The 56665-nt window shown below is 45.7% G+C and carries 67 protein-coding genes and 2 pseudogenes (1 of these 69 cut by a window edge); 9 read left to right on the forward strand and 60 right to left on the reverse strand.

The features are described 5' to 3' along the window. The 48 genes and pseudogenes from C0033_RS08785 to C0033_RS27000 form a co-directional block, all read right to left on the reverse strand. Positions 1–1557: pseudogene (locus tag C0033_RS08785) on the reverse strand (hypothetical protein); the annotation flags it as partial. 15 nt (positions 1558–1572) lie between these two features. Then, entirely contained in the window at positions 1573–2199 is a 627-nt protein-coding gene (locus C0033_RS08790) for a hypothetical protein (RefSeq protein ID WP_103227488.1), read from the reverse strand. After that, on the reverse strand, positions 2196–3350 hold the full coding sequence (locus C0033_RS08795) for a baseplate J/gp47 family protein (protein ID WP_180994639.1): 1155 nt from the start codon (positions 3348–3350) through the stop codon (positions 2196–2198). The genes C0033_RS08790 and C0033_RS08795 overlap by 4 nt, the downstream gene beginning before the upstream one ends. Before the next feature lie 2 nt (positions 3351–3352). Beyond that, complete coding sequence (locus tag C0033_RS08800) at positions 3353–3697, reverse strand: hypothetical protein (RefSeq protein WP_103227490.1); 345 nt, start codon at positions 3695–3697, stop codon at positions 3353–3355. A gap of 11 nt (positions 3698–3708) precedes the next feature. Beyond that, positions 3709–4068, reverse strand: a complete 360-nt coding sequence (locus C0033_RS08805) for a hypothetical protein (RefSeq protein WP_103227491.1) — start codon at positions 4066–4068, stop codon at positions 3709–3711. Positions 4069–4135: 67 nt separating this feature from the next. After that, entirely contained in the window at positions 4136–4864 is a 729-nt protein-coding gene (locus tag C0033_RS08810; protein ID WP_103227492.1) for an ORF6N domain-containing protein, read from the reverse strand. A gap of 125 nt (positions 4865–4989) precedes the next feature. Next, positions 4990–5244 (reverse strand): hypothetical protein, encoded by a 255-nt coding sequence (locus C0033_RS08815; RefSeq protein WP_103227493.1) that lies wholly within the window; start codon positions 5242–5244, stop codon positions 4990–4992. A 42-nt stretch (positions 5245–5286) separates the two neighbouring features. Next, positions 5287–6432, reverse strand: a complete 1146-nt coding sequence (locus tag C0033_RS08820) for a hypothetical protein (protein WP_103227494.1) — start codon at positions 6430–6432, stop codon at positions 5287–5289. A 4-nt stretch (positions 6433–6436) separates the two neighbouring features. Then, on the reverse strand, positions 6437–6754 hold the full coding sequence (locus tag C0033_RS08825; protein ID WP_103227495.1) for a hypothetical protein: 318 nt from the start codon (positions 6752–6754) through the stop codon (positions 6437–6439). A gap of 14 nt (positions 6755–6768) precedes the next feature. Further along, positions 6769–7347 (reverse strand): phage baseplate protein, encoded by a 579-nt coding sequence (locus tag C0033_RS08830; RefSeq protein WP_207656863.1) that lies wholly within the window; start codon positions 7345–7347, stop codon positions 6769–6771. A 1-nt stretch (position 7348) separates the two neighbouring features. Next, a complete protein-coding gene (locus C0033_RS08835) occupies positions 7349–10540 on the reverse strand; it encodes a phage tail tape measure protein (protein WP_207656864.1) in 3192 nt (1063 codons plus the stop codon). Positions 10541–10698: 158 nt separating this feature from the next. Next, positions 10699–11007, reverse strand: a complete 309-nt coding sequence (locus C0033_RS08840) for a hypothetical protein (protein ID WP_103227496.1) — start codon at positions 11005–11007, stop codon at positions 10699–10701. 54 nt (positions 11008–11061) lie between these two features. Then, a complete protein-coding gene (locus tag C0033_RS08845) occupies positions 11062–11457 on the reverse strand; it encodes a phage protein (protein WP_103227497.1) in 396 nt (131 codons plus the stop codon). A 13-nt stretch (positions 11458–11470) separates the two neighbouring features. Continuing rightward, a complete protein-coding gene (locus tag C0033_RS08850; RefSeq protein WP_103227498.1) occupies positions 11471–12463 on the reverse strand; it encodes a DUF3383 family protein in 993 nt (330 codons plus the stop codon). Between the two features lie 7 nt (positions 12464–12470). Then, positions 12471–12938, reverse strand: a complete 468-nt coding sequence (locus C0033_RS08855; RefSeq protein ID WP_103227499.1) for a hypothetical protein — start codon at positions 12936–12938, stop codon at positions 12471–12473. Further along, positions 12916–13287, reverse strand: coding sequence for a hypothetical protein (locus C0033_RS08860; protein WP_103227500.1), 372 nt, complete (start codon positions 13285–13287; stop codon positions 12916–12918). The genes C0033_RS08855 and C0033_RS08860 overlap by 23 nt, the downstream gene beginning before the upstream one ends. Continuing rightward, the gene (locus C0033_RS08865) at positions 13287–13784 is read right to left on the reverse strand and encodes a hypothetical protein (RefSeq protein WP_103227501.1); all 498 of its coding nucleotides are present in this window, start codon (positions 13782–13784) and stop codon (positions 13287–13289) included. Before C0033_RS08865 ends, C0033_RS08860 begins: the two co-directional genes overlap by 1 nt. Next, the gene (locus tag C0033_RS08870) at positions 13784–14131 is read right to left on the reverse strand and encodes a hypothetical protein (protein WP_103227502.1); all 348 of its coding nucleotides are present in this window, start codon (positions 14129–14131) and stop codon (positions 13784–13786) included. Before C0033_RS08870 ends, C0033_RS08865 begins: the two co-directional genes overlap by 1 nt. A gap of 16 nt (positions 14132–14147) precedes the next feature. Continuing rightward, positions 14148–15164, reverse strand: a complete 1017-nt coding sequence (locus tag C0033_RS08875; protein WP_103227503.1) for a major capsid protein — start codon at positions 15162–15164, stop codon at positions 14148–14150. Between the two features lie 22 nt (positions 15165–15186). After that, the gene (locus C0033_RS08880; protein WP_103227504.1) at positions 15187–15870 is read right to left on the reverse strand and encodes a DUF4355 domain-containing protein; all 684 of its coding nucleotides are present in this window, start codon (positions 15868–15870) and stop codon (positions 15187–15189) included. Between the two features lie 154 nt (positions 15871–16024). Further along, positions 16025–16180 (reverse strand): hypothetical protein, encoded by a 156-nt coding sequence (locus C0033_RS26965; RefSeq protein ID WP_180994640.1) that lies wholly within the window; start codon positions 16178–16180, stop codon positions 16025–16027. 62 nt (positions 16181–16242) lie between these two features. After that, positions 16243–16443 (reverse strand): hypothetical protein, encoded by a 201-nt coding sequence (locus tag C0033_RS08885; RefSeq protein WP_146043753.1) that lies wholly within the window; start codon positions 16441–16443, stop codon positions 16243–16245. Then, positions 16440–17927 carry a phage minor head protein gene (locus tag C0033_RS08890; protein ID WP_103227506.1) on the reverse strand — a complete coding sequence of 496 codons (1488 nt, stop codon included), beginning with the start codon at positions 17925–17927 and terminating at the stop codon, positions 16440–16442. Before C0033_RS08890 ends, C0033_RS08885 begins: the two co-directional genes overlap by 4 nt. Beyond that, positions 17920–19419, reverse strand: a complete 1500-nt coding sequence (locus C0033_RS08895; protein WP_103227507.1) for a phage portal protein — start codon at positions 19417–19419, stop codon at positions 17920–17922. Before C0033_RS08895 ends, C0033_RS08890 begins: the two co-directional genes overlap by 8 nt. Before the next feature lie 139 nt (positions 19420–19558). Continuing rightward, a complete protein-coding gene (locus C0033_RS08900) occupies positions 19559–20857 on the reverse strand; it encodes a PBSX family phage terminase large subunit (protein ID WP_103227508.1) in 1299 nt (432 codons plus the stop codon). Continuing rightward, a complete protein-coding gene (gene terS, locus C0033_RS08905; RefSeq protein ID WP_103227509.1) occupies positions 20850–21563 on the reverse strand; it encodes a phage terminase small subunit in 714 nt (237 codons plus the stop codon). Before terS ends, C0033_RS08900 begins: the two co-directional genes overlap by 8 nt. Before the next feature lie 80 nt (positions 21564–21643). Further along, on the reverse strand, positions 21644–21955 hold the full coding sequence (locus tag C0033_RS08910; protein WP_103227510.1) for a hypothetical protein: 312 nt from the start codon (positions 21953–21955) through the stop codon (positions 21644–21646). Between the two features lie 181 nt (positions 21956–22136). After that, positions 22137–22532, reverse strand: coding sequence for a hypothetical protein (locus C0033_RS08915; RefSeq protein WP_103227511.1), 396 nt, complete (start codon positions 22530–22532; stop codon positions 22137–22139). A 213-nt stretch (positions 22533–22745) separates the two neighbouring features. Next, a complete protein-coding gene (locus C0033_RS08925; RefSeq protein ID WP_103227513.1) occupies positions 22746–23003 on the reverse strand; it encodes a hypothetical protein in 258 nt (85 codons plus the stop codon). Further along, on the reverse strand, positions 22978–23373 hold the full coding sequence (locus C0033_RS08930) for an HNH endonuclease signature motif containing protein (protein ID WP_103227514.1): 396 nt from the start codon (positions 23371–23373) through the stop codon (positions 22978–22980). The genes C0033_RS08925 and C0033_RS08930 overlap by 26 nt, the downstream gene beginning before the upstream one ends. Before the next feature lie 17 nt (positions 23374–23390). After that, on the reverse strand, positions 23391–23702 hold the full coding sequence (locus C0033_RS08935) for a DUF551 domain-containing protein (RefSeq protein ID WP_180994641.1): 312 nt from the start codon (positions 23700–23702) through the stop codon (positions 23391–23393). Between the two features lie 67 nt (positions 23703–23769). Continuing rightward, positions 23770–23931: a hypothetical protein gene (locus C0033_RS26970; RefSeq protein ID WP_180994642.1), complete on the reverse strand. Its 162-nt coding sequence runs from the start codon at positions 23929–23931 to the stop codon at positions 23770–23772. 29 nt (positions 23932–23960) lie between these two features. Next, complete coding sequence (locus tag C0033_RS26975) at positions 23961–24134, reverse strand: hypothetical protein (protein WP_180994643.1); 174 nt, start codon at positions 24132–24134, stop codon at positions 23961–23963. An 18-nt stretch (positions 24135–24152) separates the two neighbouring features. After that, the gene (locus tag C0033_RS08940) at positions 24153–24374 is read right to left on the reverse strand and encodes a hypothetical protein (protein ID WP_103227516.1); all 222 of its coding nucleotides are present in this window, start codon (positions 24372–24374) and stop codon (positions 24153–24155) included. A 14-nt stretch (positions 24375–24388) separates the two neighbouring features. After that, a complete protein-coding gene (locus C0033_RS08945) occupies positions 24389–24820 on the reverse strand; it encodes a hypothetical protein (protein ID WP_103227517.1) in 432 nt (143 codons plus the stop codon). Between the two features lie 212 nt (positions 24821–25032). Beyond that, positions 25033–25248 carry a hypothetical protein gene (locus C0033_RS26985; RefSeq protein ID WP_180994645.1) on the reverse strand — a complete coding sequence of 72 codons (216 nt, stop codon included), beginning with the start codon at positions 25246–25248 and terminating at the stop codon, positions 25033–25035. A gap of 92 nt (positions 25249–25340) precedes the next feature. Next, positions 25341–25580, reverse strand: coding sequence for a hypothetical protein (locus C0033_RS08955; protein WP_103227519.1), 240 nt, complete (start codon positions 25578–25580; stop codon positions 25341–25343). A 282-nt stretch (positions 25581–25862) separates the two neighbouring features. Continuing rightward, on the reverse strand, positions 25863–27746 hold the full coding sequence (locus C0033_RS08960) for a DUF927 domain-containing protein (protein WP_103227520.1): 1884 nt from the start codon (positions 27744–27746) through the stop codon (positions 25863–25865). A gap of 1 nt (position 27747) precedes the next feature. Beyond that, a complete protein-coding gene (locus C0033_RS08965) occupies positions 27748–28206 on the reverse strand; it encodes a CHC2 zinc finger domain-containing protein (protein WP_242984458.1) in 459 nt (152 codons plus the stop codon). A gap of 13 nt (positions 28207–28219) precedes the next feature. Then, a complete protein-coding gene (locus C0033_RS08970) occupies positions 28220–28738 on the reverse strand; it encodes an ERCC4 domain-containing protein (protein WP_103227522.1) in 519 nt (172 codons plus the stop codon). A gap of 10 nt (positions 28739–28748) precedes the next feature. Further along, positions 28749–29198, reverse strand: coding sequence for a single-stranded DNA-binding protein (locus C0033_RS08975; RefSeq protein WP_103227523.1), 450 nt, complete (start codon positions 29196–29198; stop codon positions 28749–28751). Next, entirely contained in the window at positions 29195–29905 is a 711-nt protein-coding gene (locus C0033_RS27305) for an ERF family protein (protein WP_207656865.1), read from the reverse strand. The genes C0033_RS08975 and C0033_RS27305 overlap by 4 nt, the downstream gene beginning before the upstream one ends. Then, positions 29905–30126 (reverse strand): hypothetical protein, encoded by a 222-nt coding sequence (locus C0033_RS08985; protein WP_103227524.1) that lies wholly within the window; start codon positions 30124–30126, stop codon positions 29905–29907. The genes C0033_RS27305 and C0033_RS08985 overlap by 1 nt, the downstream gene beginning before the upstream one ends. Beyond that, positions 30126–31040, reverse strand: coding sequence for a DUF1351 domain-containing protein (locus tag C0033_RS08990; protein ID WP_180994646.1), 915 nt, complete (start codon positions 31038–31040; stop codon positions 30126–30128). The genes C0033_RS08985 and C0033_RS08990 overlap by 1 nt, the downstream gene beginning before the upstream one ends. Then, the gene (locus C0033_RS26990) at positions 31021–31161 is read right to left on the reverse strand and encodes a hypothetical protein (protein ID WP_180994647.1); all 141 of its coding nucleotides are present in this window, start codon (positions 31159–31161) and stop codon (positions 31021–31023) included. The genes C0033_RS08990 and C0033_RS26990 overlap by 20 nt, the downstream gene beginning before the upstream one ends. Then, entirely contained in the window at positions 31158–31313 is a 156-nt protein-coding gene (locus C0033_RS26995; RefSeq protein WP_180994648.1) for a hypothetical protein, read from the reverse strand. The genes C0033_RS26990 and C0033_RS26995 overlap by 4 nt, the downstream gene beginning before the upstream one ends. Beyond that, positions 31306–31509, reverse strand: a complete 204-nt coding sequence (locus C0033_RS08995; protein ID WP_103227526.1) for a hypothetical protein — start codon at positions 31507–31509, stop codon at positions 31306–31308. The genes C0033_RS26995 and C0033_RS08995 overlap by 8 nt, the downstream gene beginning before the upstream one ends. A gap of 124 nt (positions 31510–31633) precedes the next feature. Next, positions 31634–31792: a hypothetical protein gene (locus C0033_RS27000; protein WP_180994649.1), complete on the reverse strand. Its 159-nt coding sequence runs from the start codon at positions 31790–31792 to the stop codon at positions 31634–31636. A gap of 342 nt (positions 31793–32134) precedes the next feature. On the opposite strand from C0033_RS27000, the gene C0033_RS09005 reads away from it, so the two are divergent. Then, positions 32135–32644 (forward strand): hypothetical protein, encoded by a 510-nt coding sequence (locus C0033_RS09005; protein ID WP_146043754.1) that lies wholly within the window; start codon positions 32135–32137, stop codon positions 32642–32644. An 18-nt stretch (positions 32645–32662) separates the two neighbouring features. After that, positions 32663–33049, forward strand: coding sequence for a hypothetical protein (locus tag C0033_RS09010; RefSeq protein WP_103227529.1), 387 nt, complete (start codon positions 32663–32665; stop codon positions 33047–33049). On the opposite strand, the gene C0033_RS27005 is transcribed toward C0033_RS09010, so the two are convergent. After that, the gene (locus C0033_RS27005; RefSeq protein WP_180994650.1) at positions 33046–33198 is read right to left on the reverse strand and encodes a hypothetical protein; all 153 of its coding nucleotides are present in this window, start codon (positions 33196–33198) and stop codon (positions 33046–33048) included. The genes C0033_RS09010 and C0033_RS27005 overlap by 4 nt on opposite strands. 16 nt (positions 33199–33214) lie before the next feature. Further along, positions 33215–33430: a helix-turn-helix transcriptional regulator gene (locus C0033_RS09015; RefSeq protein ID WP_207656866.1), complete on the reverse strand. Its 216-nt coding sequence runs from the start codon at positions 33428–33430 to the stop codon at positions 33215–33217. Between the two features lie 145 nt (positions 33431–33575). Here C0033_RS09015 and C0033_RS09020 point away from each other — a divergent pair, with 145 nt between their 5' ends. The 6 genes and pseudogenes from C0033_RS09020 (at position 33576) to C0033_RS09040 (ending at position 38629) form a co-directional block, all read left to right on the forward strand. Then, positions 33576–34214 (forward strand): helix-turn-helix transcriptional regulator, encoded by a 639-nt coding sequence (locus tag C0033_RS09020; RefSeq protein ID WP_103227530.1) that lies wholly within the window; start codon positions 33576–33578, stop codon positions 34212–34214. Positions 34215–34228: 14 nt separating this feature from the next. Further along, positions 34229–34711, forward strand: a complete 483-nt coding sequence (locus C0033_RS09025) for an ImmA/IrrE family metallo-endopeptidase (protein WP_103227531.1) — start codon at positions 34229–34231, stop codon at positions 34709–34711. A 172-nt stretch (positions 34712–34883) separates the two neighbouring features. Then, entirely contained in the window at positions 34884–36272 is a 1389-nt protein-coding gene (locus C0033_RS09030) for a recombinase family protein (protein WP_180994651.1), read from the forward strand. Between the two features lie 35 nt (positions 36273–36307). Then, positions 36308–36694, forward strand: a pseudogene (locus C0033_RS27425) (FeoB small GTPase domain-containing protein); the annotation flags it as partial. Positions 36695–37060: 366 nt separating this feature from the next. After that, complete coding sequence (locus C0033_RS27430; RefSeq protein WP_347501083.1) at positions 37061–38041, forward strand: nucleoside recognition domain-containing protein; 981 nt, start codon at positions 37061–37063, stop codon at positions 38039–38041. Positions 38042–38092: 51 nt separating this feature from the next. Then, a complete protein-coding gene (locus tag C0033_RS09040; protein WP_103227533.1) occupies positions 38093–38629 on the forward strand; it encodes a hypothetical protein in 537 nt (178 codons plus the stop codon). 164 nt (positions 38630–38793) lie between these two features. Here C0033_RS09040 and C0033_RS09045 read toward each other — a convergent pair whose 3' ends face one another. From C0033_RS09045 to C0033_RS09100, 10 genes are all read right to left on the reverse strand, one after another. Then, positions 38794–39285: a PTS glucose transporter subunit IIA gene (locus C0033_RS09045; RefSeq protein ID WP_103227534.1), complete on the reverse strand. Its 492-nt coding sequence runs from the start codon at positions 39283–39285 to the stop codon at positions 38794–38796. 37 nt (positions 39286–39322) lie between these two features. Beyond that, the gene (locus tag C0033_RS09050; protein ID WP_242984459.1) at positions 39323–39844 is read right to left on the reverse strand and encodes a DNA-deoxyinosine glycosylase; all 522 of its coding nucleotides are present in this window, start codon (positions 39842–39844) and stop codon (positions 39323–39325) included. Between the two features lie 166 nt (positions 39845–40010). After that, positions 40011–40445 carry a hypothetical protein gene (locus tag C0033_RS09055; RefSeq protein ID WP_180994652.1) on the reverse strand — a complete coding sequence of 145 codons (435 nt, stop codon included), beginning with the start codon at positions 40443–40445 and terminating at the stop codon, positions 40011–40013. Positions 40446–40578: 133 nt separating this feature from the next. Beyond that, on the reverse strand, positions 40579–41511 hold the full coding sequence (locus tag C0033_RS09060; RefSeq protein WP_103227537.1) for a hypothetical protein: 933 nt from the start codon (positions 41509–41511) through the stop codon (positions 40579–40581). After that, positions 41508–50486 (reverse strand): SpaA isopeptide-forming pilin-related protein, encoded by an 8979-nt coding sequence (locus tag C0033_RS09065; RefSeq protein WP_103227538.1) that lies wholly within the window; start codon positions 50484–50486, stop codon positions 41508–41510. Before C0033_RS09065 ends, C0033_RS09060 begins: the two co-directional genes overlap by 4 nt. 110 nt (positions 50487–50596) lie before the next feature. Continuing rightward, the gene (locus C0033_RS09070; protein WP_103227539.1) at positions 50597–51592 is read right to left on the reverse strand and encodes a transglutaminase domain-containing protein; all 996 of its coding nucleotides are present in this window, start codon (positions 51590–51592) and stop codon (positions 50597–50599) included. 815 nt (positions 51593–52407) lie between these two features. Further along, positions 52408–53202: a hypothetical protein gene (locus C0033_RS09085; RefSeq protein WP_103227542.1), complete on the reverse strand. Its 795-nt coding sequence runs from the start codon at positions 53200–53202 to the stop codon at positions 52408–52410. 240 nt (positions 53203–53442) lie between these two features. Beyond that, on the reverse strand, positions 53443–53877 hold the full coding sequence (locus C0033_RS09090) for a hypothetical protein (protein WP_103227543.1): 435 nt from the start codon (positions 53875–53877) through the stop codon (positions 53443–53445). Between the two features lie 618 nt (positions 53878–54495). After that, entirely contained in the window at positions 54496–55671 is a 1176-nt protein-coding gene (locus C0033_RS09095; protein ID WP_103227544.1) for a polysaccharide deacetylase family protein, read from the reverse strand. A gap of 2 nt (positions 55672–55673) precedes the next feature. Further along, positions 55674–56234, reverse strand: a complete 561-nt coding sequence (locus C0033_RS09100; RefSeq protein ID WP_103227545.1) for an HD domain-containing protein — start codon at positions 56232–56234, stop codon at positions 55674–55676. A 146-nt stretch (positions 56235–56380) separates the two neighbouring features. Between C0033_RS09100 and C0033_RS09105 the strand changes: the two genes are divergently transcribed. Then, on the forward strand, positions 56381–56665 hold the 5' end (the start) of the coding sequence (locus tag C0033_RS09105) for a hypothetical protein (RefSeq protein WP_103227546.1). It continues 447 nt past the right edge of the window; only the first 285 of its 732 coding nucleotides appear in the window; the start codon lies at positions 56381–56383; the stop codon falls past the right edge of the window.

A 56665-nucleotide genomic window follows, 5' to 3' on the forward strand; every position in this document is an offset into this window, starting at 1 on the left:
ATTACTATTTAATTGAGTATAAAGGTCCATGAGCACCTTGCCTTGGGCCGCCGATAGCGGTAGGCTAGCATTATTAGTAACACAGTTATTGACAATCTGCCCAATAAAGCAGGCTCCGGTCGTAGCATTCCGGATATCTTCGAAGAACTTCTTAATCTTGCCAAAACCAACCCGCACTGTATCGTTTGCTGCCGGTACCGGATAACTGGCCGTGGATGCCGTGAACGCGGATATCTTCGTGTCCGCAATGTCGCCACCAGAGGCAGTCACCTTCATATCCAACGCCGTCTGTTGTGCTGTAGAAACAGGTTTGTTAGCATCGCTCGTATTGTCCACACTTCCCAGTCCTACCTGCGATTTTGTAATCCCGTGGGGGTTGGACTTATTAGCAATGTGGGAAATCAGATCCGCAATTGCCTTCATTACCTTTCCCAAAGACACACTTAATTTTTCGCCACTGGTAAGGTTGCTCAGCGTTGATTCCTGACTGAATTTGGTTATCACATTGGATCCATCTCCACCAGAGGATGTCACTTTTGTTCCAAGTTTCGTGTCCATCTCGGTTTCCGTGTAATATCGGTCATCATGGGCATGTCCGGAAGGTGGGTACGTGGACGGCTTATTTTTTATGTAGGCATCTGAGCCGGTATCTGTTACATTCCAGTCCGACTGTACATTTACTTCCGCACCGGCCGTGATCCCGGCTAATTTATTTTTATCAGCTGTGGTATAATCATTGGTAGATAACTGCTTCCCTGATACCTTATCCACCTTACTATCTACTGCATTCCACTTTGTCCGCTCTGACGCAGTGACATGGATCACGGCATCCGCCTTATGGGAAATAAAGTCTGCGATTGCCTTCCTGATCTTTCCGAGTGACAGGCTTAGCTTTTCTCCACTGGTTATATTTTCCAGGCTCTCGGCTGTCGTATAGGTCGGCGTCTGGTCATTTGTTGACACGTTTGGCACGCTCCCAAGCCCTACCTGGGATTTTGTGATACCATGTGGATTACTTTTATTACTCACATGGCTAAATGCTGCATTCCAATTATCCAGAAGTACTTGAGTGATTCCATCCAGAATCCCTTTGTTGCCGTGGGTATGTTTCTTACTGTTTGCATCATTCCAGTTCGTTCTCTCCGTCGCTGTGATATGCTTAACTGTATCGCTTACATGCGTATAGGCCGCACTCCAATTATCCAGTAATGCTTGTGTTACCTTGTCCAAAATGGCCTTATTACTGTGTGTATGCTTCTTTCCATTAGCATCGTTCCAATTTGTACGTTCTGTATCTGTTATCATCCGATGAGTGCTATCCTGTGTAACTTTACTTGCTGCAACATCCGTTATGTCATCATTTCCCGCCTTATCCTTGAAGGCAAGTGCTTTCAAACGCACCTGAATTTCCTTTACAGATTCACCGATCCGGTTGAAGAACCAGTTAAAATAAGACGCAGGGGGTTTATAACCAGCCTTGAATCCTTCCTTTTTCAGATCTTCCGGCGGCTCAACGCCGATGTTTTCCCAATCCGGGACCTTTTTTTCAAAATCCATGTATCATTCTCCTCTCTATATTGGCAAGACTGGGATGCTATCATCTTCTCCAAGCAGTAGCCCCAAATATCCGCCGATGGTCTGAGCCACATCTGCGAATCCCGCGTCTGCATCATATTCCCCATCCAGTTCCGCAAATTCAAATGTTCCTTCAAAGTTATCGGCCGCCAACGTTACACATATTGGCAGGAGGGACTCAATCATTGTCACTGCCTGCCGACTCGAGAACCCTGCATTCACCAGCACAAAAATTGGGAACTTGGTAAGTTTCACTACACATGGACGTTCCTCTTCCGCAATATCCAGGTCATCAAGAGAAATGTCGCCTTTCTGGCTGTTAAACATGAGGACAAGCGTATTCAGGATGGAATTATAATCTCCTTGCACCACATTACGTCCAATCCTCGCAAACAGCATGTACCGGTACTGCTCATCATTCAGGAGCCCGCGGCGCTGTCCCAACATATCCCCATACAGATCCAAAGTTTTTCCGGTTGCCTGATTTAAGTCCAACGCACTCAGTACTGCTTGAATATCTGACCTCAGTTCATCCGCCTCTACCTTTCCCAGTTCCAATATCTTGTAGTTATTACTGTCCGTATCCTTCCGGTAACAATCCGGTAAACGTTCTACCGGTTTCATTCAACCACCTCTATTTCGATATTTTCCGCTGCGCTTCTTGCCACTTCGTAATCTTCTATCAGGATATTGCTGGAAGAAAAATTCGTTCCATTGTTTGAGACTAAAAGTTCCTGGACGTTCACTACACCATGAATCTCATGGATGTATCCGTATAGACTGGACAGATACACCGAGCCCCCGTTTGCAAGATTATTTATATATTCCAGCAGACTGTCTTTAATCTGACCGATCCCATTGCTTTCAAAAAATTGGTTCGTCAAAATCTTTGCTCGGATGTAAACCATCCGTTTCACCGTTCTGGAAAAACGTACTACATGAGGTTTATTTCCTTCATCTAACACCTGTACTTCAACCTCTCCAACGCTCTTGATTCCCAATGGTTTCTTGGAAAAGATTGCATCTCCGATCAGTTGGTCCTGGCTTTCCGGCGCCAGTACGTAGCACTCAAAACTGTGGGGCGGCCTTCCATCAACCATCTGCTCCGTATCATTTTCCGTAATAGCAACGCCATCCACCAGTGCCACACGAGATATTGCTCCACGGATAGCGTCAATGGTTGCGCTTCCTGATCCAGCGATGGATTCGCCAAACCGGATTCGTAGAGAGGTGTCATTCTCCCGCTCCTGCCCATAGGCCGTTATGCCAAGCAACTCCACCCGTTCAAGATCCGCATCTGGATTCACGATAGATAATTCCGTCCCTAGTTTCAGATTTCCGGCAGTTCCGGATTCTGAACAGCGTGCATTGCACTCCACGGTTCCGTCCACCCCCACCGTATAATCCTGATCCACATAAAAGGTCTGCCCGCCTCCTGACACACAGAATGCAGCCGGAATCACAGCTCCAGCATTTCCAATAAAACGCACGTTAAGCATTGCTTCCGTTGCAGGATCACGTACCACTCCCGCAAACGCGCAAAGCCGGTCCAGGTTCTGCCCCCTGGCACTGCTTGGGAACCTGGCATAGTAGATATCTTCCAGCAGTTCATAGCAATCCGCCAGATCCGTCACATTGATCCGGATGAATTTTCCTAGGGCAGACTGTCCGCTGGTGTCAATATCCTCACCGAACAGTTCCTTGGCCCGTGCGGTCTGCGCAGCCAGCAGATCCTCATAAGTTGGCCGCTTAAAACCTTTTTCTGTTAATACCATCGTCATACCTCCATCTTCACTTCCACCATACCGTCAGCCCCAGCTACGGAAAATGTAATCTCCATCGTTCTTCCCTCTGTTGCGATATCGCAATGCGTCATCTGTAGGGTCTTATCCACCTGGGCAATAGCATTACGCACGTAGTCCCGAACCATGGCCGGATTCGGATTCTTCTTTAAAATCTTTTGTACAGGAATCCCTTCCTTGGGATCCATCCACCACTCCCCACGATTAGTGCCAAGAACCTGACGGATCTTCTGGATCAGCAGTTCTGTATCGTATGTCAGTTTCACGTCATTATTTTCAATGATAACGTCTCCTTTTTCGTCCAACGCAAATCCTTTCATGCGATCACCTCCTACAAAATTCCTACAATCACGGCTCCGGCCAGCGTGTGATGCCCTGATACCGGTGTCGCAAATGCTCCTGTTCGCGTCTCAGTGATATCACGCTCCGCACAGACGCAGTACACGGTATCGCCAGCCTGCACCCGGCGGACTGCAGCCGGAGAAAGACTGGTGAACTTTACGGCACTGTCCAACACCGGGCAATTCGGGATCACTGCCTGCTTCTGTGGCTGCCCTCCTATGGCCCGAACCATGTTAAGGGGCTGGACCGTTGCAAGATTCCCACTGATGCTGATTACCTTCCCGCAAAATCCAGTATGGAGCTGAAGAAGTGCTTGTTCTATCATTTCATTAAATACGGTTCCTTTCATCTAATCACCTCTTTCCCTGCGATTTTGTATAAAAATAACGCCCCTCATTTGAAGGGCGTTCCTATTATTAATGATATGCGGTTTGTACATTCAGTAAGCTAATTATCAGAGTCGCCGCTTTTTCTGCCTGTGAATTATAATACTTTGCCAAAGGGGTATTCAACATATCACCTTTATCACAATTCACTGTTGCGTGAAATAGTTCAAAAGCGATTTCATAATTCACTTCCTCTAATGATAACCCATTTCTTATTGCAATTCTTTTTCCGTGCAAATAACTTTTGTATACTGATAATTCCTTTGTATTTATTTGTAAACCGTTCATTTCTGCAACCTGCATTAAAATTTTGAAAATACTAATAACATCATGGCTCTCTTTTGTTGCCACCTTCATTTCAGGCAATTCATCTGGTATCGGCTTCGTGCTCATCATCACAGGAACAACCTCTTCCTTCTTCTGATCATCTTTCGCCCGGAAATAGAAGTCCACTAGGTAATCGTACACTTCCCACGCCTGATCCGTGTTCAGAGATTTTGCATGGAACAGGGCACCTTTTTCAGTCCAGAGATAGATTACATGGGCAAATTTAAGGTTGTCATCAATTTGATGACTAGCTTTAAACTCTTTTAAAGGTTGTCCTTCAAGAGGAATAAAGTGTTTTCCTACTATATACCGTTCCCTGTTTCTCGTATAATTGTTGGAAATAACCTGTCTTGTTGTGCCATAGCTTTGTGCGAGCTGCGATGTTGTCAACACCCTCTTACCTTCAATTTCTACTAATTGAAAATTCCGCATAATATAAAACTCCTTTCAAAATTTTAGTTCTTGAAAGAAGTTTCCCAAGATGATATACTGTCCCTATCAGATGGGAAACCTCTGGTGTCAAAGTAGTAGTTGCTGGTCGCCAAACTTGTCAACTGCTACTTTTCTTCTAGTTCCTCGTCAATTTTTTGATCAAGCCATTGCTTTTTGGTTTTTTGCTGTTTAGCTAATACTTTCTCAAAAGCCTCCATTTTTTCCTTCTCAACTTCAACATGAAACGCTTTTTTATTTTTCCTCCTTTCTCTAAAATAATCTGACCTGTCTTTAACTATTTGAGGAACTTCCACAAGCCGTATTTTATCTGCTATTTTATTCACCTCCTTGTTGCATGTAACAACTATATCATGTTGCATGCAACAAGTCAAGTGATAATTACATCAACCTTTTTCCGTTCCTTATCCCACCTTTGCTCCAAGTTTTCTCAGCATTTCCAGATTCTGTGCAGCCGTTCCACTGTATCCAGCGATCCCTAACTTTTCAGCCAGTGTCTTCCGGTATGCGTAAGAGCTGTCTGCCCAAACCGATTTCAGCCCGTCCACAATGGAGACGCCACTGTATCCGGACAGATCCGGCAGGCCTTCTGTCTTCTGCTCTGTTTCGGAAGCCGGTGGCGCCGGCGGGCATTCAACGGCTTTTACTTTTGTCAGAAAGTTCGTTCCATCATAGGTGTGGCTTCCTTCCCTGACACGGTAAGATCCTGATACATTTTTAGAGTTAACTTTTATCAGGCTTGCCGTTGTAACTCTGTGCTGCAGAAGCATGGTTATTTCATAGCCATGAACCGCATCGACAAAATCTTCCATGGTGTTTTCTTCCTCAAACTCTGACAGTTCCAGTAAACCGGTATCTGCCGATAATGCAAAATCCAAGCCGTCTCCGTCAATAATCGGCCTTACATAGATCTGTCCCTTACAGATATAAGCTGATACACCGCAGACCTTTGCATACTTACGTATATTTTCCATTAATCCGCCGTCAACCGTCGCTTTATCTTTGTATATATAATCCCGTTTCAGCGTAAATACTGCTACTGGCAGTCCCATCATTCCCACCAGTTCCTGAAGGATCCGGCTTGCCGGCGTCCCCGCAGCGTAAGAGATGCTTTTTATTTCTTTTTCTTTTCTGTCATTGCTGTCGACTGCATAGATCTCCGTTATCCGGTCTACGCCGGAATAATATGTTTTGGGCTTCGAAATATACCCACTGAAAATAATCCCCGTATCGCTTCCGTATCCAGCTGTAACCGTAATCTTCTCACCTGTCTTGATATTCTGTATGGTTGTATCTGAGAGATTATAGATGATGATTTCGGCCTCATCTGCTTCTGTATCATCATCAAATGGAATGTCAAACTCACAGTCCAGCTCTTCACTACTGATTGTCACATCTCCGGCTTGAATAATTACGGTATGCCCATATAGACCATTCTGGTCCGCTTCTTCCGTGTCCAAGGATATTTTCCCTTCCAAACTCCGGATTGATTCTATGATTCTGGAACTTCGTCCAAAACCAACCCCTTCGACTGTAAAACTATTTCTCATGTACTCACTTCCCATTGTCGATTGTCAAAAAAACAGTCTCTCCAAAATTCTCCCATGTCACGGCCTGTTCCTGTCCCGATTCGTCCAATGGGACGATATCCGGCATTGGAAACACTCCGCTTTCGTAGATATCCCGAAACAGCGGCACTCCATAAACAATCGGCTCCGCATGACACAGCAGTTTTCCGTCCCGGTACAAGGACACAGTAAAGAGGTCCGCCCGCTTGTTGTAGGCGAACCTCATATTAAATTTATCTTTCCCTAGTGCAATGTTGAACCCATAGGGAATCAGTTCTTTTTTCACAATAATCCGATCTCTCATTATTCCCTCCCCCTTTATGGTATCACTAAAATCTGGCCGGCTTTAATCTTGTTTGGATCTGATAGCTTGTCACGGTTTGCATCAAATACTTTCGGAAACTGGTTTGCATTCCCATAATATGACTTTGCAATCTTAGATAATGTATCCCCGGACTTTACCGTATGAGTCCTGGTCGGCGGCGTTTCGGCAGCCGGTACCGGTGCTTCCTCTACCTGTTGGGTTCCATTATTTCCACTTCCTTCCATGTATGGACTTTTAGCAATCCGGATCTCCTTCAGCTCCATAGTGAAGCGGCAGCCACTGCGAATATCACCTATATGGCTGGTAGAAAATTTTGAAATTACGACATCAGAAACCAGATTGACTCCAACATACTCCACCAGCTCGCCACTCTTCTGCATGTTTTCTATTTCAGCAACATCATCTTCGTAGCTGCTTCCCACAATTTCACCGGACAGGCTCAGGAACAGAGGGGAACGGCGGATATGATCCGTCAGCTCAATCCCCTCTTCTACCGGATGGGTGCTCGCAGTAATCTCTCTGGATACATCCTCAGATTCTACAAAAATATAAATATCATTAATCAGCGCCATCTTACACCTCCTGCAGCGGTGGATTGGTCCGGCCCATTCCGTCCATTGCTTCCTTCATGGCATCCTTCACCCAGCGCTTTATCTTGCGTTCATTGCTGTCGCTAGCGCTGGCCCCGTTGAGGGTAAGGTTAAATACTGGGCTGTAATTGTTTGTCTGGTTAGAATTCCGGCTATTCGTAACCGTCGAGCTTTCAGGGCTGTACCGGCTCCGCATTGGATCCATCGTCCCGGCCACTCTCCCAGCAATCCCCTGAGCCGTCTTTGCGATTTTTCCGGTCAGGTTTGTCATGCCCTTGATTAAGCCAAGCCCAGTGTTTTCTCCGCTCTCCTCCATAACCCGTGATGGGCTGTGGATATCCAGGGAGCTGTTGACTGCCGTCTTCACATCCGTTGCGATTCCTTGGGCTGTCCCGATTACAGTGCCACGCATACTGTTGAGGCCATTGTCCAGTCCACGCATAATGTCCACGCCAGACTGGTACAGATCCGTATCGTCGATCTGGTCTTTGAAATCACTGCTGAACTCTCCGGCTTCCGTCACCATCCCGGCAAAGCTGCCTTGGACCGTTGTGTCCATCTGGGTCATCTGAGTAGCTGCGGACAGATTCATATCTGTCATTGTACCGTCAAACATCGTAGACAGATCCGTCAAGACTGGCTGCGATCCGTTCATGGAAGATGCCATGGCCTGATTCATGGAATCAAGGGCTGTAGTTCCCAGATTGGCAGACGATATCTCTACCATAGCCGAGTTGCTGTCTATCCCAGAAGCCAGCGCTGCCGGCATCTGCATTCCATAATCGCTCAATAGAGTGGTATCCGGTTTCAGACTTTCCGCCGCATCCGCCGTGGTATTGTCCGCCGCCGCTGTTAATTGGCTGGTACTTTCGTCCAAACCTGCCGCCACACCGTCGCCGACTTCTTTTCCGGCATCCTTACCCTTACTAAACAGCCCTTTAATTCCTTGTACTAAGCCGTTTCCTATGCCTTTAATGATATCCAGGCCAAGTTTCAACCAGTTCACACTCATCAGCGTTGTAATAATCGCACTGACTAACTGCGGGATTACCTGAATCAACTGCGGGATTGCTCCGATCAGTCCCTGTGCCAGCATGATGACAAGCTGAATACCGGTTGTCAGTATCGTCGGTGCGGCTGCGATCAGGCCATTCAGGAGCTGCATGATAATGTTGATACCGGATTGTATGATGGACGGGGCATTTGCCAACAGCCCTGCACACAGATTTTGGATTGCCAAAAGTCCGGCATTCAGGATATTTGGCATCTGTTGGTCGAGCCCCTGAAGCATGGAACCCAGCATCAGGATGCCAGCAGTGAGTAACTGCGGAGCCAGCTGTAAGATACCCATCAGCATCGTGGTAAGCCCATTCAGCACACTCTGGGCAATCTGGTCCCGGTTCTGCATGATTCCAGAGAGCAGGGACTGTACGATTGATACTCCACCCTGTACAAGCTGTGGGAGGTATCCCGTTACGGTAACAAGGACCTTGGATAAGGTTGTACCCAACTGGCCTACCAGACCTTCCAGTCCCCCCTTTTCCGTGGCTTTTGTCAGCTCTGTTACCCATCCGGTCGCCTCGCTTACAAGGCCTTTCAGGTTGCTGCTGCCCAATGCCTCATAAACGGCAATTCCAGCACCCTCCGCAGCACTTTTGAACTCTGTTACTTTCCCGGTCAGGTTGTCATTCATAGTCCGTGCCATGTTTTCCATAGCGCCGGCAGAATCATTGACATAGCCGCTCAACTCGTCATATCGTGCGCCGCTATTGGCTAACAATGCATTGACAGACTTTAAGTCATTTTTATTAAATATCGTTGATATTGCATCCTGCTTCTGCTGATCGGTCATTCCGTCCATAGAAGAATTCAAGTCATTCAGGATGTCATTCATCGGCCGCATCTTGCCTTCGGCATCATAGACATTCAGACCAAGCTTCTTCATCTTCTTGGCCGCCGTGTCCGTAGGGGCCTGCAAGGAGAGCATGATATTACGCAGGGCAGTTCCGCCTTCCGCGCCCTTCACGCCGTTATCTGCAATGATACCAAGTAAGGTGTTCAGCTCCGTAGTGCCTCCAGCCAACGTCTTTGCCGTGCCTCCAACGGTCAGAACTGCCTCACCAAGCTGTGCGACACTGGTGTTGGACTTCTGGGCTGTCTTTGCCAGCTGATCCCCAAACTTCGTCAGGTTCTCCTGCGTCGCTTCAATACCCAATGCAGACATACTATCTGTAACCATGTCAGATGCCGCAGCCAGTTCCATCCCTCCAGATGCTGCAAGGTTCAGAACCGTTGGCAGCGCTGCACAGGACTTATCCGCATCATATCCGGCTAGGGCCATATAATTCAGTGCTTCCGCCGATTCGGATGCCGAAAACTTTGTAGAAGCTCCCATCTCCTTGGCGGTATTTGCCAGCTTCGCATAAGTCTCGTTGGAATAATCCGCCTCGTCTGCCGTCATACCCATAGTGGCTGCTACCTGGCTCATGGAAGCCTCGAACCCTGCACCTACGTGGACAGCAGCCGCTCCCAAACCACTAACGGCCACAGTTGCTGCAGTTATCCCTGCGACGGTTCCCTTTACAGCCGCTTTCCCCAATGTTTTTGCTGCGCTGCCCGCATGAGTGGCAATTGATTTAAGCCCTGATACAGCACTCTTAAAGGTCATTTTCGCAACTTTCCCCAAAGATCCCAGAAGCTTCTCCCCTGCCCTGATACCAAGCTGCAATTGAGGTGGCAGCTGCCGGATCCCATCGTCAAGCTTTTCTTTTGCAAAAGTCTTGGCCTGCCTGGCCAGATCTTTAAACTTTTTAATTGGATTCTCTGTCTGGTTGTCTAAATCATCAACATTATCCGTCAAGCGCTGGTCCCCGGCATTCCGCAGCTCTGAGGTAAGATCAGACACACGATTCTGGGCATCTCCCGCAGCATCTCCCGCTTCATTGATCGGACCTGCCAGGTCGTTTTCCGGTGGGGCACGGAGCCTGTCAACAAGGTTTTCTACATCATCGGCAGCTGTCCTGGCCTCATCGGAAACTTCATTCAGGCCACCCGCTGTTTCATTCAGTATCCCAAGCCTTGCCTTTATATCATTAATACCTGCAGTCAAATCAGCAAACGGATTAGTTTCAACGTCAAAGCCTATGCTTACAACATCTTCCCTTATAACAGCCATACCATCACCTGCCTTCCTTGTTCGCCCGCTTCATGGCATCTATATATAAATCAAATGCGGCATTCGCTTCATGGATCTCGTCTGGCAGCATCTGGTGAAATACCGTATTATAATCCATCCCTGCATCCAGTACCAAACGCCACCAATCCCAATGTTCCTTAGCTCTTTGCTTTGCCCGTGCTGGCGTTAGCTCCGTTTCGAAACTTCCCGTACATCACATCGCGCCCCCAGGTTGTCACGGTATTGTATTCCTCCAGGGTCTCAAAGTCATCCGCCGTCAGTCCCTTGGGGTCTACGATGATGTTATCCAGGATATACTGCCCCAGTTTTTCCGTACTGGTGGTACTGGTCCCGTCTATGTACGAACTGTCAATTGCCCGGACCGCGGCAGATACCCCAGAAAACTGTGCCACGTATTTCTTCCCGTTGAATTCCTTTTCTACTGTATAAAACTTGCTCTTATCCATTTTTATTTTCTCCTTCTCATAAAAGATGGGGCAGCCTGCGCCACCCCGTTATCATCATTCCACTGTATAATCAAACACCTGGATCTCAAACTCTCTGTCTGCCAGTTCCGTCCCCTGTTCCAACGTAGGCGGCTTCTTCATCATTGCCTTGGTACCACCTGCTTTTTCTCCGATTGATTTATTAATAACCCAAATATCAAACATGGATTGAGATCTTGCCAGTCCCATGAGATAACCCTTTTGAGGGCTCGTCCCCTGCACGGTGATCGTAATCGTCCCTAGCTGATTACAGCTTTGGTTGACTACCACGTCCCCTTGGGCACCTACGCTGGTAGAAAAGTTATCCTCATCTTTTTCACAGGAAACCATATCCTCACCCAGCCCCGTGATGTACACCCCGTCGACTGTGATGACACATTCTTTCGGGTTATATAATTTTACATCTGCCATCTATTCTTCCTCCTTACGCTTCGATTGTTCCATTAATTGTGGCGTAGTGAATCGCACCAGCCAAATCAAAAGAGAATTTTCCGCCATTATATGTCCGAGCGGCCCGATCCGCTTCACTTGTCTCTGCTCTAGTCGCAAAATCAGTAGAGTAGATCGGAATTCCATCCTCATCCAGGGCAATTATGCCCATTGAGGAAGCTTCCTTCAATACGCTAGTGACAACGCCCTCGAGCTGGCTGATTCCTACGTTATCAAAACTCAGTTTTGGGCTGGAGTTCAGCAGTTTCTGCGACTTATAGGCAATATTTTTTATTACATAATCTTTGCTGTCTATAATATCTGCATACTCCCCACTAAGGACCATCCCCTCACTGGTAACAATATCCCCCGCCTTTCGGACGATGCATATTCCACTAGCTTTATGAACGGTGTCAATCTGCGCGTCGGTAAGCGAGTCAGGCTCAATGCCCTTGATGATAACATTCTTGTAGGTAAATGATCCTACCGTCAGTCCCGCCGTGGCGCCAACCAGAGCTCCCTCAACACCTTCATCCGTACCAGAATAGACAATCGCCATGGTGCGGTCCATTTTTCCAAGAGCTGCCAAAGAAGCAGTATCTGCTACTTTAATAAATAGCATTTTATCCTCTGTTGTCTCAATATAGGCAGCAAGATCCTTAACTACATCGTCATTTTCTCCCAGGATCGGGATAATCTGGCGAAAATCCTTTTCTTTAATAAGATTCAAAGTTTCAGTCACTTTACCAGTTCCCGCACACACTGCTATTTTTGCCGGCCTATTGTTTTGCATAAACAGTTTTGTGCACTGTTTATAGATTAGGCTGTCTTGTTCAAAACCATCTTCCATGATCTCATCCAGGCTGCCATATTCTTTATAGTCTTTAACGGCTGTCGACATTCCTTGTATAATCAATGGAACGCCAAACCCCGCACTTCCTGCGACCTGTTTTTGTGTAATCTTTACGGTCACGTCATTTTTTGCCATATTTAATTCACTCCTTTTTAATTTCTGCCTGATCTATCGTTTCTATATCTTGATCTTCCACCGCATTCATGATGGACAGAACCGCATCAAATCCTTTTCGATACTCATATCCTATCGTTAACAGCGTATCCCTGCTGGTTATGGCTCCCACACTCTGTACCACAATACCGTTATCATTCAAATACAAGCGTCCACTCTCCTCCAGCCAGTCTTTCGCTTTCATAGCCACCATCTGTGCCTCGTTATCCCGATCCCCCTGAACCGTAAAACTCCAGGTCTGAGTAATCGGCATATACTGCTGGCCTCCGGATACCGAGTACGTCCCCTTCTTCGTGTCTGTGTTCAGGACCGTAAAGGAAATATAGGGATACGGCGGTATCCGAGCATTTGCGAGATTAGATTTCACAATCTCACAGCCAGTCACCGCATTCAGTCCTCCCGCGATGACGATGTTAATCTTTTCCTGATCGATCAAATGCACCCACCCTTTTCAAGTTGTAGGCATTAAAGCCTGCGTAATCAGAGTAATCCGTGTTTGCCTGCACCTTGTATTTCATTCCATTGTGAACGATGTAGTGCGCCGGCTCCAACGGAATCTCGACCAACGTAATAAACTCCCGGTCCTGTTCTGTGTAAGTTCCTCCGCTCTGATAGATCTTCCGATCCATCATGGGAATGACCGCACCGGAGATATCCCGCAAGGGTGGCGCCGATTCCGGCACCCATTCCCCACCGACATAACTTCCGGATTCCACATCAGAGAGCAGCTGGCAATCCACACTGTATTTCTTTATCAGACGCTCAAAGTTGTATAATTGTCTCATTACTGCACCTCATATGTTATTGAGCCGATCATATCCCCAGTATCCACCAATGGGTTACTGCTTCCCTTCCGAGATACTGTAAACGGATGGTTCGGCGGACTGTCAAGTGATGCCGCATAGTCCTTGATTTCAGCTGCCAGGATGAGCCCTACCATCTTTAGGAATGCATCTGTATCCATACCCCCATTTAGAACTGAGGGAAGGATATCTTCCGCATTATCAACCACACCATCCTTGCTTTGGTCGTACCCATTCCGTAAAAAGGCCCGTTCTGGTATCGTGATATATTTCGTGCTATCTTTCAGATGCAGGCCTTGGCTGTGCAGATATGCCCGCATTTTATCCGTCACCTCAATCTTACAGCCGTACTCATGGATTCCGGCCAGCCAGGCCTGTTCGCCGAATACACCAACGTTCACCCGCCGGCCATTCAGCTGTGCAGCCGCTTTTTCCATCTTCGGGATCAAGTTCTTTGTGTTTTTCCACTTAACTCCCATTAGCACCACCTCCTTTTACACGGAATAAACTTCACGTTCGGCTTTAAGTAAGCCTTCAGCAGCTGCCTCGCCAGGGACATCGTCTGCCTTTCCACAGAGTCCGTGGTAAAATTTTGGGACATCGGGCCTACGCTTTCACCCGTGACCCCGGTGTCCCGGCTGCATACCTCACTGAACTTCACTAAAAAAAGCCTGGCCGATGAGGGCAGGGCTTTGACGGATTCTATATCCGTGATATCAAATTCTAATGTGGTGTTATCCCGGAGCCATTCAAGGCCGCTTTCCACATACAGCTGTGAGGATGGCGGTACTGGAAGCTCCAGGCTTTCAAATTCCTCTGCCATCATAAGCCTTCATCCTTTCTTACGTTGTCGGAGCCGCCGGGTTTGCCTCGAGCTTATGCTTCAGCGCCACGATCGGGATGTTCTTATGATCCTTCTTGAGCGTCCAGTTAGCCGGCTTCTCCAGGTCTGCATTGGCCGCATACTTCTTGCCGCCCGCCAGAGTCGCCTCCGTATTCCAGGACAGGCCAAGCGGATGCATGACCAGAGCCCGGCGGTTGATCAGGATGTTCTCCGCCTTTCTCTTGTTCCTGTCAGTCTCAACACCAACCAGACCCTGCGGCATGCCGTCATTCCGGGCAAATACACCCTTGCCCAGGAAATAGGTCATATAAGTCTTTGTAGCAGGATCATACGGCATCCCGTCATCCACAACCACCTGATATCCCAGATAGTAGTCGATCTTGATCTGCAAAGTGGCATCATACTCGGTCTCAATGTTCTGCTGTTTCTGCAGCCGGGTATAGGTGGCACTGTGCATGAACACCATGCCAAGCTTATCATAGGCATCGCCCATCAGCTGTTTGGCATCCAGCGTATTGTCCACACCGATGATGCAATCACTCCCCTCCGATGCAGACACATCCAGCACATGGCCTTTCAGCGCACCCTTGGACGGGTCCAGGATACCCTTCAGGATCGCCATCATGACTGCCTGTTCCCTGGTGATCCACCAGTCCGCTGCCAGATCTGCGATCGCAGACATCGGATCAGATCCGCCAAATACCCTGGAAAGATCCGTGTCGCCCCATGCTTTCTGACGGATCAGAAGCGTGGCTTTCTCGTTGTCGGTGGAAATCTTATCAACACCGATCTCCTCCTCACCAAACACCTCATCCTCGCCGGTCAGCGGCTTGTAGTAAGGCATGATGATGGAATTTCCGCCTTTGGGTGTCCCATTGATAACCTGGGATACCGTCGGGTCTGCGGTTGTGATCCCACTGCGCACCAGCATGGATTTCTCTGTTGTTCTCGTGATGATGTACTCCGCAAATTTCGGGGGTACAATCTGCATATCAGCAATCGTTGTAATAGGCATAATTCACTTCTCTCCTTTTCTTTTACTTTCCGGCGCTGGTCTTTAATGTCTTTGCCAGCTCCGGGTTATTGATCTCCAGTTCCATCTGTTTTGTCAGGTTCCAGGAATCCTTGCTCCAGGGATTATCCTGACCGCTGCCGGCGTTGCCCTTGCCCGGGGTGCGCCCATTGGCCTTGTAGATCCCGTCGGTCGTATACTTCGCAACACGCTGGGCAAACTTCTGAAGGGCCTTAACCTTTACGTCAATGGCTGTCTCATCCTCTCCCAGGACAAACTCCACCAGGTCCAGGGTCTCCTCACTGCCGTCATCAAGTTCTGCTTTCTTCAGCGCCTTGATGGCATACATACGGTTCTCTTTCTCCTTGATCTCCTGTTCCTTCTGAGCCAGTTCCCGCTCCTTCTCCTGAAGCTCCAGCTGCTTTAATTCATCAGCCGACAGGTTCTTCTTGCGCTCCTTCTCCAGCTCGCCCTTGAGTTTCTTATTCTCATTGCCAAGCTTGTTGGTCGCGCGGTCAACCGCTGCCTGAACCATCTTCTCCAGTTTCTTCTCCGAATCCTCTGGATCTGTAGACGGATCATTTTTAGGCAGCCCTTCCTGTGGTGGATCCGTTTTGGTATCGTCCTCTGCGGTTTTCGCCATCTCATCATATTCTTCCTGTGTAATGGATCCTGATTCCAACAGTTCTTTTAATTTACTTAATTTCATTCCTCTGCTCCTTTCGAGTCCTTACCCCGACCCCACGTTCCGAGAGTGGCAACTGGTAAGTCCACATTGAGTTGATAGTTTCACCGCCCCACATTCCGGGAGTGACGGGCTGACAGTTTTGTGCCTTATCAGAGGGCATTAAAAAAAGACGCTTTCACGTCTCCTCATTCTCCTGTGTTTCTCCCTCCGCTATGGTTATGTTGGGAGAATAGTTGATGATTCTATTCTGCTTTTCCAGTGCCTTTGCAATCCGTTCCACGGCATCGACAATCCGGCGGAGTTCCTTTACTACTGTTCTGATATCATCCATGTTTGCTCCTTTTTGTTGCGATGTCGCAACAAAAAACCACCAGCCGTTCCCGGCTGATGGCATCACCCATCCACATAGCATGAATAAATCATTGCGATGTGTTCCATCACCATTGATTCATCCACACCTCTCTGTTCTGCTTCCGTTAAGGCGTCATACAGACCAAACACTTCCTGTCGGAATGCAAGGAATGATTCCCTGTCCTCCCACAACCTGAAGTCGTCCACTTTTTCGATAAGCGCATCCGCCCGGCTCTTCATCACCAATTCGCCCCCTTCACTTGCCTCAGAAGCTCACGCAGGGCTTCCGAATCCTGGTTATTCATTTTCAGATACCTGTCCACCTGTGCTTCCAGCCAGCTATACCGCCTGTCAAGGCTTTTCCCAAACAGGGAGACAGCGAAATCAAGGTCATTGTCCCGGAGCCCGGTTATCCGGTTAATCTTCCTGAGGGCTTCTACACCATGCCTGGGATATCCGCTAAAAGGGATTCTCTCATTGGTGCATATCTCACGGGCCAGCAGCTCCACTGAAGCCTCTTCCATTGCTCCATGCTTTATATAGGTGATGCGGTTCAGATAGCTCCCGGATCGTGCATGGAGATGCTCATGGATGATTGTTTTGTCCGATGCCGTGCTTTTTAACAGTATATCACAGTTCCATTCCTTCCGACCAGCAATTTTATCCCTGCGGCACGCTTCATCATCCACGGTGACCTTTCCGCTCCACTTACTCGGACGGGTGGTGTATTTCTCGGTGATATTCTTTGCGTTCACGCTAGCGGCCTGTAATTCCTCTTTCGTCCGCTTCTTCCTGCCCTGTGGTTCCTTATCCTGCAAATCAGCCTTTTTTAATCCGTAAGACAGATAACACCGGCAGTTAATATCCTCCCCTGCCACACCACTCTGCCCCGGAGCCATGGTCTTCGCCCCGCTTGGAAGGGTGAATTCTTCCTCGACCGGAATCATGATACCTTCCATCTTCCGATGGTCGTACCTCCTTGCTTTTCCCTTGGTCTTCCCCGCTGGCCGCACACGTTCGTCCTTCATCGTCTTCCAAGTCTTCGCCATCCACATCCCGCTCTCGCTGATCTTCAGCACCTCATCAGTCAGCAGCGCCGCATCATGGTTCCCGGCCTCCCGTACCCGGTGAGTCTCCGTCCTGGCAATCCGGATCGCCTTCTTATAGTCACCGTTAACGGACTTCTTGATCCGGTTCGCCATTGTGCTGTACCGGTCACCATTCATCAGGCCGACGCTGATATTCTGCTTGATATCATAAATGATTTCCTTCCGATGCTTCTCCAGACGATCATTGAGAGTCAGTTTTGACACAGGATTCTCGACTGCCCTGCGGATGATGTCAGGTGTGCAAGCTTTCAGTGTTCCCATTTCCACGCCGGCGGATGCCTTCTTAACGCAGTCAATCATCCCATTGTACGTGTACTCGTAGGTCTGGTCCACCATGCTGCGGATAAGCCGCTTGACATCCGGGGAAATGTCATTGATCTTCTGTTCCACTTCCTCCAGGAACCGGGCATAATAGCCGTGTTTTTGGAGGATGGCATATGTAAGCTGGTCGTCTTCCGCATACTGGGTATATGTATCCGCCAGGTAGTGTTGAAGTTCCTTCATTAACTCCTGGTAGGCCTTGCGGATTTCTGCCTCGGCTCCCTTCTCCCGGTGCTCCTCGATGCGGCGTACCTGAACCAGCAGCCGGTTCAGGTCATCATACTCATAATCAGCCATCCGCTATCTCCTCTTTTAGTAGAACTCCCTTCTGTTGTTCATTCTGTGGCAGCTTCTTCACTTCTTCGCCTTCATCTTCCAGATCTGGGATATCATCTTTTTCGGTCTCAATCAGCCTTAAAACTTGCTCCACGTCGTCGATCATGGACAATGCTCCAAACGCAATCTTCTTCGGAAGTCCTGCGGCGATCAATGCCTGTACAGCCTGCGCCTCACCAAGGAAGTCCACAGGGAAGTTATGATTGAATTTGACGTTGCATTGTAGTGGATCAAATGGGATCCCTTTTTTCGCAAAGCTGCTTGCCAAAAGCTCAAACATATAGGTAGCCGCGCTGACTCGTTTCGCATCAAATGTTCCAGCCTTGGTTTCCAGCCCGGTCATTTTGATTCTCAGTGCAATACCGGAGGAAGCTGCGAACTCCGGGTCATTCAGGTTGGGGGTTTTTGAAAACCGGTAAATATTGTCCTGCGCCCGATCCAGGTGACTGTTGACAAAATCTCCCTGGATGTTCTTAGTCAAGTAGTAGACATCATATGGGGATTCCGGATCATCCACGTCTACCCCGATCACGCCGGTGGCATTGGCCCTCGCCATGGTATCCTCGTTGATTCGGCAGTTCTTGAACACCATGTATGCATTGGCGAATCCCTCAATGTCGTTGCTGTTGTCGCTGTAATTCCCGTCATGGTCATCAATCAATGCCAGCTGCTTCTCTGCATCCCCAATCAACTCCCGGTTATTAGGAATCCCCTGGAGCGGGCAAAAATCAAACAAATGCGGCTTTGAATTTATAAAACTGAGTGCATCAAGCTGCCCCTCATAGAACTGCACTGTGCCGCTGTCATAAAATTCCACCTTCCATGTCTGCTGGTCGTTGAGGTCCAGGTACTGATAGTACCGCACCCCAAATTCCGGCTCCGTCATTTCTGTTTCCGACAGGATGATCGTCTCATACGGCGGCATTATCATCACGCGCTCATTACCTTTCGGGTCAATATAAAAGAGACGCCCCGCATAGCCGCATACCGCGGCAAACTTGGTCGCCTCCATATCGATGTCGAACATATTGTTGCGCTTGACAAAATCAGACAGTGCCTTGCTTGCTGCTTCCACAGCCTCCTCTCCACCAGTCTCTTCCTCCGCCTGATAGTCATCCCCATATGTATAATTCGCCGGCTTCCCCGCACAGAACCCGACTTTTATGTCGTTAATCTCACTGAAAAAGTCGTTGTTAACCCGGTTATTGATTGCATTCTCAGCCTGATGTTCACCGTCGTCCTTAAACCGTGGTTCCCGGGTAAAGATCGGCACCTTATCTGCCTCTGTACGATATCTCCCATACAACTGTTGCATGTGTTCTCGGCATCCCTGATGACGGCGTATGATCCGGTTCAGGAGTTCCGGCGTGATCCCGTCGTTCCGGATTGCTTGAATCTCTGCGGAGTAATCTGGATACTCCATGCTGGAAAGTCGTCCCATCCATCTATCCATATCTCCTGTCTCCCTTCCGGCGCTGATAATACGCCACAATATTCTTATCAAAAAATGGCCTACCGCCCTGCGGGATTGTTAATCCACACCGGACACAGACCTTTACATCGTTAACCTGTTTAAAATTATGTGTGCACATTTAGATGCGCCTCCTTAAATTTTCGCCTTTCAGATCCTCAACCTCATAATCGTCCAAGGCATACCAGATTGCAGACAGCGTATGTGGGTCAATGTTAAACTCATCCTCCACGATATTACCGTCCTTATCCTCTTTGAAGGTCAGCTCCTGCAGCTCCGATATCGTGTTGGGGCAGCTGTCCAGACAGATGATCTTCTTGAAACGCTTGACCTTCTTGGTATAGGCTGCCCTGGAACCTTTAAACTTCCGGCAGGACTGCATCCGGAACCCCTGCTTACGGAAATACCGGATGGTCTTAGGCTCCGCGCAGTCAGCCTTGATAAGCTCCTGCGTCTGCCTGAATTCATCGATATCCTTCTCGATCTCTGTATCATCCTTATCTCGGCTGTAATACTCCCAGATGATGTAGAGAATCTTCTCATCCTGGTCGATCACCAGCCGGAGCAAGGCGTTGTAAGATTCCACAAAACCAAAATCCATACCGTTCTTTTTAAGCGGATGGCGGATCCGTCTGATCTCCTCCATACCATTGCTGTACGGCATAACCTCGAACTGAGGGAACACCAGCTTACCGTTGACTCCAAAACGCCCTTTCCTGGCTACCCGATACAGATCCGGATCGCACTGCTGCAGCTCATCCAGCTGCGTAATGTAATCTTCCGGTACAAAGTAGTTATCGTCCACGGTGCTGTGGTGATAATAGGTGTTCCCAATCACTACAATCCGCTTCTGATACAGTTCCTCATCGTCCAGGATCTTGATCTTAACCTTGGCAGCGTCATTCTGGAAGAAATGCCTGTATACCCAGTTGCTCTTGCTTACCGGGTTCGTGGACAGGATAATGTGATTACTCATCGTTGGATGCCGTAAACGCCCAAGGATCTCTTTAAAGCCTGCATACTTAACCTCGGAACACTCCTCAATCCAGACAATACTGACGCCGTTCAAGGACTTTAGCTTTGTGGGCTTGTCCATGCCCTTGAAGATGATTCGGCTGCCATTGCTAAATCGCACCCGCATCGGCGACGTGGTGAACGTGATGTAATCCGTCACCTCCATGGCCTCAGCCACTTCCTGCAGTAAGTCAAAACAGGAATCCCGAATGGTATCGAATACCTCGCGGACCACCAAGGCCTTGCGCTTCTCCTCCAGGAGTTTCTTAATCAGTTTCACGGCCACGTGGTAACTTTTGGAGCTGCCATAGCCGCCGACGGTCAGGTAGATCTTATAATTCCAGTCATGGACGAAATCAAAGAAGTGGTCATTCAGGGCAAAGTGTACATTGCGCTCATCATCCATGACCGTCACTCGCTTTCGTAAATGTGATATGAATCGGCTTGTCCGTTTTATCCTCCACCTTCGCCCGCAGCGCATTGATACGTGCTTTCTGCTCCTCAGTTGCCAGATCCCAGTTCTTATGCAATAGTTCATCGTACTGCTTGATAAGCCCTTCCAACGTCTTCTGCGCCCTGGCCTGTGCCTGGAGGAAGTTCGCCTGCTTGTCCCAGGCCTGCTGTACCTCCCAGCGCTCCTCCGTAACCGTATCGCTATCCTTCTGCCCAATCTTAGTCTTAGTGCTATCCTTCTGATCCCGGACATACATGATTGACTGCGCCCGGATGATAGCAGCATAAGCGATCTGGATCTGATCCCACAGGATATCCAGTGGATCCGTGGGCATTTGTTCAATAATAGAAAAGGTCTCCTCCGGAAGGTACTTCCGAAAAAGGCCATGCTTCTCTGCATTATTATTTCGTTCAGGAGCCCCATGACCGACTGCGTTCTTATTACCAGGCTGGCCTCCTTTTTCTTTCGGAGTACTCCGTTCTTTTGATTGGAGTACTCCATTCAACCTCGCTTCCCATGCGTCCTTGCACTTCCATCCGCCCACTGTCTTTTCGGATATCCCAAGCATTTCAGCAATCCGCCGATTTTCAATATTTCCATCGTGCTCCTTGTAAATCTCAAAGGATTTTTCCCGGTTTGGGCTTCTTGGCTTTGGCAAGCCACTCACCTCCAATTCGTTTGTTTTGGGTATAGAAAAAGAGCCTTAGCTTCAATCCAAGGCTCTACGTCTTTAGCATTTTACTTTATTAATATTACAAACTTATCCAATAGTTTTTGCGCTTTTTCAGGCTCTATATCATGAAGACTTTTTCCCCATATATCTGCCAAACTTTTGCTAAAATCTTCTATTTCCTCAATATCTTCATAACCCTTTTCATGACGCAACAGGCAAATCATTACTTCTGCAAATGTACCTGATTCGATAGCACTGGCATCATAAATTGTATAATCAGCTCCATATGGTACCCCGGGATTAAGAATATTTCTTGCTATATTTTCTAAAACCATTCCGATATCCCCGTGTGCATTCCACCCTTTTCTCACAGTCATAAATTCCCTCCTACAATTTTCTTTTATCATACATCAAATTAAGACAAAAGAAAAGCACCCATCAACCGACAGGCGCTTTCTCGTGGGGATAAAATATTCATTTGGGAGGAGGTCATGGATTCAAGCCCTTTCACCTAAATCCATGATACCAGAATATCACGGAAGTACCCCCTCTGAGTGATCATCTTTTTAAAGAAAGTAAATAGAAAAAATATTTTCTACTACTATAAAAATCAGATCGACATTTTGGCACATCCAAATAGTCATATCCGATCCCATCGGTCACATTTTTTAATATCCACTGATAAATCTCCGGATCGGCCTCAATCGCCGTCTGCTCTATCAATTCAATATCCTTCTGCAGCATCGTATTCTGAATAGCCGTTCGCTCTACCGGATTCCCCGGAAGGTTCCCTTTTGGCATCCCATCATTTATCACTGCTCCGATCCCATAGCTCCAATTCAGTTTTTGCTTTTTCTCCTCATACTGCATACAGAAATATTTCAGCTCATTATACTTAGCACGGGAAATATTATAATCGCTCAGCTTCATATCCCGCTTTCTGATCCGCTCCATCGGCATCCCCTCCCCTCTTAACTAGCACCTTCCGCAGTTCCAGCACCGGACACAGTACCGTGTAGCAGTATGCCGGCATCCGGGACGACCAGGAGTCCGGCGGTGGACCATTTAGTATGTAATGCTGCTTCGCGGCCCTGGCCTGCGCTGCTTGAAGGACCGCAGCATGTTCTTCTTTTCTATCCAAATTGTCCTCCCTTGCTAGTGAAAATATCAGTTTACATTAACAGACGTGTTATCAATTACATTATTTAATCGCTCAATTTCATCCGATAAAAATTTAGCGCTTGCTGAACACAAATCCCTGATCGGTATACTTAAATGTGCCATTTCTTCAATATTATTTTTTAAGTCGTCAATTGTTTCGGCGGGTACATCATATGCACCAAGGAAAAAATTCTGCAATCGTGCTAAATTCTTATAACACTCTTGTAATCGTACAATTTTATCTTTCACTTCTTTTACAGTCATTGTATTTCCTTCCCTCCTTCTGAAAATGATAATTTAATGTTTCAAAATAAAATGTCACATCATCCTTGATATGTTGCACCAAACCAAATCTAACGCCAATTTGAAATGGTATGTTGTCTCTCATGAGCCTATGTGGTATCCCTGCCAAATACTTACGATATCCCTCCACATCAAGCGTTGATTTATAATGATTACAACTTCGACAGGATGGAAGCATATTTTGTATTTCATCTGTACCACCTATCCGCAGAGGGGTAACGTGGTCTACCTGCATGTCTTTGTATTCCAGAATGCCTCCACAATAGGCACAATGACCTTTACACTTTTCATATACCTGTTGTCGTTCCGCCCTAGTTAGTTTTCTCCTCATAGATCGCTCCTTAAATCCTAATTTTGCGGATTATACGGTTTCGGTAACGGCATCCAAGCGATAACACCTTTACTTGAAAGATTAGAAAATAGTTCATTTTCCCTTCTTCCATATTTCCAGATTCCATCGGGCCTGCAATAGCCTTCTTTTACGAATTCTCCGTTTGTAATTAGAACGCTCTCAGTTCCTGGCAGCCGCTCCTCCACTGGAATCCACTTATTAAGTTGTAAAAAATTAGTTGCCTGAGTATCAAGTGTCCGATTCAACACATTATTGTTATGCTCCAAATACATAATCTGATCTACCAGATCCTTTTTCCTGCTACTCATAAGCGTTGATCGCCTGTGTTCCTTTTCAATCTGTAACATAACTAATTTCACCCTCTTTTATAAAATGTCAATTTGTCTGCCTTTTAAGCCATTCCAAGGCATCTGCTACTTTATCCGCCCTATACGCTACAATGTCTAAGTCATCTCGATATAATGCTGCATCTACACATGCCAGAAAGCGCGCCAGTTCTTCGTCCGTCATTTTTCTAATTCGATCTCCATTTTTCATCTAATCCTCCTTCCGGAAATATCAATTAATTATGCTCCTGTCTTACAGAAGTACTCATATCTTGCCTGCACTGTTGGATGCTTTGCAGCTTCTGATACAGTCATATTATGATTCGCCGCAAACTGAAAAAGATATTTTCCATATGGGTTTAAAAGTTCCTGTTCCGTAGCTTCTGCTGCCTGGCTTCCCTCCTTAAAGTTCATTCCTTCCACCTCCACATTTCAATCTACCTGGCGGAAACATCTTATAAATGTGCTAAAAGGGATTTCCAACCATTCCATTGTTTCAGGATTATCAAGTTTTACATCTCCACCGATTATTCTATTATCTGACATATCTCTTTCCCACATTGTTCCGGCCATAATAGTCATGCTTCCTGATTCGTAAAAACCATCATCATCATTTTTTTCAACACTAAAGCTATCAACACACTGATATTTCATATTGCCTCCAAATCTTAATTCTGTGGAACAAATGGCTCCGGGTAATAATACGCCTGCCACGCAACAACAACTTCTCTCCACGCATCTTCATAAGGCCATTCAGGACTCCAAAACATTTTTTCCGTGCTTATGCTGCCATCTAAGTGCCGCATTGCAACCCAGTAGTCTCCTGTCTTTTCCGGCAGCCGCTCCGCCACCGGAATCCATCTGTTTTTCTGCCGCTCTCTCCCCAGTTCCTCCAGCAACTTCTCACATTGAGATCCTTGGAACTTGTTGATCCGGTTATACTCATTCAGGATTCCGCCTATGTACTTCCCCATCTCACACTCCGCACAGATCTTGTCCAGTGTCTCTTGGTCTGGTTCCTCCGCAGGGTGTCGGCACAGACTATCACAGATATGTTCCATCATCGGCTCCACCAGCTTGTCCATCTCATTTTTCTCCATCCTGACTTTCCTTTCTCGCTTTATCAACGTAATACCATACCGTTTTTTCATTCATCCCAAGTTCATCCGCAATCTTGACGTTGCTCCATCCTGCCTTATGCAACGCCAATATTTTCCCTACGTCTACCGATTTTCGTTTACGTTTAGCACCGGTAACCACACGCTTGGTGGCCTGTTTCTCGGTGCCGGTGGAAGCCCCTGCAACTGCTCCATCAGCGTTGGGGGGGGGGCACCGCAGCCTCGAAATCCGGGTTAACTCCTGCCGGCTCGTCCCGGAAGAACAGGCAGCCTTCCAGTAACTCACTGAGAGTAGTTGGTTTTGATTCTTCCCACTCTGATCCCTTCGGACCAGGAACCAGTACTTTCACACGCATCCCGGTATTCGCCAGCCGGAATGCTTCTGCTCTGTCTATCTGCTTTTCAAACATATTAATTCCCTCCTCCTTCATGGGCTGCCTGCAGCATTCTGTATGCATCCAACATCATTGTGTGCTTGGTATAGCAATACGACCGTTTCTTTTTATTTGCCATCTACAATCTTACGCTCCTTATCCCTCTGTCTCTGATCCATGATTACTAATAAGTCTGCCGCCATATTTCGTGCCAGCTGGCAGTCGTGTTTCTTCATCAGTTCTCTGGCTTCTTCGGTAATCTTTTCCCATCCAGCTTCATCAGACAGTAAAGGAAGATTATCCCGGTATTTCATCCAGAAACCGTTATATATGTCTGTAAATACATCTGATAATTCTTTATTTGTCATTAAACTTCTCCTCAGTAACCTATTTTCTGGTTACTGTAACCATTTTTTACCACTCTTGGTTACCGCTTAAACCCGCATAAAATAAGGCTTTGCAAGGTATAGTAACCAAAGTAACCATACTTTTTATGGTCTTACGCGCGAGAGATATTTTTTTTTGCACAAATGTGTAAAAACATTTTTCTCTATATAGGGATGCAATTTTGTTGGTTACTGTGGTTACCCTGCCAAAAATCACCCGCAAACCCGCATAAAACCTAGATTTTTGCGGTAACCGTGCTTTGGTTACCGTTCGTTGAATGGAAGCTCCATCTGACCCTCTTCATCGTCCATTTGAACAAAGCCGTCCTTGTCAGAGCCGTCATTCAACTTTAGAACGATGCACCGCACCTTTTTCCCCTGGACGCTTTTCAGCTTGTCCATTCGTCCCTGATCGGTCTCCAGCATCCCCTTCCGGTTCGCCCATGACAGGAACGATGCGCGTGAGAAGCCTCCGTCTTTACATATGGCCGCGAAGGCCGGGGAATAGAAAATAATATACCCATCTTTTACCATTCCCCACTTTTCCACGTTCTCATTATCTCTGTCAAACCGCGCCGGGTTCATGGCTGCTTTGTCCATCAGGAACTGATAGCAGCGTTCATTGTCCGAAAGCTCATCACGGTCCACCAGGACCTCCCTGGCCTCTTCCAGGCTTATATACTGCCGATCCTTAAACAGATAGTCTGTGGCAAGCTTGTCGGCTGTCAGTACGATGGAAAGGGACAGGCTCTGTTTCTGCATCTTGTCATCATCTGCCAGCTGACGGAGAATTCCCTGCTGGATCTCCCGGACCTTATCCCAGCCCAGATCCTTCAGAACATCTACAAAATCCCGGCCTGCATGTCCATAATTGCGTTTTACCAGCTCTGCAGTAGCTCCAGGATCGTCAAAAACCTTCCGGCCGCACTCAACCTCTAAGATTCGGTTAATGGCTCCACCCTGGGTCACATAGGAACTCAGAGGCCGCTCACCGTTGGTCAGAATGCAGTTCTTCCAGTGATTCTCCCGGTTCAGTCCCAGATCCTTGTTGGAACGGGTCTTACCCTTTCCGGAGCACAAGTCATAGACCAGCCCCTCGAAATTATCCTCGATCTTGCGATTCTTCTTGCTGGTGTCGTCCAGAATCAGCGGCAGATGGTTCAGCAGATCACAAATAGCCTCCAGGCCCACCTCCGTCCCCTTGTAGTCCTTGATGTATGCGTTCTCGTCCGGATTCGCCCAGACAGACGCCGCCACCATCAGATCCACGGTTTTGCCGCCTTCCGTCTCGCCCCAAAGATCCACAAAATACGGCAGACCGCCCAGGGGCTGCACCAGCACACTGGAAAAAGACGCCGCAAGCATGAACTTAATCTCTATCCGCCCGGTCCTGCGCAGCTGCGCCATGTGCTCATACCATGCCGTTCGGCTGCCTGCAGGAACCACGCTCTCCGCAATCTGGCGGAACCGCACGTCCCCGTCAAAGATGATTTCCGTATCATACGGCAGGAAACCACCGCGGATCCATCCCAGCTTTGACGTGGAGTATTGGACCGCTATATGGTCCTCATTTGCATTTTCCACATCCGCCAGATATCTCACCAGGTATTTGGCGTTTTCAGATGTCACCGCGATCCCACGGCCGGATAATGCTACAATCTTATTGGCGGAAGTCACCATGGTCTTTGGAACAATGATTTCTTCCCACCGCCCATTCCTCTTGTAGGCCAGCTTGATCTGCTCCTCGCCAGTCTCCAGGTTTTTCATACGCTCCACTGGCAGGATCGGATGATAGCAGGCCAGGATATCCGTATAACCGGTTGAAGGGTTGTTCAAATATATGCCGTTCTCGGACGCAATCCACTGCTTACACTGCATATTGTCATAAGGGCCGGAAAAGTTCGTCCACTGCTCCAAAGAGCAGGGCTGGCTCTTCCGTTCACGCTCCCGGCGCCGCATCTCACGCTCCACTCTTTTGTATGCCTTCACCAGTTCCTGAAACTTCTTTTTTACCCCCAGCTCACCTGCGCGGTCTTCCAAAGACAGCAGGAGCCGGGATTTATATAATTCGTCCTCCTGATCGAATACCTCTGTCAGAATGTCATCTGAGATGACGGTTTCCGCCGTTAGCTCATTAAGCGGCACCATGCTACCACCTCGCTTCCAATCCGTTTATTTTTGCCTGTATATAGAGCTGATATTGCAAGGCGTTATAGCAATCGCACCAAACGTCTGACAGAGGCTCGGATCGCTCCATATAGCCCCTATAAACACTGATAAGAATGTTATTGAGCCATTTCCGCGCTTCTTGCCTCTGCCGCTCCTTCTGATGCATTTCCCGTCGTTTCTGTGCCTGATAAACAGATAGGCGGCTAGAAAATGTCGGCTTCTGGTATTCTCCGCCAAGTGTCTGGAAAGCCGTCTTAAAATCCACATCATCCATCATCTGCACAAAGGAAAAAATATCCCCGTCTGCGCCACAGGCATGGCAGTGAAAGTTGTGTTCGTATACTTTTAAAGAGGCCTGTCTATCGCCTTGATGGAATGGGCATTGAATAAAGCCCGCTCGATTGGGCTGAAATCCATACCGTTCCACAATATCCCTCATATTATATGTAGCCTTAATCTCTTCCACTGTCATATTCATCACCACCCAATAGCTCAATGATCCGCCGCCCGGTATCCTTTTTATCGCAAAACAGGAACCGGCAGCCATACTTTCTCTGAAATGTACACAGGATCTTGTACAGCTTATCTCCGGTAACTGCTTTGGTTTCCAGGTTCTCCCATCGGCCAGTATCCGGATTTCTCACCCGTTTATGGCGTCTCGGATTATCCCACCAGATTACATCCTCCAGGCAGTTCACTCCCCCGCCATGTTCACATAGGATAATCATCTGGATTCCATGTTCGTTCGCCCGAAGTATCTCATCCCTGAACCGGTTATGTTCCTGGCAGACATTGCTGCACAGCTCATTCAGGCTCTGTTTCCGGTCTATAATCAAACGGGGATTATCATAGTTCATATAATCCCCGACATATAATTTTGAAACGAAGTGATCCACGCCTCGGCGGTCAAACTCCTTGATTATCTTTTGTATTGCCTTAGCCTTTTCTCTGCTGTCGATCTGTATGTTCAATCAATCACCCCTAGTTGAAGGGCAGGCCTTCGTCTTCCACCCCATCCGGGATGTTCATGAAGCCGTCGCCAATCGCGCTGGTTGGAACTGGCCTGGATGCCTGCTGGTATCCTCCGCCATTGTCACCGCCTGCCCCCTTGCTATCTGCAAACTCCTGGTCGTCCACGATGATATCCGTCGTGTAAACCTTCTGTCCTTCCTTATTGATATAGCTCCCAGTCTGGATCCGACCAGAGACCAGAACCCTCATACCCTGACGAAAATACTTCTCCGCAAATTCTCCTGCCCTGTCAAACGCCACGATATTGATAAAGTCCGCAGCCTGGTCGCTGTCCTGGCTCCTGCGTCCACGCCTGTCTACTGCGAGCGTATACCTCGCGATTGTAATGGATCGCTCTCCCTGGGAATACCTTATCTCCGGATCTCTGGTAAGCCTCCCCATTAGGATTGCCCTATTCATGCCGGTTCCTCCTTATCATAAAGTTTCAGTTTATTCATGCAGTCCTTATACTGCTCTGCCGACATCTCTGCGATATCCTTGATCTGATACATTTTCAGGATTTTCTCCATTTTCAGACCACGGGCGCTGTATTTTTCCACCTGCCCCTTGATGGATTCTATTTCTTCCTGCGTGATCCTCTTCGCCAGTGCGGCGACGGGCGTTTCGGAATCCATAGGTTCCGCACCTTTTTTCGCTGGCTGTTTCTCCTGTCTCTTCCCGCTGCCACCCTGCTTTGGTGGGAGCGTATGCCCCTCCGCATCAGGGTCAACCATCTCCTCGGTCGGGATGCAGAATATCTGGAAGCAGGCATATTTGAAGGCGATTGACATGGCCTTGTTTGTCGCCTTATCCCCGCTGTCCATGCCTTCGCCTATCGTGATGACTTCCACATGGGAGCCGTCCTCCGCAAAAAACGTATATTTAATCTTACAGATGGAATAGATCAGCATCCCACCTTTGGCCGTGCTCCGTTCCTCCCTGGACTGCTCCAGCACCTCCGGGACGACAAACAGCTTATTCTTAATGAATGCAGGGGCTAGTGCGTTCATTACGTCATCCACTCCGCGGTAGTTGAAGCCCTGCTGGCTCCGTTTTTCCTTCCCGATCGCCCCGATCTCGCTCATGACGCTGTTAATGGTGCCATAAATTTTTGCTGTCTCTGTCATCAGGCATCCTCCCCTCCATCGACTTTAATAATCGTGTCATCGGCTGCATACTTAATCATGGAAGAAGCCAGCTCCTTCACCGACAGGTCCGCATTTGCCTCACACAAGAACCGCTCCAAGATATCCGCGGAATCTGAGTCGATTTTAATAACCCCGTCTCCTCTGGCATTGCGGTTAATTTTCACTTCTTTTCTCCGGTTGACAGTAATAATGTTCGGCATCAGGCATCCTTCCTTTCGTAATACAGCCCCAGGCTGATCATTGCCATCTCCAGTTCCCGCAGCTCCTCATCCGTCCCCACGACTGTATAGACTGCCGTATGGGAATCCGGCAGCGTGAGCTCCGATGCTCGCGCCTCGTCCACGGTTGTCACCTGTTTTATGGCCGCTGCTTCCGCTTCCTTCCGGATACGTTTCTCATCCTCGACTCTCTGGCGCTCCTCATGGCGGACGCGCTCAATTTCAGCCTGGTGCCGACGCTCCTCTTCCTTCTGTCGGCGTTCTTCCTCACGTTTTTGCATCTCTGCCCGCTGTGCCTCGTACTGGTTTATATAAGCCAGGGCATCCGCCAAATTCAGTGTTGTCTGGAACTTGCGCAGGGCGTTCGGTACTGCATCAGACTGCATTGCCTCGATTGCCGTTTTCCCCGCCCGGGCGGAGGCAATAGCGGCCTGCATTTCATTCCGGATGGCCTTGGCGCTTGTGGATGCGTTCCCCCACTTCTCATTCCGCACCCGGTAAAGCGGAAGGAACTCAGCCAGGTCCCCAATCTCTTCTTGATAGATGGCCTGGATTTCAGCCTCCCGCTCCTTCAGGCGCTTCTGTTCAAATGCCTCAACCTGGCTGTTTATGTAATTGATAGGTTTGTCCACCAATGCCAGCAGTTCCTTCACCTGTTCATCAAAGGCATTATACGGGGCCATCCACTGCTTCTTTACCTCCTTGCGGCGGTCATCAATATCCTTTTTGGTTTTACGAAGCTCCGCAACCTTTTTCTTGCCTGCCGCCTTACTGTCCTCCGTAAAAACGATCCCCTCATACTGACTCATTTCTTCGGCCAGCTGCTCCTTTACCTGTTCAAAATTGGCACTAATAGTGCTGGCTGGCGCCATCACCTCAAACATTATCTCGCTCATCATATCCTCCTTCATCCCGCTCCCGGGCATGTTCTTTTCTTATTTGGCTCTGCCGCCGGCATTCCCGGCAGACATCATCATCCGTACATCCGCAGGCATCGCACTGGTATAAATCCCTCATTCCTCCAGCACCACCTCTGCTTCCAAAATATCCATCTCTATCAAAAGGTTGCAAAGAAGTTCCCGTTTTCTGATGTCTGTTCCGGACTCTTTTGCTTTCCTGGCGATCCGTTCTTTTTCCAGGATCCACATCCTTCGGTATTGTTCATTCATCCGCAACCACCTCCACCATTTCATCCTGCCGGAATGAATAATCATTCTGCCATCCGGTACTGTCACCCACAAGCATTACCATCTTTTCAAAATGGTGTACTTCATGGATTTTAAGTTTTACCCAGTTATCTGGCGTACCGGATTCGAACCGAATGGTCTGGCCTGGACGCAGCTCTGTAACACGTACCTTATCCATCTTGACAAATCCTCCTTTTTCCTTCATACTGAAGGTGATAAGTAATTAATAGTTACATTGATTCCCTGGCTGTTCCCGCAGCTGGGGTTTCATTTTTATATACCATCAGCCCAACCGCCTCCTTTCATGTCCGTAATAGTCCTATAATAACAACCACACAGACGCAGATCACGGCCGCTTCCGCCAACATCCACCATGTCTTTTCTTCGGCTTCCCGTCTGGCTTCCCAATATTCCGCTGACTTGTCCCAATAACGCCGGTACCAGTACTGCCACTTATCCATGGGCTTGTCCTCCCTTCCCGCCCTCAGGCGGTTTCCTCTCTGGTATTCTTCTTTTTTGAAACTGACAGTAATCTGATTTCCGTATTGGTTCGATCACCAATGATTGCGGCGAGAGTTTTAAAAACTCTCTCTACATCTAACTGCCCTACCGTTATAACGCTGTCTTTCATTTTTACCACCTCTCTCTGGTAAAGTGTATGTACTACTGGTTGTACTTGTTTCCGCCTTTTTAGGTGCATAGCCTTTATATGACTACCTTTAACAGATATCATGTTCCTTGCTTCATCTTGTTTTATCTTGCCACCTATGGTAGAATTTAGGCAAAAGGTGGTGAAATTAGTTGTGAACATAAAAAATTTTTTTAAAGATTATAGTAATATTTGTTCATTTGGAATAGGGTTAATTCCAGCCGTTTTACTCTATATTTTTCCTTCAACAACAGCGGTACCATTTTTTGTATTCATAATATTACTTTTTTTATTTCTACTTAGCCTATGGTTATGTATGAAATTATTTTTAGATTTAAAAGAGCTAAAAATTACCAATAACCATCAAATATCATCACCTACTCTGCCCATAATAGAATGTCATCATAATGTCTGTATTTGTAGGCCAAACAATTTAATAGCTAACAATTCATTAGTAACCTTTTATGAAAAAATACGAGGCTATGAACAACAAATTGGGTACGGATATGTTGAAAACATAAACAGCGCTGGATTAGCACAAATAAGAGTATGTTCCACCTCCGAATACATACCAGATTTAATAGCTCACATAAATGATAATATGGAAACAATCATTCTTCGCCCAACTATTACCCTTGATACTATAAACAGTATCCAATTGTAAAATAAAGGAGTTAATTATATGTCAAAAAATATTTATGTTGTGTATATTCATGATGACTACAAACTATCTCTTAATGTTGGAAAAAACGATGGTATAAACTTGAATAATCGTTTTTTGATTTATACTCTTTCTGATCATGAGATTATCGATCCAGCAACAAAAGAATCCCTCGGTTACTTAGAATTGGTAAAAGGTACTGGAAAGGTAATACATGTACAAGATAATATGTGTACCATTGAATCTGATAAATATGAAAACTCGCTTCCCAGAAAAATCATACGTAAAAACTCACCATCCTTTATAATTAATCCATTGCTTGAGGGACCTGTTGAAGAAACTATTATAGAAAAAGAACATATTCCTTTTGACAACCCCGAAGTGGGTGATCTTGCCAAATTATTTTAATCAAAGACATAAAATTTTAGGATCCAAACTATAAAAATAACTAAAGTTATAGCCCAACCCATAATTCCACTTATCACATACTGGTATATCCTCTCACTGTACCAGTATTTTTCTTTTAGCCTCTGGGTTATCTTTTTTATTATTTTCACCTCTCTCATCTCCCGTTTACTCTTTCCTACGTTTTGTAGATTCCTCATTAAAAAAAATAATTTCAACACTCTCTCCCAATGCCTTTGCAATAATTTTGGCATTACCTACGGATACGTTATCTGGATTTTCTTCCCATGAAGCATATGTATTTCTATGAACTCCGCATTTTATAGCCATATCTTCTTGAGATAATTCTTTTGCCAATCTCCATTGTCTCATTGTTAATCCCACTATTTATCACCTCCTACATTTTGTGGATTAGTCATAGTATAGACTACGTTTTGTAGATTGTCAACTGTTTTTTCTACATTTTGCATATTTCATTTGACATCATCCTACAAAACGTATATAATTTCATTAAAGGATGGTGAAATATATGAGTATCGGTGATAATATAAAAAAATGGAGAGAAATTAGGAATCTAAAACAATCTGATTTAGCAGAACTCATAGGAGTAAGTGACAAAACAGTCTCTTCATGGGAAATCAACCGGACAGAACCCAAAATGGGAATGGTTGAAAAAATAAGTGCCGCCCTTAACTGTAAAAAAACAGATATTATCGGTATTGACGAACAAACGGATTGCGATGACGAAACCCTCCAGATCGCCCATGAGTTTTTTGAAAAGCCTGATCTTCTTAGAATATTTAAAATTTTAAAAAATAGTCCAGAAAAAAAATTACAAGATATAGTATATTACTTAACTGACGAGACACCTATAATAATTGAGTATATGGAGCCACACAAGGATGAACGTGCCAAAAGGCTTATAAATTATTATACTCATCTAAATGAAGTCGGCCAAAAAAAAGCTCTTGATAATATAGAAGATCTTGCGAAGATATATCCTGAGAAAGAACCAGATCAATATGACTTTACGATATCAGAATCTCCTATGGTTGCCGAAACACCTGCACCATATTTGACAGCAGCCCATAACGATCACCTCGACGAAGATGGAGAGATGGAAAAAATACAGTCTGATCTATCTAAATTAAAACGTCCACAGAAATAATTGGAGATGATTATATGAGTAAATATGAATCATTATTGGAAGAGGCTGTGCAAAATGGTATCTATGTATTGGAGAACATTGATTTTGAATCAAAATCTAAAGGTCTCATCAATGGTGATGTGATTGGCCTTAGCGCTAATTTAAAAACCGAAGCCGAACGAGCTTGCACGCTTGCTGAAGAATTAGGACATCATAAATTAAACTGCGGTAATATTCTTAATCAAAAAGATGACACTAATCGCAAACAGGAAAAGAAAGCTCGTCTTTGGGCTTATAAAAAAATGATAACACTTGATAAATTAATTGATGCTTGTTTGAATGGTTGTCAAAACCGTTATGAAATTGCTGAATATTTGGATGTTACAGAAGAATTCCTCCAGGATGCCATAGATTCTTATCGATCTAAATTCGGAAAAACATGTTACAAAGGAAACTATTTAATTACGTTTGAACCGGCACTAGCTGTTCATAAGTTAGTGTGGCTTCAAGCAGAATGAAAAACCGCCCGGTATTGGCGTACCGAACGGCTTTTACATAGATTTCTCTTGCCGGATGTTCCGGAAGATATACTCTATCTCATCAATAGAATTATATCATTTCCGATACGCCCTGGCAAGGGGCGTATTTTTTGTACTTATTTTTCGTACAATGATTAAAGGAGATGATAGAATGAAAAAAAGAATTGAATCAATTATGAGGGTTGCTTCCTACAGGCGTGTATCCTCCGACGAACAAGCGAAACATGGAGATTCTTTGCGCGATCAAGAGGAACGTACCCTTGAATACATAAATAACCATGATAACATGGTTCTCGCAGGCATCTTCACCGATGACGGAATTTCAGGGCAAAAGTTAGAGCGAGATGATTTTCAACGTCTAATGGATGCTGTCAAATCAGACGAAATTGATCTAATTATATTTACCAAATTAGACCGTTGGTTTCGTAGTTTACGACATTACTTAAATACCCAAGCTATCTTGGAAGAGCATAACGTATGTTGGACCGCCATAGATCAGCCATATTTCGACACCAGCACCCCACATGGCAGAGCTTTTGTCGCTCAATCAATGATGTGGGCAGAACTGGAAGCTCAAAATGATGGTATTCGTATAGTTGACGTTTTTAAAAATAAAGTAAAGTATGGTGAGGTGATCTCAGGAAAAGTTCCGCGCGGATATCGGATCGAAAACAAACATCTTATTCTTTCAGAAGAAGCACCAGCCATCTACGATAGTATCTTGTATTTTTTAAAAACACAATCTTTAAACGGCACAATTAAATATATGAGAAGTCAGCATGGCATAACGATGACACTTGCTAATTTTAAAGATAGCATTTTGCGTAATACCAAATATACTGGAAAGTTTCGTGATAATGATTCTTTCTGTCCACGTTTAATATCAGATGAAGAATGGAATGAAATTCAGAAAATTTTGGATTCCAACTTAAACATAAAATCAAGTCAACGGTATCCGTATATTTTTTCTGGACTTTTAGTTTGTGACGAATGTGGTTATAAACTTACAGGCTGTAAAATTAACGTATATACCAAACGAAAAAGCGGCAAGGAATATCGTTACCAATATCCTGGTTATGAATGCAAGCGCTTTCAAGCTTACAAGGAATGCTGTAACGGTGGAGAAATACGAGAGCAAAAAATTGAGGATTATTTATTGACGCACATTAGGGAAGAACTTCAATCCTATATTGCAGAATACAGCAATCAAAACAAAAATAGAATAGACAATCGTGCAAGAAAGAACGCTATTCGCAAAAAACTGGATCGTTTAAAAGAACTATATGTAGACGAACTTATCTCACTCGATGAATATAAAGTTGATCGTGCTAAATATTTAGAGGAATTAGAAAGCCTTCCGGATATCATTGAATCACCAGTTGATTTCACAAAGATTACCGAATTGCTGAACAGTGATTTTGAAACTGTCTATGCAACATTTGACAATGAAGAAAAGCGACGTTTCTGGCGTACTATAATTAAGGAGATCCGAATTACCAAAAGTACTAATCGTCAGCGTACTTTTAAGATATTTTTTTGATTTTGTTTTACCTCTAACCAAATTATCATACCGGAAACTGGCCGGGAAAGACGGTAGCCTCCGCTAGAGGTACCTTTGAATACGAGGCTCAAAGCTTTCTTCTGGTAGACCTGCCGGGTACTTATTCGTTATCAGCTCATTCGGAAGAAGAAGAAATCACCAGAGATTATCTAAGTTCAGGAGATGCGGACATGACGATTGTGGTCTGTGACGCCACTTGTCTGGAACGCGGACTTCATCTTTTAAAGCAGATTATCTCGCTGGATGAATTAAAAGATACCGGAAAACCGGTCATTCTGTGCATTAATCTGTGTGACGAAGCGGGTAAAAAGGGAATTGAAATCGATTTTGACCTGTTAAGAGACGTAATTCAGATCCCGGTCGTTTCCTGCTGCGCCAGATGTCAAAATTCATTGACAGCGCTGAAAAAAGCAGTTGCGGACGCCGTAACACAGACATTTCACTATGAATGCCTGGATTTTTCGCCCAAACGTCTGGCTGAAGAAGTGGTTGAATATACAAAAGCCGATTACCGCCGCAGAGAAGAGTTTTTAGACCGGATTGTGACAGGAAAAATAAGCGGGCTGCTTCTGATGATTGCTTTGCTTTTAGGCGTATTCTGGCTGACCATGACCGGGGCCAATTATCCGGGCGAACTGCTGTGGAAAGGACTGTTTTTTATAGAAGCAAGTCTGGCCCAATGGATGATCTCCATTCATGCACCGTCCTGGCTGATCGGAGTGCTTGTATATGGCGTTTACAGAGTTCTGGCATGGGTTGTAGCGGTTATGCTGCCTCCGATGGCGATCTTCTTCCCGCTGTTCACTTTATTGGAGGATCTGGGCTATCTTCCGCGTGTGGCATTTAACATGGATCATGCATTTCAAAAATGCAAGGCCTGCGGCAAGCAATGTCTGACTATGGCTATGGGGCTGGGCTGCAATGCGGCCGGTGTTGTGGGCTGCCGGATTATCGATTCGCCCAGGGAGCGTTTAATCGCAATTCTGACCAATGCCATGGTTCCGTGCAACGGCAGATTTCCGACGCTGTTTACGCTGATTACGCTTTTCTTTATTGCAGGCATTCATGACTCAGTCCTGGCTTCTCTCGGCTCCGCGGCTATTTTAACCTTGGCCATCGTAGGCGGAGTTATGGCGACGCTTGGCTGCTCCTGGCTTCTGTCACATACTTTGTTAAAAGGGGTTCCCTCTTCTTTCACATTGGAACTGCCGCCTTACCGAAGACCTCAGGTCGGAAAAGTTATAGTCCGCTCCATTTTTGACAGGACATTATTTGTCCTTGGCAGGGCGATTGCAGTGGCTGCTCCTGCCGGGCTTGTTATATGGGTTCTTGCCAATACCTATGTGGACGGCCAAAGCATTTTGCTCATTTTAACCGGATTTTTCGATCCTTTGGCAAAACTGATGGGCTTAGACGGCGTCATTCTGGTCGCTTTTATTCTGGGCTTCCCTGCAAATGAAATCGTTCTTCCGATTATCCTCATGGCCTATCTGCAAACCGGAACTCTGGTGGAAATGACGGACATCGCCGCTTTAAAAGACCTGCTGGTCAGCCATGGCTGGACTTGGGTTACTGCAGTCTGTATGCTCATATTCTGTCTGTTCCATTGGCCTTGTTCCACAACCTGCCTGACAATCCACAAGGAGACCGGTTCCTGGAAGTGGACCGCAGTGGCCGTATTGCTGCCCACCCTTTTAGGATTCTGTCTATGTGTGATCGTGTCTTCGGTTGCCCGGCTTCTGATCTAGGTGTATAATACCTACTGAATATAAATTGATGATGCGGAGGCTCTGATATCTATGATCAGTCAGGTTACAAAATTAAAATGTATGAATTTTGTGGAGCAGGTTCTCCATGTCCCGGGCAACTATTCAGGCGGTATTTTAGAGATGGCAATTGTTTTCGACAGCGCTTTGGACCGGAATACGTCAGCCACATTGACCGGAGATTTAATAAAGGCGTTAAAAGCTCACAGCCCTGTCTTTCGGAATGTGCTGCTGAATACAATCATATGGAAAAATGGAAAAGAAATGGTTAAATCAGTGACTCCAATGCCGATTCTGCAGATGGGACGCTTCTTTGATGATTGGGAAACTATTACGGAAGTCAAACCGGTTGATGAACTGGCCCGGCAGCTCCAACTATTTTATGCACGTTCAAAACTGATCTTTTTGTTGACAAACGGAGATTTTTTTATCGAACATGTGGATAACATCGCTTCTTATATGAAACCATTCTTGGAAAAGAAGCTGGTTATACTCACCACTGATAAAGAAGATACGGCATTAAAACTGACGCGGCGGACCTTATTAATTCCGCCGGAAATGATAGGATAATGCTTCAGCCGGATTTACGTCCCGCTTTGCTTGAAATTTGACAGAAATGGCGGCCGTTTTGGTTGTTCCGCTCCGATTTGGATAAACGCTCAGATTCATACAGCTAATTTATTCAAAAAGGACGTACAGAACAGAAACGGCCGCCATTTGCTGTTGGATTCGTTCTATGCCTTTTCCCATTCTGCAATCACAGTCTGCCCTGCTGCTGCATCCATACCGGTCAGATATTTGGGGGACTCATGGCCTTTCAGATCGGTGATAACAAAAACCACCAGATCGGAATAACCTTTCTCTTCGATTATTTTCCTGTCGAACTTTAGTAAAATATCTCCGCACTTCACTTTAGCCCCCGCTTTCGTGCAAAGCACAAATCCCTCGCCGTTTAACGCAACCGTATCCAAACCGGCATGAATTAAAACTTCGATTCCATTTGACAGCGTCATTCCTATGACATGTTTGGAATCGTCCATAACAACGCTGATCACTCCGTCCGCAGGCGCCACAACCTGCCCCTCTGTCGGATAAATCGCAACTCCATCTCCCAACCGTTTGGTGGAAAATACCGGATCAGGCACTTGATCCATGGGAATAACCGTTCCGGAAACAAAAGCTTTTAAATGGTTTGGCTGGTTCTTTTTCTTCATAAATGCGAACATTGGTTTCTTCTCCTTTTCGTAGGACCGTTCTATGGTTTCAGTCAAGAATAATGCTGTATTCCTGTTTTAACTGTTCATACTGAATCCTGCAGTTGGCCGGACTGGTGGACGGCAGCATGACAGATGGGATTCCAGTTTTCGGGTAACAGTATTTCTTATATAAAGCGGTCGCTTTGCTGCCTGTTGTAAAGATTTTCCGTATGCTGGCCTGTTTTAAAATGATGTCCATATCATTGGCAACCGGATTCTTAATGCTGGCATCATCGGCTCCCTGAATCTCACAGCTGGCGAGAACATCCCATAAAGCGATATGGTGCTTTTTTACCATAATTATCTTTTCTTCTATTGATATTGGCATTTGCTCGTTCAAAACATCTGAAAGAACTTTCCAGAACCGGTTTCTGGGATGGCCATAGTAAAATCCCTGTTCTCTCGATTTTGGAGAAGGGATGGTTCCCAATATTAAAATTTCTGAATCGGAATCATAGATTGGATCAAATTGATGTTGTACAACTTCTGACATATTAACCTCTATTCTGCTGGCGGTTGATGCCGCCATCGTATTTGAACCTTTTTATATCTTCTGTCTTCTCTATCATACCGCAAAATCTTCTTTTTTACATCATTTGGCTGAATTAAAATTATATAATTGAAAAAAGCAGCCTCAGGTTCAACCAAACCCTTAGCTGCCTTTCCTTATGTAAGCCGCTGACGGCTTTTTTTAATTACTGAGCTGCGCTTGTGCTTTCAGCTTCTTCTGCATTAGCTTCTACAGATTCAGAATCTGCTTCTTCTGTTTCAACAGATTCTGCTTCTTCTAAAGATGCTGCTTCTTCTGTTGATTCTTCTACGCTGGATTCTTCTGCGCTTGTTTCGCCTTCTGCAGATGTTTCATCAGCAACAGTTGTTTCTTCTGTTGTTGTTTCCTCAGCTGTTGTTTCAACAGTTGTCTCTACTGTTGTTTCTGCATTTGTGGATTCTGCTTTCTCACCGCCGCAAGCTGTTACGGATACAGCTAACATAGCTGCTAAAGCTACTGCGCACATACCTTTTTTAAATGTTTTTTTCATAATTAATTCTCCCTTTTGCCGCCTTATTATCGTTTCTTCAGCGACGTAATGAATTATAACAAATTGTGCTGAGAATGCAATCACATTCATAAAATAGTAAGATTTTTTCTTTTTTTCTTAATTCTTTTAATTATGTTTTCATACATTTCGAGCTTTTGTTCCAGTATATTACATTTATTTTAAGATAAAAACTGTCTGATCGGTTCTCAGTTTATTCTGATTATTAGCGGACACGCCTCTGTTTTACCCGTTTTTTCATCCAACTGGCCATATACATCATAAGTCCAATTAAAATCAACAGTAAGCCGATGGCAACCGTAATTATCACAGTACTTTTTATCCATAGCTTCCATCCCGGTCGTTTTTGAGGAGCCGGGATTTCTATTGTGCTGGGTTCTGTCTGCATCACGATATCTTCAAATACTTCGTCAGGTTCTTCTACCGGGCGGTAGACGGCTTTCCACTGAATACCACCTGGTTTAGTCAGAACGGTTTTGCCGCCATACCTCACCCGGTAATCGCATAGACGTTTTTCGCCGTATGCAGTCGCATCCCGGCACCATTGCCCCATATCATCCTGATAAGGCTGTCCATCCCAATCAATATTGGTTATACGATAGTCACTTTCAGGCAGACCTGCCATAGCCAGCAGGGTTCCTTCATATCCCTCTAATTTGGGCCGTTCTTCATCCGGTGTAATCAGATATTCTCCAAGCTGATATGCATCTGAGTTGTAATCATGGTAGGTAACCGGAAATTCCAAACCGGTCTCCCATCGATCTTCCAAACACACAGTCTCTAACAACGGAAATGTGGATACCATCCTCTCTCCAGTATACTCATTATAAATAGAAATTTCTGTGGTCTGGGGAATCGAATCAATATACTCCATCCGGTCATATATTACCTCATCTTCCACCATTTGCTCCGACTTTTCATCCGGCAGCTCCACCGTCTGCCAGGAATCCAGCTGATACACAATTCCATTCTCATCCACATACTCCTGTTGAGGCGGCTCAAATATCCGGCCTGCCGAATCAAATATCTCAGAGGTTTTCGTTATTTCTTCAGCCCTCGGCCCCTGAGCAAATGTTTCAGCAGAAAAACAGCAAATATAGAAAAGAACAGGTGCTATCACATATAATATCCGTTTCATCTTCTCCTCCGTTTTCTTCTGTTTAAATGTAATATCATTATCAGTGACGAAATTATTATTAATAATCTGGCCGCAATCCCTGCTGCCTCATCTCCAAGCTTAGGCAGATACAAAAATGGTTCTGTAAGCCAATTACCAAAACGCTGCCTGCCGGAAGGTGAATATTCAACTGTTATTAAACCGATTTTCCTTGTTTCCGGCACTTCCGGTTTTTGAGGACTGGGTGAATGCTCATTTTTACCGGAATGAATCCTAAAATTCTGATATTGAAATTTTTGAATTTCAAAATCATCAGTTATGTAAATATCTGCCGGAGCTGCCTTTTTATAGCCGGACGGGGCTTCCAATTCTGTTATCCGGTAATGTCCTGGTGGGAGACCATAAAGCATATGGCTTTCTTCCGTTGTGATCCATTCATCAAGAATGGTTCCATCGGCTGCGGATAACTGTAATTTAGCCCCTACTAATAACTGATCCGTTGTACCGATTACTTTGTCGATTGCTGTTTTTGTCGGTTCATCGTACATGGTCAGATAGGGAATTTCCGTCATATTTTCTTTAATGGTAAATTCAATGGATTCTGCCAAAGAGTAGCCTTCGCCCGGTGTCCGTATCTCTATGAGTAAATAGGTACCGGCGCTGATTCCGTTGATATAATGCGGCTGTTCCGTACTGATCCAATGGTCCACGATGTTCTTCGTATATTTACCAACAACCAGAAGCTCAGCTCCCGGAAGCTCTTCCTTGGTAGTCAAATTCTTTTTGCTGATCTTGACTTGATTTTGATTATCGGTGGCTTGGCACTGGTAATAGATCATTGGCGTAACCTCGTCCTCATACTGGAACTGGAACTCATGCACCTGTGGGTTCAGCATATAATCCATTGGCGCATCCACTTCTTGTATTTCATAGGTAAACGGATCAAATTTTCCCTGATCGTTTAACCGGCCGATTGGAACCGCATTGGAAGCAGTGGCTCTTCCGGTTTCGTCGGTGATTAATGTGTCCACAAGCTCCCCGGTATCCTGATTGGTTAAGGTGAATCTGGCTCCTGCAAGATATTCATCCGGGTGATCGGCATCTGATTTTTCAACTACCAAAATCCCTTCCGGAATTTCATCAACCATCTCCGTATACTGGATTTCTCCGGTGTCTAACACGGTAAATGGCATGTTAACCGATTGCAGGAATCCGTAGGGGGTTGTGGTTTCGATCAGAACATAGTCTCCTGCAGGGAGATATTCAATCCGGTGGGGTTTTAAATCACCAGGCTCAAAGCCATTCGGAATGAATCCGGTTTCCTGGTCTTCTTCGGTATAGCTTCCGTCACGGCCTGAGATCCAGGCATCGGAAGGTGATGCTTCCATGATTCCGTATTCATCGACTGGATGAATTTCCAGTCTGGCTCCATCCACTTCTTTTCCTCCGGTGATCTGGACCTTACCAAAATCCATGGTCAGAGGTTTATCCTCCATCATGTATTCCTGGGTTGTTTCCATATGGCCGGTATCTTCCACGGTAATGAGCATAGGATCAGCGGTTGCATATCCTTCCGGGGTGGATTCTTCTAATAAGACATAGAACCCAACCGGGAGATATTCAAACCGTGTACTGCCGGTTTCTGTTATGTAATATCGGGCCTGGCAGATATCTTCACTCATATCTGTGTAATGAATTTCGTAGTCGTATACCGTTCTGGTCACCCCGTATTCATCCGTTACCGTTCTGCCGGTTTCTGACACGGATTTGCCATCACTGGTTTCCCAAGTGGCAACCAGGCCGGTTTCTTCCCACAAAGGAATTTGGCGGCCAGGGTTCATTTTTGTTGTCTTTATCATGGGCTGACCTGCTTCATCCAGCTGTGCACGGTAAAGAGAAAGGGTGGCTTTATGCTCTTCATCCAGCGGCTCGCCGGTTTTGGAATCCACTTTTTTAATCTCAAGAGCGGTGTAGTCGTCTTCCATGACGAAGGTCTGTACGTCTCCGGTTTCCTTTACCTGTATCTCTACAGGAGAACTTTGTACATAGCCCCATTCATAAGGAACCTTCGTTTCTTCCAGTATGTAATTGCCTACCGGGATGTGGTCGATCCAGTGCGGCTGTGTCGTGGCAGCCATTTCATCCGGACGTGCCCAGCGCAGATTTCCGTTATCATCGTATTGATAACCGGAAATCCACTTGGCATAAGCGGACCCCTTTACCAGATGATATCCTTCCTCACTGTCATCCTCGATTCGTTCTGCACAGTATAAGGTCAGCTCCGCATCCTGGATCTCTGCTTTTGTATCAATGTCCAGCTTTGCGATATTGACTTTGGTAAATTTGTTTTGCAGGAAGAAATCTTGAACCTCCTTGCTTTCCCGGAAAATAATACCCAGGTATTCCGACTGTACATACCCTTGTTCAAATGGCACATCGGTTTCTTCCAGGATATAAGCCCCAAACGGAAGCCGGGTGATGGTATGGGTTCCGTCTTCCGGTGTAACCCACGCTTCGTCCTGCCAGGTAATATGGCCGTCTTTGTAGTAGATCGCAAGGCCGTTTTCATCTTTTACGGCATCAAGATCCGTATAAATGGTTTCGGCGGAACCGTCTGAATGAATCTGGATGGACTGGACTAACTGCTTCTCTCCTTCTTCATTTACCGGGTATACGATTAATTTCCCGTAATCATCGTAGACATAGGCCATGCCGGTAACGGGATCGGCGTAACAGATCCGGTTTCCACGGTCATCTAAAACATACAGCTCTCCGGTTATCGGATCCGGTTCTGTTGCAGTCGTTTCCAGGTCGTAGAAATACACATCAACCGGTTTGTTTTTAATCGCTTCCGTATCCCAGATATCCAAATGGGCCGGGCCGGTATCTTTTTCATTGGTGGTGATATCTAAGCGGCTTCCGGTTTCCGTTGCGGTTACCCGGATGATTTTTCCGTCTTCCGATTCGGATGAAACACCCTGGTATTGATTTGTTCCGGTCTTCTTTACTTCCAATCCTTTGTATAAGGCCAGACCAGCCCCTTCTGCCGGGATGCAAAATTGAATCCCTTTTCCGGAAAAGCTGCCGTCCAGCTCATAAAGGACTTTTACATCGGGACGGGCCAGTAGCTCCGCTTCCGTACCGCTTACGATTACCTCGGACCACTCCTGGTAAGTTTTGGTCACGGTTCCGTAATACTCCTTTGCATCCGGATTCCAGGTAATGTTTTTCACATCCCCTCTGGCTTCCAGATATTCTTTCCGGCCCCGTACCTGGTACGTGATGGTATCCCCCTTGTCGTTTACCCCGGTAAGATCATCTAAGGCATTTTCATCTCCGACTTTCTGATCCCCGTCCTCAACCTTATGAATGACCATCCTGGACGGATAATCTTTCACTTTGATTTGGTTCACGTCATAGGTATGGTATTTATTCTCTTCTCCCATAACCGGGATTGCGTACTGGTATTTCTCGGCGGTTACGGATTGGTTGGGATTTCCTTCCTCGTAGTAGTCCACCTTGTCGCTGTAAACCTCAAAGGCAACCGGCTTGCTCTTTAAGTAACCTTCCGGTGCCTGTACTTCCACCAGGACGTAGACACCGGCTCCAAGCGGCTGGTAGGTTTCAATATAACCAACCGGGATCTTTTCTATTTTTCCGCTTTCGGTCACAACCTCCTTCATGGTGGAATAGGCTTTGAAGATTCCCACCTCATTCCCGTCTGTATCCTGCATGATGATCTGCTCTGATTCGTCGTAGTCCGGAATGGTAACGGTCCCTTCATAGGTGCTGCCGTTCCAATGGATGCCGTCTGTATCTCCCCGGGCTTCCAGCTCTGCCCTGGTGCCGGTTACGGTGAAGGTTTTATAAAGAACCTTGCCAGTCCCAGCCACCCCGGTGGCTCCTACACCGGTGATATCACGCTTGGCTGCATAGATCTTAAACAGGGCACCGTCATGAATGATATTTTCCCCGGTAACGGAATCCAGCTTTTCAATCCGGATTTTGGAACTGTAGAAGCGGTTTTCCATGTCCGCAGATGCATAGGCAACGTAATTAAAGTTTCCGTTTTCATCAAGGCCCGGATCACGGTTTCCGATATCCCCGTTGTCATTGATAATCCCTCCGGTTACCGGGTTTTGGATCGACCATGGAACCAGTGCGGAAGCAAATTTCCGGTCCACCATGGTGGTGATTCCGGTCATGGTTTTTACCCCGTCCAGGGTGATCCCGTAATCGGTGATATGGCCGTTCCGGTCATAATAGGTTTCATAGTAAACGCTGTCCTGAGTGCCGGCATTTTCGCTTCGTCCATAGTGATAGTAATTCTGTACGGTTTCATTGCCGCAGTCCTGCCAGGCATCCGGTTCCAGGCCGTATTTAAAGATCTTGAAATCACCGTCATTGTTATGGGCTTCGATTACATCGGTTTCCTCATGGAAACGGATAAAGTACTTTTCACGCATGGTTTCCGGTGTCATTTCACTGTCGTACAGATAACTGCTGGAATCCACCCCTTCATGCACCGTACCGTCCGGGTCAATCTCCGGAACACGGGGAAGGGTGATTTCCTGTGGCTTGTCGATCTCATAATGCTTATTCGGGATTGTGGACGGCTGCTGTTCTACCAGGACATAGGTGCCATATGGCAGCATGGCCGAGGCAGCGTAATAATCGTCCACTCCGGTTCCCTGATCGGCATGGATCGTGGTCAGATCATGGTCCTTATCCTTGGCCGGGAGATCCCATTCAACGGCCAGGGTTTTTATGGATTCCGGATGTTCCTTGAAAAAGAGTTCATAATCGTATTCCAGATCGCCCTTATCAAGCGGAACCAGCTGGCCGGTATCAACCAGGTCCTGTTTCCGGTAGAGGCGGAAATAGAAATCCTTTAAGGTCTTTGTCCCTTTTTTTCCGTTGTATCCGCCGAACAGGACGGTGAATGGGTCCCGGTGGATTTTATAGGTATTTACATTGTCATAAGAAGTCTGAGCGATATCTTTTGTAATCTTTATCGCCTGTTTGATTATTCTCTGAAGGACGATGACCGGGACATTTCTGGTATTGCCGTCCTGGTAAATGACCGTCTGGCCAGGGTAGGCAAGATTCTGGAATTTAATATAGCTGCCCTGATCCAGTGCATTCTTTACGGTAAAGGCGCTGACACCGGCTCCCTTAATCTGGGCCAGATAATCCGAATAGAACCAGTCTTCGCCGTCAATAACGATCTCTTTTTCCTTCGTGACCGCCCGGTAGGTAACCGTTTGGCTTTCAGAAACAGCATTCCAATCCACAGTATTAGGAACATGGATGGTGTAGCTGCCGCTCGCTGCGTCATAACTGGCATTGACTGGAACCAGGCTGTAATTTACCGTGGTCTGGTCAAGATTGTCATAAATAAACTGTGTCTCATAAATCGGTATTCTGTTTCCGTTTAAGTCCAGGCGGTAATCACCGGCCCGGTAGGTTTGATAAAGCGGCTGGTACTGTTCCTGTAAAAACGGTTCCTGGTCTTCTAAGAACGGGACCGCTCCGGTAATGGTTTTGGACGGAAAGACAGATACATAAAATCCGTTCCTGGTAAAGCTTCCTGCCGGATAAGCAAGGAACAAGTGGCTGTCTGCCGCTCCCCCGGTTACCGTAATCTCTTTCCGGATGTAAACGGTTTGGGAAAGGGGATCATAAACCGCTTTCCACTTGGCCGCTTTGTAGTCGTAAAAGAGTTCTGCCTTGTAGATGCCGTCCTCTTCAAAGATCCGGTGGACGGCCGCACTGTCCCAGAAGGAATTGGATGCATACCAGTCAAGGAGTTCCTCACCGATTTCCTGATTCGTCTGTCCAACCAGATCCAGGATTGTCCATGGTGCTCCGCCACCGTCTTCATCATCCAGGGACTTGTATCCGGTCTGGCGTAACATCTCATTGACTTCATCCTTTAAATAATCCGGATCCACAGCGGTTTCATCGAACCACTTTTCCGCATCGGAAGGGCTGGCCGTTCCGGATGGATAGGTGCTGACCCGGTTATAGAGGTAATAGGATTCAGCAACCGGCTTATCCGTGTCATAGACCGGCTGGCCGGAAGCATCCAGAACAGGGATATAGTTTCCGGTGGAATCCAGTTTCTTTTCCCCCTCTTCTGCTTTTTCGTATTCTCCGGTTGCTACCTGTTTCGTTCCGATAACCACCTGTTCTTTTTTCGTGGTGGGAACACGTTCTGACTGGAAAAAGGTCGTTCCTTTGGGATATCCGCTCACGATAATGTCGTATCCGTTGGTTGTTTTATAGCTGGTAATATCAAATTCATTCCAGGAGCCGTCGTGTTCATCAATCGGATGATAAAGCCTCCCGGCAGAGACAGACCCGGCTTCGGTAATGGTGGTGGTGCCGGTTGCATTCCGGTTGGAATCGGTCAGGTTGATTCCGTAAACCGACAGTTCATAGCCCTCGGAACGGGAGATCTCCCGGATGTAATAGCTGCCTAAAATCAGAGGATGCCCAACCCAGCGGTGGTCATTGTTGGCCACGGTTTTAGAGGTATCGGTCTCTTCCGTGTAGGCCAGGAAAGAAGCGTCCCCGTTGATATCCGTGGAAGCTATGGCAACCAGGTCATTGGCCTTATAAACGGTCCCTGTTTTGCCGTCCGGGTGGACGATGTTTTCCGCTGCATATAGTCCGTAAACGGCACCTTCTAATGTGGCGTCGCCTTGTACCTGGCCGTAGCTTTTTTCCTTATCTTTGTTGTAAAGTTCCAGATCCCGTTTGTTAATATGGATCTCCCCTTCGGTACGGCGGTCGTAAACTTCATAGAGATAAGCGGACCGGTCCGGGGTTCCGGATGGGGGGATATCGGAAACGCTGTCATTGATTGGGGAGGGAAGGGAAACGCCGGTATCAAAGTCTCCCCAACCGCCGTCCTCGTCATCATCATCAAAAGCGAATAAGGAAAGGTTCTGGCCGATGGGCTGTATTGCTTCAAAGCCACGGTCCATAAGGGTGTAAAAGTAGGAAGCTCCTTCGGGGAAATCCTCTTCTGATTCTTCCACTTCTACCAGGTCATTGAATAGCTCGGTATCCACATCCAGAAGATCTTCCTCGTCTGCATCGGAAGGGCTGGCAGTTGGATCGGCGTTGGATGCAGTTGATACTGGCAGCGTTGCTTCGGCATCGGAGGAAGTAGCAATTGTTTCTTCCGGGTTCAGGGCTGGTATTTTTAGTTCAGCTTCTGTTTCCGTGATGAACCGGAACTCTTCTAAGGAGGCCGGGGCCACATATGGAAGCGGAAGGTTCCGGTTCCCTGGCTTCCATTCCAGACGGCCATTTGTAAGGGTTCCAAAGGCGGTTTTATCTCCTATGGAACGGGCCTGGTTCCATGCGGTTACCTGGCAGTCTGATCCGGCTTCAGAAGAATTAATCCGGATGGATGGAATGCTTTCATCATCATTGTGTTTCCCATGGAGGATGTAACCATACCGGGCGGTGGTTTCCTTGATGGTGTAGCCATATTCCAGGTGGATGAAGGTATCATACGTGCGTTCCCGGTCCTCGAGCATCTCTTCCAAGGCGTCCCCGGAATCCATGCCGTGATAGTGGGTGCCGTCTTCTGCTTTTTCCTCGCAAAGGGCGATCAATTCTTCCCATTGGGCTTCCAGCATGGCGTTCAGCTCCTCAGCTGCTTCGATTTCGTCCTCGTTTGTGACCTCTCCGGTCAGTTCGTCTTCTTCCTCTTCCGGGACCTCGACGTATTCCGGTTCCGGGTGGCCGTCGCAGTAGGTACGTTCATATTCGTAGCGTCTGGTATCGGTATGGTTGGCGGTCCCATCCGGTCCGGTTCGGATGGTGCCGCAGGTGCGCCAGCCATCCCAGGTAACGGGGGACGGCCACATGGAGCTTTTCGATACGCTTCCGTAAAGGCCGTTGCCCAGCTGGCCGCTGTCAAAGGATTCCAGGACTTCAAAGGTGGAACCTTCTAAGCCCTTGCCGGTTTCCGCACAGTATTTGGCCAGATCAATCAGGTAGTGGGATTGGAAGGTTTCTTTGTGGCGGTAAATATCGACGTGGGGCGGCTCCGGTTCATCGAGCATGGGACGGTCAGGGATGGTTACGCCGCCGATGTTGATGTAGATATAGTTTTCAGTATCCAACCCGGCACCAATCATGGCCTGGTCCCTGGTGCGTTCTGGTTTATAAATGGTAAGTGACTGACTATTTTTTTTGATTTTTTTCAATGAAGTAGGAACATCGCCTTCTATTAGTACAGTAGGCATAGATGCGCCGTTATAGCTAAGTGTTAAGGTTTTCCCTGAAATGGATTGCATCCATCCATCCGGTAATTTCCATCTGACCTCTGCGATTTCTGGTTTCTCTGAAAAATCTAAATGAATGGTATAAACACCATCCTCTAACGTCATTGTTTGTGCTGGGGCATCATCTTGATTAAACGAACACCATTCTGGAAGTCCCTTGGCTCCTTGGTAAGCGTTTTCGATCCAATCTTTTAGGCTTGTCCAAGCAGGTAATGTTCCGATTACGTGAGGGTCTATTATCTGCATGTATGAATCTACCTGATCCCATTCTCCTGCTATGACTGCCCAAACAGCCCCTTGGGCCGCTGCATACTGGCCATTTGTTGCAAGCCTGGCACCATTTTTGTCATACCAGTCACAGATCAAAGCCAACAGTTTGAAATCCTCTTCACTTGCGATATAAGGGACTTCATCATCCGTAATTTTGTAATGGCCTCCCATAACCCGAACATCGGACCCCATGTGATTTCCAGGATCGATACAGAAAGCAGTCTGGCCCGAAGTATCCATCCACCGGAATAAGTAATGGCGTTCCTGGCCAAATAAGATCTCAGATTTTCCTTTCCACAAATCTTTACCTGAAAATCCCATAGATTCATCTGCATATCCGGTTACGGGTGACAATAGATTAACCAGTAGTAAGACAACGGCCAAAACCCCGGAAAGCCATCGTTTTTTTAATTGATTCATTTGTTTTCCTCTTTTCTGATCAATTAGAATCTATTTGAACGCAAAAAAAGACTATGAAACATATTTCAATGTCCATAGTCTTTTTTGCGATTATTGTTATTCAGTTGTTATTAAAAGATTGGCTCTGTTGGGGCAGAGGAATCAAATTGAAGCTGTGTTCCGTTTAAGATCCAGATATATTGATCTACCCTATCTGATGGTATGGTTAAATCATTATTTAATATATAGTTGAAATTATCATTTTGATTATGATAAATATCTGTAAGAATTGATGGATCAATTTCATAATATTCGCCATTTATTTCAACGTAGTTCCATGCATGTGACAAATTACCGACATAATAACTTTTTATTCCAACAGCTCTAGTTAATAAATGAAAGCTTTGAGCAAATCCGTCGCATACAGAAATTCCTTTTACTAAACAGGAATAAGATGAATTAGTGTCTAATCCATCACCATCTATATTAATATATTTACTTCTTTTTGCAATAAAACGGATGGCCTTATCAGTTTTTTCATAATCAGTGGCATTTTTCCAGTCAAAGCTATTGAGAAATTCTTTTATTATATTAACGATTTCCACCTCATATTGAGTTAAGCCTTGATCCCATAACCCAGCTAAATACAGTAACACAATATTATCATGTAGCCTGGGTTCCCCACCATAGGTAAAGGAATTAACTTGAACATATTCAGGATTATTTTGGAATAACTCAGGCTTTCCATCAAAGCCGATGCTATAAGCAAGTGTTCCTTTTAGCGGATAGTCTGTTTCTTCTGGATAAAACAATTCTCCACGATAACTTTCTGCCGTGGCATAAACTACTTCACCATAATTTTCATCGTAATAAGCACCATTTTCATCTACCCAGCAACCATCTGGGGTATAACAATTGGTGAGCATATATCCGTTTTCATCCATGTAGTAAATAATATTTTCATTATTTTCATCAGGAACCCAGCCATTCGTTCGCCAGCTTCCATCGAATAACTGATACTTCCATCCTCTTTCATCCTGTACCCAACCTTCCGCTGCATAAGCGGTAATTGGTGTCACTGCAAGAATCCCGGAAAGTGCTAAAATTAATAATCTTCTTTTTTTCATAACTCATTCCCCCTTCTATGATTGAAATGTGCTACCAGTAGCACATTTTAACGTTTGTAGCTTTTTACAATATAACATACTGATAAGCTCATAGCAGCTGTGCGTAAAAATGACAAAATATTTTTCTTCTTCATATAGGAATCCGTCCGTGCGCTATTGAAAAGCTGAACCAGGTAAATGATAAATAGTCCACAGGCGAGATAAAATAAACAGTGCTCTTTCACATTAGAACTAAAATTTCCTTTGTACATTTTCCATTTACTCCTTTGCTGATGAAATGTGCTACTGGTAGCACATTTATATGATTTGACATTTTTTTACGAAAATGTTATATTAAAAGTACAAATAGGAATAACCGCCACACAAAGGTGGAAACTTCCAGGTTTTGTTGGGAAAAACTAACCTCTCAATATGAGAGGACCCCATCCTGTCGGCTAACAGGGTGGGATTTTTTTTCTCTAATTCGTGCCTATCTATGTAGGTCAGTAATGCGAGAATGAGTGCTGCAAATAGCATAATATCGCTAAATGTAAACATCATCATATGCACCACCTCCCATCTTTTGTAATATACAAAAACTGGAAGGCATCCACCCTGTATCACGGTTATTCCATAGCAATTAGTATAGCATGGAAAACGTAAAAATGCGATAATGATTAGAAATTTATAAATATATTATTTGTGCTACCAGTAGCACAAATCGAAAACTAACATCTCAATATGAGAGAACCCCATCCTGTCGGCTAACAGGTGGGATTTTTTTCCCTAATTAGTGCCTATCTATGTAAGTCAGTAATGCGAGGTTACATCTGTAGTTATCTTTTGATGTATTTATCAAAGGAATGGGCTTTCCGCTTTAGTAAATTTTTGATTAATCCTTTTGTGTACGTATTTTTAAAATCTGCTGGACGTTCCTCATGAGTTTCTAAAATCTGTATTCTAGGATCTTTGGCTGAGAAACATAGTTTAGGGGTGAAAAATAATGTATTATCACATAAAATGCAATCTATATCAACAACGCCACCTTGGCTATCCAATAGGCTTTTGGGAATCCGTATTCTGGTATATTTGATCCCACGTATTTTTTTTGCATCATCTTTTGTGATCTTATCAAGATATAAATTGTAAAGTAAATCTAAGTTATATGTAGAAACCAGGCGGCAGATCGATTCAGGTGAATAAAAATTTGTGAAATTTTTGCTGGCTGATGTGTGATGTCTTTCAGTGGGTAAGAGATAATTGGATTTTATTAGCCAATGAAAGAAACTTACAGAATAGGAGAAGCCCAGCTCCTGTAATACATTATTTGTGAAATAAGATTTTGGTTTTAATCCATTATCATGGGCTGCTTGAGCATTAACACTCATTCTCTTTTCTATATATCCCTTGCCGCGTTGAATATCGGGACGACTTTTCATAGAAGTTTTCAGTTTGTCATAAGCATCCTCTAATGGAATCGCAATATACATTCTGCCATCCAGGATCATATTGATAGATTCATCGCTTGTGAAGGAGTATTTGATCCTTTTATTTGAGGGTAGTCTACGATTACACTCTGAGATCAAACGATATACCATTCCTTTATCAATGCCTGTATTTTCTTTATCCAATTATTTACCTCACTTTCATATCCGGCAGATATATGCAAATGGATTAAGTAAATTAAAAATAAAGATAAGGAATACAATTATGAATGTTGCAACGGCTATAACGTCTTTGAAATCAAGATCCATATGCACCACCTCCCATCTTTTGTAATATACAAAAACTGGAAGGAGTCCACCCTGTATCACGGTTATTCCATAGTTTTTAGTATAACATAATTCCCGTAAAAATACGATGTCATTATACTATTCCACCTTAAATATCCCATTCAAAACAAAGCACGCTTCATCCCGTGGCCTGTCCCCCGGATAAACTTCCAAATCCTCCTCTTTTCCATAAAGACAATATCCATGTTTAAATGTATGAAACTGATCACCTCTCTTAACATACAGAGGCATATACCTTTCACAATTGCCGCAGACCGCTTCGACCGGCCCCATCACTTTATCCGACGGCCTGTAAATTTGAAACAGCAAATCTCTTTTTGCAGACATGCGTATCCTTCCCAAAGTTTCCGGAAGAAAATACATGCTTTCAGGAGCCGAATTTTCCTCCTGACTGACAAAAACATCTTCATGATTCCAATCTCCGGACCACCAAATATCAAATAATTCCGTTGCCGTAAGCCGTTCCTTATATACAAAATAATTTTCTGCCTGCATCAATTCTCTCTGGAACATAATAATCTCCTCCTTCAAATATTCTCAAAAAACAATCATTATCGAAAATCCGACTACAAAACGGACTATAAGACTATAGCACATGCTACTATGCCATGCCCACCCCCGCTTAGACCAATTCAGCAAAATCTTCTAACTTCGCATTTCACTCTTCCTATATCACCTGCATCACAAAAATCAGCTATTCCTTAAAAAACAAGCTATTCCCAATATAACCGTACTGCTTTCATCACCATTCTTCCATCCCCTAAAACCAAACGCCATAATATTAACTAACAATTATAAAACTATGGATTTTCCATATTCAATTTTCAATGTACTGTTTTTCCATCTTTGGGAAATATATGGTTAAGAACTAACCACATTTATAACGAATCTCTATTCAGAAAAATAAGATTATGGGGTCATTATACATAAACTCGCCTCATATAGCAAGCATTTTTAATAAGTTTTTGTAAGTTTTAATAAGATCTAATAAGATTCTATAAAATTACACAGCCATTCCGCCCTCCAAGTTCTCTGTCGGCTCCAACTCTTTTTCCCCTCCCGCCTCCCTCCACCTAAAAAAGACCGGAAAACCATCGGTTTTCCGGCCCTATTCCCACTCTAAACACTCTATTATCTTCTAAAACTATTATACACATGTCCTGGAGCCATACCGCCTCTATAAGCTGCTAATTCACTAACCGTCACCAGCTGATATCCCCGTTCCGTCAAAGCAGGAATGATAATCTCCGCTGCATCCCCAGTCGCCGTATACAAATCGTGCATCAGCACGATGTCACCGTCTTTTACATTATTAAGAACCGCATTAACCGTGCTCTGTGTATTTCTGGTCTTCCAGTCTCTTGTATCAATCGACCACATGATCGCAGGCATCCCCATGTTCCCCAAAGTCTCTAACGATGCAGCGTTATAATATCCTCCGCAAGGGCGCAAAAGCGTTGGCGTAACACCGGATGCATTGGCAATCACCTGATTCGTCGCTCCCACCTGAGAAATAATACCGTCGGCGCTTAAACTTGTCAGATATTTATGGTCATATGTATGATTTGCCACTTCGCAGCCCTGATCGGCCATCTGTTTCACATAAGCTGCATGTCCGGGCACACGGTTACCTACCATAAAGAAGGTTGCACGGCCTCCGTTGGCTGCTAACGACGCCAGAATCCTGTTTGTTACACCGGTCTGAGGGCCGTCGTCAAATGTCAGGGCAACCATAGGGCGGTTTGGATCAATCGCGCCAAAAACGCTGTCTTCCGGTTCACCAGCTCCCTTAGCAACTGCGGAAATGCGGATGCCGTCAATCTTTTGTCCCACGCCGCTGGCGCCTGCTTCCGCTCCGTTCATGGCCCACTCTGTCCAGGCTCCATTTTGCAGAACCTTATAATAAATATCATAATTTTCTTCCAATTGCCCTGTCAACTTAACGCTGACCGCTTCCAGCGGCATATCCGTATCCGTCTGATTGCTGTCCGCCGCATTCTCCACCCAATCCAGCCAGCCGGAACCGCTTAAATTTACCTTATACGCTATGGTTCCCGTCATTCCCTCCGGCTGGTTTACCAGAGAAGCTTTCATGCCGGTAATATAGGTGCCGGCAGCAGGCAGACACGGCATATTATCATTTACATATGGCTTCCAGCCTTGTCCGAACTGGTATGTGCTGTAAATCGCTTTCATCGGCTCCTGCGCGGCAGTTTCATCCGCTCTTGCAGTCATCAGACTGCCCCCCGCACAGATGCCGGCACACGCCAGGCCGGCCATTAATTTCACTATCACTTTCTTAATCATACTCAAATCTCCTCATCTAAATAATCATTCATATTACCGAATACTAATCTGCAAAGATTTAAGTATTCCTGATAAGAAGGGTACTCCGCCAGCTCGCTTAATTCCCTGGCCACATTCTCATAATACCATTTGTGATGCTGCTTGCGTTTTTCATTAAAACGGTTCCAAATACCGTCTCCGATTGCAAGGTAATCTCTTGCCGTACACCGCATATTGCTGAGCTTGTCCCCCAATGTGATGATCTTTACATCCAGACTGGCACAGCGCAGATGCTCTATGGTAGCCGCTTTTCTTTCATGCCACGATTTCGTTTTATCCTCGGTTTCTTCCCAAACCAGAGAAGCGACTCTTGGACCAAATTCCTTTTCCAGAACTTCCCGGGTCACCCCTGCATCTTCAATCACATCGTGAAGCAGCGCGGCTGCTACCATCTCTTCATCGTCCGTTATCATAGAAACGATGACGGCTGCTTCTAAAGGATGAGTGATATACGGGATCAGAGTTCCCTTTCTAACGGCACCACTATGTGCTTTAGTAGCGAAAGCTACAGCTTTTTGTATCATGAGATTCCCTTTCTGTAAACAATATGACATTTCTTACATCATAACACAGAAACTTACAATTTAGAAGATAAACTTGTAAGAGAGGCCATTTTCTGATATGCTATTCTAGCAGGCATTATTATACTAAACAGGAGGTTTCTTTTTACATGAGAGATTATGCATACAGCACCTCGCACAGGCGCAGACACACAGGAAGATCCGGACATTCTGTTTCCTCCGGGCAGGAATGGCTACATATCCTGCTGTTTTATGTTCTTCCATTTATCGTTGTTAACGGTTTGATTTTTTTCCTGGTAACCACAAAACCCAAATGCGAATTAACAGTCGGCGAAACGAATGATTATCTGAGCACAGAAGTTCAGCTGAGTATTAAATCATTTCTTCCTACCAAAGATCTGACTGTAACACTGGACTCCGAACCGCTGGAGATG

It is taken from the genome of Clostridium sp. chh4-2 (assembly GCF_002899675.1).
GTDB lineage: Bacteria > Bacillota > Clostridia > Lachnospirales > Lachnospiraceae > CHH4-2.

Coding starts and splice junctions, on each gene's coding strand:
- C0033_RS08925 (WP_103227513.1), bottom strand. CDS start 23,003: ATGACTGTAAAAGAAGTGAAAGATAAAATTGTACGATTACAAGAGTGT.
- C0033_RS08900 (WP_103227508.1), bottom strand. CDS start 20,857: ATGGATGATGAGCGCAATGTACACTTTGCCCTGAATGACCACTTCTTT.
- C0033_RS08960 (WP_103227520.1), bottom strand. CDS start 27,746: ATGGTGCCGCTTAATGAGCTAACGGCGGAAACCGTCATCTCAGATGAC.
- C0033_RS08795 (WP_180994639.1), bottom strand. CDS start 3,350: ATGGTATTAACAGAAAAAGGTTTTAAGCGGCCAACTTATGAGGATCTG.
- C0033_RS09060 (WP_103227537.1), bottom strand. CDS start 41,511: ATGAAACGGATATTATATGTGATAGCACCTGTTCTTTTCTATATTTGC.
- C0033_RS27000 (WP_180994649.1), bottom strand. CDS start 31,792: ATGGATAAGTGGCAGTACTGGTACCGGCGTTATTGGGACAAGTCAGCG.
- C0033_RS26970 (WP_180994642.1), bottom strand. CDS start 23,931: ATGAAAAATGGAGATCGAATTAGAAAAATGACGGACGAAGAACTGGCG.
- C0033_RS09050 (WP_242984459.1), bottom strand. CDS start 39,844: ATGGCGGCATCAACCGCCAGCAGAATAGAGGTTAATATGTCAGAAGTT.
- C0033_RS08845 (WP_103227497.1), bottom strand. CDS start 11,457: ATGGCAGATGTAAAATTATATAACCCGAAAGAATGTGTCATCACAGTC.
- C0033_RS08860 (WP_103227500.1), bottom strand. CDS start 13,287: ATGAGACAATTATACAACTTTGAGCGTCTGATAAAGAAATACAGTGTG.
- C0033_RS08825 (WP_103227495.1), bottom strand. CDS start 6,754: ATGAGAGATCGGATTATTGTGAAAAAAGAACTGATTCCCTATGGGTTC.
- C0033_RS26995 (WP_180994648.1), bottom strand. CDS start 31,313: ATGAATGAACAATACCGAAGGATGTGGATCCTGGAAAAAGAACGGATC.
- C0033_RS09090 (WP_103227543.1), bottom strand. CDS start 53,877: ATGTTCCAGAGAGAATTGATGCAGGCAGAAAATTATTTTGTATATAAG.
- C0033_RS08835 (WP_207656864.1), bottom strand. CDS start 10,540: ATGGCTGTTATAAGGGAAGATGTTGTAAGCATAGGCTTTGACGTTGAA.
- C0033_RS08880 (WP_103227504.1), bottom strand. CDS start 15,870: ATGAAATTAAGTAAATTAAAAGAACTGTTGGAATCAGGATCCATTACA.
- C0033_RS09020 (WP_103227530.1), top strand. CDS start 33,576: ATGAGTATCGGTGATAATATAAAAAAATGGAGAGAAATTAGGAATCTA.
- C0033_RS08850 (WP_103227498.1), bottom strand. CDS start 12,463: ATGGCAAAAAATGACGTGACCGTAAAGATTACACAAAAACAGGTCGCA.
- C0033_RS08840 (WP_103227496.1), bottom strand. CDS start 11,007: ATGGATAAGAGCAAGTTTTATACAGTAGAAAAGGAATTCAACGGGAAG.
- C0033_RS08895 (WP_103227507.1), bottom strand. CDS start 19,419: ATGGATAGATGGATGGGACGACTTTCCAGCATGGAGTATCCAGATTAC.
- C0033_RS08915 (WP_103227511.1), bottom strand. CDS start 22,532: ATGGAGCGGATCAGAAAGCGGGATATGAAGCTGAGCGATTATAATATT.
- C0033_RS08985 (WP_103227524.1), bottom strand. CDS start 30,126: ATGCCGAACATTATTACTGTCAACCGGAGAAAAGAAGTGAAAATTAAC.
- C0033_RS08800 (WP_103227490.1), bottom strand. CDS start 3,697: ATGAAAGGATTTGCGTTGGACGAAAAAGGAGACGTTATCATTGAAAAT.
- C0033_RS27430 (WP_347501083.1), top strand. CDS start 37,061: ATGCTGCCTCCGATGGCGATCTTCTTCCCGCTGTTCACTTTATTGGAG.
- C0033_RS26975 (WP_180994643.1), bottom strand. CDS start 24,134: ATGAACTTTAAGGAGGGAAGCCAGGCAGCAGAAGCTACGGAACAGGAA.
- C0033_RS26990 (WP_180994647.1), bottom strand. CDS start 31,161: ATGAGGGATTTATACCAGTGCGATGCCTGCGGATGTACGGATGATGAT.
- C0033_RS08790 (WP_103227488.1), bottom strand. CDS start 2,199: ATGAAACCGGTAGAACGTTTACCGGATTGTTACCGGAAGGATACGGAC.
- C0033_RS26985 (WP_180994645.1), bottom strand. CDS start 25,248: ATGTTTGAAAAGCAGATAGACAGAGCAGAAGCATTCCGGCTGGCGAAT.
- C0033_RS08820 (WP_103227494.1), bottom strand. CDS start 6,432: ATGAGAAATAGTTTTACAGTCGAAGGGGTTGGTTTTGGACGAAGTTCC.
- C0033_RS08945 (WP_103227517.1), bottom strand. CDS start 24,820: ATGGAGAAAAATGAGATGGACAAGCTGGTGGAGCCGATGATGGAACAT.
- C0033_RS08870 (WP_103227502.1), bottom strand. CDS start 14,131: ATGATGGCAGAGGAATTTGAAAGCCTGGAGCTTCCAGTACCGCCATCC.
- C0033_RS09095 (WP_103227544.1), bottom strand. CDS start 55,671: ATGATTAAGAAAGTGATAGTGAAATTAATGGCCGGCCTGGCGTGTGCC.
- C0033_RS08995 (WP_103227526.1), bottom strand. CDS start 31,509: ATGGATAAGGTACGTGTTACAGAGCTGCGTCCAGGCCAGACCATTCGG.
- C0033_RS09070 (WP_103227539.1), bottom strand. CDS start 51,592: ATGAAAAAAAGAAGATTATTAATTTTAGCACTTTCCGGGATTCTTGCA.
- C0033_RS09025 (WP_103227531.1), top strand. CDS start 34,229: ATGAGTAAATATGAATCATTATTGGAAGAGGCTGTGCAAAATGGTATC.
- C0033_RS08975 (WP_103227523.1), bottom strand. CDS start 29,198: ATGAATAGGGCAATCCTAATGGGGAGGCTTACCAGAGATCCGGAGATA.
- C0033_RS08890 (WP_103227506.1), bottom strand. CDS start 17,927: ATGGCTGATTATGAGTATGATGACCTGAACCGGCTGCTGGTTCAGGTA.
- C0033_RS08910 (WP_103227510.1), bottom strand. CDS start 21,955: ATGACTGTGAGAAAAGGGTGGAATGCACACGGGGATATCGGAATGGTT.
- C0033_RS08810 (WP_103227492.1), bottom strand. CDS start 4,864: ATGCGGAATTTTCAATTAGTAGAAATTGAAGGTAAGAGGGTGTTGACA.
- C0033_RS08930 (WP_103227514.1), bottom strand. CDS start 23,373: ATGAGGAGAAAACTAACTAGGGCGGAACGACAACAGGTATATGAAAAG.
- C0033_RS09040 (WP_103227533.1), top strand. CDS start 38,093: ATGATCAGTCAGGTTACAAAATTAAAATGTATGAATTTTGTGGAGCAG.
- C0033_RS08935 (WP_180994641.1), bottom strand. CDS start 23,702: ATGAGTAGCAGGAAAAAGGATCTGGTAGATCAGATTATGTATTTGGAG.
- C0033_RS27305 (WP_207656865.1), bottom strand. CDS start 29,905: ATGACAGAGACAGCAAAAATTTATGGCACCATTAACAGCGTCATGAGC.
- C0033_RS09055 (WP_180994652.1), bottom strand. CDS start 40,445: ATGAATGTGATTGCATTCTCAGCACAATTTGTTATAATTCATTACGTC.
- C0033_RS26965 (WP_180994640.1), bottom strand. CDS start 16,180: ATGGATGATATCAGAACAGTAGTAAAGGAACTCCGCCGGATTGTCGAT.
- C0033_RS08940 (WP_103227516.1), bottom strand. CDS start 24,374: ATGAAATATCAGTGTGTTGATAGCTTTAGTGTTGAAAAAAATGATGAT.
- C0033_RS08805 (WP_103227491.1), bottom strand. CDS start 4,068: ATGAAAGGAACCGTATTTAATGAAATGATAGAACAAGCACTTCTTCAG.
- C0033_RS09010 (WP_103227529.1), top strand. CDS start 32,663: ATGTCAAAAAATATTTATGTTGTGTATATTCATGATGACTACAAACTA.
- C0033_RS08815 (WP_103227493.1), bottom strand. CDS start 5,244: ATGCAACATGATATAGTTGTTACATGCAACAAGGAGGTGAATAAAATA.
- C0033_RS09065 (WP_103227538.1), bottom strand. CDS start 50,486: ATGAATCAATTAAAAAAACGATGGCTTTCCGGGGTTTTGGCCGTTGTC.
- C0033_RS08875 (WP_103227503.1), bottom strand. CDS start 15,164: ATGCCTATTACAACGATTGCTGATATGCAGATTGTACCCCCGAAATTT.
- C0033_RS08965 (WP_242984458.1), bottom strand. CDS start 28,206: ATGAGGGATATTGTGGAACGGTATGGATTTCAGCCCAATCGAGCGGGC.
- C0033_RS08990 (WP_180994646.1), bottom strand. CDS start 31,040: ATGAGCGAGATAATGTTTGAGGTGATGGCGCCAGCCAGCACTATTAGT.
- C0033_RS09045 (WP_103227534.1), bottom strand. CDS start 39,285: ATGTTCGCATTTATGAAGAAAAAGAACCAGCCAAACCATTTAAAAGCT.
- C0033_RS08830 (WP_207656863.1), bottom strand. CDS start 7,347: ATGGCGCTGATTAATGATATTTATATTTTTGTAGAATCTGAGGATGTA.
- C0033_RS08865 (WP_103227501.1), bottom strand. CDS start 13,784: ATGGGAGTTAAGTGGAAAAACACAAAGAACTTGATCCCGAAGATGGAA.
- C0033_RS09100 (WP_103227545.1), bottom strand. CDS start 56,234: ATGATACAAAAAGCTGTAGCTTTCGCTACTAAAGCACATAGTGGTGCC.
- C0033_RS08955 (WP_103227519.1), bottom strand. CDS start 25,580: ATGACAAATAAAGAATTATCAGATGTATTTACAGACATATATAACGGT.
- C0033_RS09030 (WP_180994651.1), top strand. CDS start 34,884: ATGAAAAAAAGAATTGAATCAATTATGAGGGTTGCTTCCTACAGGCGT.